Origin of the sequence: Jeotgalibacillus terrae (genome assembly GCF_016908195.1) — a bacterium.
GTDB lineage: Bacteria > Bacillota > Bacilli > Bacillales > Jeotgalibacillaceae > Jeotgalibacillus > Jeotgalibacillus terrae.
Map to the genome: position 1 here is coordinate 1 of NZ_JAFBDK010000018.1, position 57,671 is coordinate 57,671.

Sequence of the window (57,671 nt, forward strand, 5' to 3'; positions counted from 1 at the left end):
CGCTGCAATCACCAGCTGTGCTAAAACAATATTGGTCTTTAACAAAGCCATAAATAAAGAACGGAGGCGCCGGTTATTCCGGCCCTCCGTTTTTTGATTAACATTTTTTAATCCTTCACCACCTGGATGTCTTCCTCCACCGGCCATCTTGAAAAGTCTGTGATGATGCCATCCACATCGTAGGAGACAGCTTTCTGAATGAGCCGCTTATCTTTTTTAGACCAGACCAGTACTTTTCCGCCGCGTTTGTGTACTTCATCAATCGTTCTTTTAGATACGGCTGATATATTAAAATTAATGTAGGTTGCAAATGAGGTGAGATCATCTAACTGCCAGAGTGATACTGGTACAAATGAGGCTTTCATGAGGACTGCGATTTGGAGGTCCGGGTCCAGTTCATGGATGCGCTTCAGTGAATCAATATCAAAAGATTGAACAATCACACTATCTGTTGCGGGATATTCCGATAGTACTTCTGACACTTTCTCTTCAATTCCCGGATAAAGCGCCGGGTGTTTGATTTCGATTAAAAGACCAACCTGACCGTAAAATGATTCCATCAGTTCGTTCAGCGTGATGATTGGTTCCCCGTAATAATCCGGATGAAAATGTGAACCGGCTTCGAGTGTCTTCAACTCTTCAAGCGTCATATTCCTGATCTGACCGCTGCCATTTGTTGTCCTGTCTACTGTTTCATCATGCATGATAATCAGTTCACCATCCTTAGAAAGATGAACATCTGCCTCAATAAAATCAGCGCCAAGCTCTATTCCTTTTTGAAATGCTGCATGTGTATTTTCAGGTGCATAACTGGCTGCCCCGCGGTGTGCGACTGAGATCATTCCTTCAACATCAACGTCTTTTACAGGCTGACTGATATAACCCACCAGTAAAATCAAACAGGCGCCAAGGAAAGCAATAAAGGCTATACGCCTTCGTTTCCATCCCCTTATCATATTTATTTCCCCCTCATTCAAAAAGTCTGAATTTTCTATTTATATAATCAGTATATCATATTTTCATGAGGGTGTGGGGGGTATTTGTCTATTAAGTAACATTTAAATACCCCTGCAGCCTTGGGTCTGCAGGGGTATATCCTTATCATTAGGAAATACTGAATCCAATCTTCCCGAGCTGCTCGGCTTTCTCAATCCGTTCAAACGCAGCCTTGTAATCTGCTAATTCATACACCTGATCCATCACAGGATGAATCTGATGCTTTTCAATAAAAGCAATCATCTCATCAAGTTCTTCAGCGCTCCCCATCGTAGAGCCCAGCAGATTCTGCTGTCCGTAAAAGAAGTCGCGAAGATTGATCGTCACTTCGTCTCCCGCAGAAGCACCAAAGGTTACAATCGTACCACCTTTTCTTAACTGCTTCAGTGACTTATTAAAGGTTGCCGCCCCGACACATTCGATCACCAGATCCATTTTTGTACCGTTTACTGCTTCTTCCCAGTCTCCTTCACTGTCAATTGCGTAGTCAGCACCGATCTCAAGTGCTTTCCTGCGCTTTTCTTCTGACCGCGATGTTACATAGACTGTTGCACCGGCGGCTTTTGCAAACTGTAATAGAAAAGTAGCCACACCGCTTCCGATACCCGGGATCAGCACGTTCATCCCCTCTTTTATCTGTCCGCGTGTAAATAATGCACGGTATGCTGTAAGGCCTGCAAGTGCCAGCACACCTGACTCTTCCCAGCTGAGATGGTCAGGCTTTTTAACTGCATTGTCCGCAGGCAACACAATACTTTCAGCAAAAGTGCCGTGACCGGGCAGACCGACAATATCAAATTCAGGTGGCGGTGCGTCTGTATTATGTTTCCAGTTAATCCCCGGATTGATGATCACTTCATCACCTTTTTGAACGTTTGTTACACCTTCTCCTGTTTCTTCCACGATTCCTGCACCGTCTGATCCCACGACAAGCGCAGGATCCTCTTCACCGTGGCGCGTCAGCACAAAGAGATCCCGGTGGTTCAGACCTGCAGTCTTCAGTTTAACCCGGACCTCCCCTGCTTTAACCTGCGCTTGATCCAGGTCTCCGTATGTAAGTCCCTCCATTCCTTTTGGTCCTTTATGATAGACAGCTTTCATAAATAAAAACTCCTTTCAGTATTATATTTCTTTTTCAATCGTCAGGCATTCCTTTCCTTTACGGATAACTGATTTTCCGTCCGCAAATGCGTAAGGGCCACCGCGGCCGTCAACAGTCATAATTAATACCTGTCCTGTTCCATAATCAAGTTCCACCATATCAAATTCAGCTGACAACTGCGGCCTTGTTTCTTCAAATACCCGTTGATGAAAAGATGCAACATCCAGATTTTCCGGCACGCCAAGAATTGTTTTACTATGTCCTTTTACACCGTCTGCAATACCAAAAACGACACTGCCTCCGCCGCCATTTGCCATGCAAATGGCATATTCAATCATCTTACGTATATTATCTTCTGTTTTCAGACTCCACTGCTTAAAGTCCAGGTCCTGTCCTTCAAAGTCATCAGCCACGTGAGCGTCTAAACGTCCGATCAATTGCATAATCTGATGAATGGATTTCATGATGATCACCCTCAGCCGTTTAAAATAAGAGCATTTATAAGTTCTCCCTTCTATCTTAACAAAATACATTCAGATTTTTCAGTAAAATGAGTTATGATAGAAGAAATTCAAATAAAGGAGTGGAGACAAAGTGAATAATCATGAAATTGATTACAAGCTTTATGGTGATGACATGCAGTTTGTGGAAGTGGAGCTGGATCCTCAGGAGACAGTGATTGCAGAGGCAGGCAGTCTGATGATGATGGATGATGCGATCCGGATGGAAACCATATTCGGCGACGGCGCGGAGTCTTCCGGCGGTCTGATGGGTAAGCTGTTAGGCGCCGGCAAACGTGTCCTGACAGGTGAAAGTCTATTTATGACCGCTTTTACGAATGAAGGCACCGGAAAGAAGCATGTCAGCTTTGCTTCTCCTTATCCAGGCAAGATTATTCCGCTTGACCTCAGTATCATTGATGGAAAACTGATCTGTCAGAAGGATGCCTTTTTAGCTGCAGCAAAAGGCGTATCAATCGGCATTGAATTTCAGCGTAAAGTGGGCACCGGCTTCTTTGGCGGTGAAGGGTTCATTATGCAGAAGCTTGAAGGGGATGGAATGGCATTTGTTCATGCTGGCGGCACGATCCACAAAAAAGAGCTGGCTGCGGGTGAAGTACTGCGTCTTGATACAGGGTGTCTGGTCGCGATGACAGGCGGGATTGATTATAACATTGAGATGGTCGGTGGAATTAAAACGGCAATGTTCGGAGGCGAGGGATTATTTCTTGCGACGCTGCGCGGGCCCGGTACCGTGTGGGTGCAGTCACTCCCATTCAGCCGCTTAGCCAGCCGTGTATTCTCAGCCATGCCGCGAAAAGGCGGATCTAAAGGTGAAGGAAGTGCAGCAGGCGGGCTATTTGATATTCTGGGCGGTGACAGATAATAAAAAAAAGCCGGGACAAATGTCTCAGCTTTTATTATAGTAACGTAACCGGTTCACTGCGCTCCAGGCGGTGCTTTCCGGACGGTGGTCGCTGAGCCTCCTCACCTTCGGTTGCGGGGTCTCAGCTGTCCCGCTAATCGTCCCGGAGTCACCACCTTCTGCTTCGTTCACCTTCATGCTCAATATTTAACCATTTTTTTATAATAGTGGCGTTTCTCTCAACAAACTTATATCATTCACCATAAATCTCTTTGTACGCAAGGACCTTCAGTGCTTTCAATTCTTCTTCTGACAGGGATGACTCAAGTTTTTGAATGACTTCCTGTTCAGAAAGATTGCCCGCTTCTGCATCTGCCTGAATCTGGCGGAGTTCTCCGATTCCTACCTTCTGAATCATCACACGCGTAGCTTCAGCGCGCGTCGTGAAGGCAAGATTTTCATCATCCTTCGCTGCCTCTGCTTCTTCGAGATAGCTACTTAAAACAGGATCCTGTTCAATATAGGTTTTCACCTGATCCATCTGACCATTTGTTTTCATGTCGTCTGTAACGGACTCCACTACCTGGTCCGCCGCTACTTCTGTTCCAAAATAATAAACAGCATATAACCCTCCGCCTATCAGCAGGATGAGGGTGAATAATCCAATTAACAGTTTCTTCATATTTTCACCTCAGCACCTATTATACATAGCAAGGAAGATTTCTGCATGTTTTTAAATAACGATTAAAGTGAATAATAGAATGACAGAACAAAATGAAAGGATGTCTTGCATGCAATCACTTAAAGGTAAAAAAGCAATCATTACAGGGGGCAGCCGCGGTATCGGTGCTGCTACAGCTTTAGAGCTGGCTAAAGAGGGTGTTGACCTTGGGATCGTCGGACGATCTGAGGAACATTTGAATAACGTCAAAGAAAAGTTAAGTCAGTATGATGTGGACGTTTTTACAGCTAAAGGTGATGTGAGCTATGAATCAGATATTACTCAGGCTATTAAAGAACTGACAGATCAGCTGGGTCACGTTGATATTTTGATTAATAATGCAGGTGTAGGCGCATACGGAGAGTTCCTGGAGCTCACAACTGAAGACTGGAACAAGGTACTTCAGACAAATGTGATGGGAATTGTCCATACGACGAAAGCTGTACTACCGGGTATGATCGATCGAAAAACTGGTGATATCATTAACATTTCTTCCATGTCCGGTTTAAAAGGGACAAAAGGATCCAGTGCCTACAGTGCATCCAAATTCGCTGTAAATGGCCTTACAGAGTCACTTATGCAGGAGGTTCGCCCACATAATATCCGTGTATCTACCATCACGCCAAGCCTTGTGGAAACAGATCTGACACGCGGTGAGGATGGAGAGCGCAACCCGGATAAGTTCACTCAGGCAGAAGATCTCGCGGAGTATATGGTGAGTCTGTTGAAACTTGAGCAGCGGTCATTCATCAAAACATCTGCCATCTGGGCAACAAATCCATTTTAAAAAGCAGGCGCATGCCTGCTTTTTTCATGTCTTATATTCAAAAACGACAAACCGTTCATTATGGTTATTTTCAACAAGCCCCGGAATTGGGATCTGCCGGACAAGCCTGAAAGCTGTATTTTCCTCAAGGTGGTGGATATATTCCACAGTCGGGTAATATAAGATCACCACTGCATCCCGCTCCTTCTGCTCAAGAGAAACAGCAATCCGGTTCATGACTGCAGCAAAAATCTGTACAGAAAATGGATTGAAGAAATAAAAAACGTTCTGATCTTCCTTTACTTCATACTTCTCTGCAAAAGCATGTTCAAATTGCAGGCTCCCTCTCCCCAGTTTACGCTTAGCAAGATAGGAGGCCTGATTCTGCAATACTTCCTGGTATAACCTCGGATTCATCTCTACACCGGTTACATTAAGGCCGAACCTGTGATGAAAATAAAACGAGACACGGCCTTTGCCGCAACCGTAATCCACCAGACCACTTCTACGGTGCAACGGGTACAGTGCGCTTAACACTTCAAGACCTTCATAAGGAGTTGCTTCATAGCGGTTATGATGGATCGATGAACTGACTGTCTCAAGCAGACTGTCCGTTTTAATGGATAACTGATGATCGTTCATCATATACCTCTTCTCATGTTATTCTGCCTGTTTCATGTCCTTAAACTGCATTTTCCTGTACACTTCATCTTTTATTTCATTCAATGTGTCAGGGTGGCTTGCCAGGTATGAGCTGATCATCAGATATTCCTTATCTGACAAATGTGATTCAGATGATAATCGGTCAAGAACCGGCAGCCTGAAGTCTTTGATCGGCAGATAAGCCAGGTTAAAAGGGTATTTCCCTTTTGTTATGATGACTTTAACACCTTTTAGCCGGGGAAAAAACATTGAATGATAATCCAGCTTCAGACAGATATCCTCTTTCTTTGCCTGCTTCAGCTGTGGCAGATGACTTGGCAGTGCAGTAAAAAAGACCATTTGTTCATAAGAATAGACCATCTTATGAAGAGAGAGTCCAAGCCGATCAGCTATTTTAACCGCCTTCACCTTAAGCGACCGGATATAAAGCGGTCGGGTAGTGAGTAGAAATACTGTAGTAAACACAATCACGTTGAGTAATAACCACGCGTACTCCATCTTTACACCCCCACTTTCACTGCCACGCGGTTTTTGCCGCTTTCTTTTGCTTCATATAATGCCTGATCTGCAAATTCAACTGTCTCAAAAGGATCTGCAGAACCATCTGATTCGGCTACTCCAAGACTTACTGTCAGCTTTCCTTCCGGCTGCAGTTCCCCTTTAGGGAAGGCAGTTTCCTCTACTCTTTTACGAATACGTTCAGCTACTTTAATCGCCTGGTCTCTTGGTGTACGCGGCAGCAGAATCACAAACTCTTCTCCCCCAAAACGGTAAGCCAGATCATCTCCGCGAAGACTTGTTGTAATAACACCTGCCAGCTGCACGAGTACTTCGTTTCCAAGCATGTGGCCATTCGTGTCATTATAATTTTTGAAAAAATCAATATCCAGAAGAATAATAGAAAAAGGCTGCGTACAAAAATCATCAGATAAAGACTGTTGAAACGCACGCTGATTATACAGATTTGTCAGCCCGTCTTTTAACGCCATCCGTTCTACTGATTCATATTGACTCGCCTGCTGCAGTGCAATCGCCGCCTGGGTAGCAAGCGGCGTGATAATATCCACATCATGCATATTCAGCGGCTTTTGATTGACCAGATTATCAATGATGACGACACCTGACTTAACGCCCTGATGAAGCAGCGGAATCACAACAAATTCTTTCAGACCCAATGTATGATAAAAGCGCATCATTAATTCATCATGTGTATCTGCTTCTTTTATCAGCAGCGGATACCCTGATTCCATGACATCTCTTAAGAAACTTTTTTCCTGAAGCGGAATTGTCATATCCTGTACAATTTCATTCAGCTGCTGATCAGATTTTTCCGCTTCTTTTTTGTCAATTAAATCTGTTAGCCCGTATCGGTTGGCAGTGATATCCTCCCAGATCTCAAACCCCTCTTCCGCTCTTACCGGGCCCGTTGCCATAATTCCTTTCAGAGAGCTACCATCCTCACTGAGTAAAAAGATCATTGCCCGGTTATAGCCGAGCCCATGTCCGGCTGTCATTGAGGTCAAAATCGTCTCAAGGAGCCTTTTAGTGTTGAATGTCTCCTGCATCGCCTGACTGACATCTTTTGTGACGTTCAACTGCTTTGAGTTGAATGTCAGGATTTCAAGCCAGCGGTCCCGCTGCTGGCGGATTTTTCTCACATAATATCTGATCGCATACACACTGCCTGCAAATAAGAAGTAGGCAGCATATATGCTCGGTTCCATTGCACCTGTCGTTATCCATAAATATAATGAGGAAAGTGCGGCAGCGACCATTCCGCCGCTGAAATGAAAGCTCACAACTGTAGCTGCAATCGCAAATAGTAATAGCCAGGATGTATGTGACGGTGTGGCAAGCCATTGTTCTAAAAGAACCAGCAGCACTGTCGACATGACAAATATCAATCTGTTTATGTATCCGTTTGCGTAAAAACGAAAAGTGTTTGCCACAAATGCCACAAACATAAATGCCGCCGTTAAAAATAGTGCCTCCATCACCGTTCCTCCTAATAGGTAAATTGTCACAATTTAATTATAATACATGGAAGCGTTATATTTCAATAGAAATGCATGCTGATTTTAAACTATAAAAAAAGCCTGGGTTTTGATCCCAGGCTTAAGGTTATACTGCTGATTTTTTGATCTGCTTACTACGCAGCTGACCGCATGCTGCATCAATGTCTGTACCATGTTCCTGACGCACAACACAGTTGATGCCGCCTTTTTTCAGCGTATCATAAAACTTCATAATGTCTTCCTGTTTGCTTCGCTCATACTGAATATGCTCATCAACCGGGTTATAAGGAATCAGGTTTACATATGCCAGATGACGCTTATTGTAAAGCATTTTTGCAAGCTGTTCTGCTTCTTCCACGTGATCATTCACGTCATGAAGCAGAATATACTCAAATGTAATCCGGCGATTTGTTTTTTCAAGATAATAATCGATGGCTTTCATTAACGGTTCGATCGGATATGCACGGTTAATCTTCATGATGCGCGTACGCAGTTCATCATTCGGCGCATGTAAAGATAATGCCAGGTTTACCTGCAGGTCTTCATCAGCAAAGTCATAAATGCGATTCGCAAGACCACTTGTTGAAACAGTGATATGACGGGCACCAATGCCAAGACCTTTTGCTGAATTCACAACGCGCAGGAAGCTCATCAGGTTATCATAGTTATCAAACGGCTCTCCGATACCCATGACAACGATATGGCTGACGCGGTCTCCTTCGCCCTTTTCATCCATGTACTTCTGTACACGCATGATCTGTTCAACTACTTCTCCACTTGAAAGGTCGCGGCTCTTCTTCAACAGACCGCTGGCACAAAATGTACAGCCGATATTACAGCCTACCTGAGTTGTCACACATACTGACTGACCATATTTCTGTCTCATCAGTACAGTTTCAATCAGGTTGCCATCCTGCAGTTTGAACAGGAATTTCACAGTGCCGTCCTGTGAGTCCTGACGAATCTGAAGATCGAGTGTCTCAATCACAAAATTCTCTTCAAGTAATTCACGGCATTCTTTATTGACGTTCTTCATATCTTCAAAGCTTGTGACTCTCTTACGATAAAGCCAGTCCCAAATCTGTTCTGCACGAAATTTCTTTTGACCATGTTCCATAAGCCAGGCAACAAGTTGCTCCAACGTTAATCCATAAATGGAAGTTTTCATTTTTACCCTCATTTCGAAAATGACATTCATTCTTCATTGTACGACGGGTCACCCATTAATTGCAAGGGGATATCGGAAAACAAATCATAAAAATTCTACTTTTTCAAGTGAAATTTGGTCAAAATCAGAAATTTCTTTTTAATGCAGGGGATCCTGCTACAATGGAGGGAACTTAGCTGTGGTGGGTGGATTACCGCAACGGCAAGGCCTCTCACTACAGCAAAACCGGGTGTATCCTGCAGCTGCGGGGCAAAACACGGCAACCATCAGCCAAAACACAACAGCTGCAGCACCATATAATGCAACAGCCGTCTTTAACAGTGCTAATCTAAAAAGGAGATGATTACATGAAAATTGTACTTGCACCGGATTCATTCAAAGGAAGCCTGAGTGCTGCTGAAGCTGCGCTTGCAATGAAAGAAGGAATTCAATCCGTCATACCTGAAGCTGAATGCATCATGATTCCAATGGCTGATGGCGGTGAAGGCATGCTTGAGCCATTCACATTTAAAAAAGGGCTGACTCCTGCTGAACTGACTGTCACAAATACATACGGAAAGTCCAAGCAAGCCTTTATTTGTCTGGACAAAGACACGGCTTATATTGAATCTGCTCAGGCTGTCGGGCTCACAGATTTTGTTCCTGACGAATTGATGCCAATCCACTCCACTTCCTACGGTGTTGGTGAAATGATCCGTTATGCATTAGATCAGGGTTGCAAAAAAGTATTGATCGGGCTGGGTGGCAGCGCTGTAAATGATGGCGGAGCCGGACTGCTTGAAGCCCTGGGTGCAGCCTACACTTATACAGAAAACATCAGCGGACCTGTTACACTCGGCAAACTTCAGGCAATCCAAAGGGTTGATCTCACCACCCTTGATCCCAGGCTGAGAGACATTGAACTGATGATTGCTTCTGATGTAAACAATCCTTTAACCGGTTCAGAAGGTGCCACAGCGATTTTCGGTCCTCAAAAAGGTGTACGCCCTGAAGATGTCCCATTGTATGACAGGTGGATTGAACAATTCGCTGCCCTGACTGCTGCTGAAATGATCTCAGCACCAGGCGCAGGTGCTGCAGGCGGTATGGGATTTGCCCTATTAGCTGCAGGCGGCACGTTCGCACAGGGAGCCAGAATCATCGGTGAAGAAATGGGACTGCAACAGGCGATCAGTGAAGCTGACCTCGTTATGACAGGTGAAGGGAGAAGCGATGAGCAGACAATGTACGGGAAGGTTGCACATTATGTCGCTCAGCAGGCGGACCTTTATCATAAACCTGTTATTCTCCTGTCAGGCAGTCTTGACCATGAGACCGATGAGCTCCTGAATCTGTTTACTGCGAGCTTTTCAGTGATGCACAGTCCGTGTACGCTGGACTATGCACTCAAAAACGCAAAAATACTGACAGCTAAAAGGGCTGCAGAAATCACAAAGCTTATACAGCTTCAGCTGTGAATAAGCATACCTGATGCATCCTCCCCCGCTTGCTGGCATAATTGAATCATTAATGTCAAGGAGGATTCGGTTATGAAGCTTGGGATATTAGATCAGGTGCCAATGCCCGCAGGTGCTGATCCGACTGAGGTGCTGAATCACACCGTTGCACTGGCTCAGTTCGCTGAAAATGCCGGATATCAGAGGTACTGGCTCGCTGAACATCACAATACAAATGGCCTGTTAAGCGCAGCCCCTGAAATCCTGATGACACGAATTGCATCAGCTACTGATTCAATAAAAGTAGGATCAGGCGGTGTGCTGCTCCCTCAATACAGCCCCTTAAAAGTAGCTGAAACATTCAAAACAATGGAGGCGTTATTCCCTGGACGGGTCGACTTAGGCGTCGGCAGATCTCCCGGTGGTACGGAGCGGACGCGTGCTGCACTGACAGACAGCCGCGAAAGTATGATGAATGCATTCCCCCGTCATCTGGATGAACTGTATGGTTTTATGCATAATGAGCTGCCTAAGCAGCATGAATACAGAATGGTTAAGGTGACGCCCAGAACCGGCAGCGTGCCGCCTGTCTGGATACTCGGGCTCTCACCGAGGAGCGCAAAGCTTGCAGCAGAGCGCGGAATGGGTCTGACATTCGGCCATTTTATCAATCCTGATAAATGGGAGGAGACGCTTCGTGTCTACCGTGAACATTTCAGACCCGGTCAGTTTGATCAGCCCACTGTAAATGTTTGTATTTTCGTTGTCTGCGCAAAAACACAGGAAGAAGCAGAACGGCTGGCACTGTCGCAGGATATGTGGCTGCTTGGTATTGAAAAGGGGGATTCTCAGGTTCATTCACCTGAAGTACTGAAAAAGCGCGGCGTGTCTTCAGCTGAACTTGAGAAGATTCGAAATAACCGCAGAAGAATGATCATCGGAACGCCAGAAAAGATAAAAACTGAACTTGAAAAACTCAGTAAACGATATCAGACAGACGATTTTCTGCTGATTACGAACATTTATGATCCTGAGGATAAAAAATATTCCTATGAGTTAATTGCCCGGGAAATGTTTAATTGATTTCCTCCATAAAATGTAATGAATGTGCTGTAGGAAAACATCTGATAAGCATCGCGATATCACTGCTTCACATTAAGCTCATCAAAAAACGCTGACCCGCTCCCAAGCCGGTCAGCGTTTTTTAAATTTGCATTTTCAGATTTGACATATTTTTGTTTACCCCCTAAACTAAAATACATAATAGTTTAGGGGGTAAACAAATTTGGATAAAAGGCTGATTGAAGCTGTTGAATTATTTGAAGACGTCATGGTATTCGGAACTGAGCGGGTGTTAAAGAATGTGACAGCAGAGGTCTGGCAGGAATATTCAAGAGAACAGCTGCAGGTACTTAAAATTCTGTATAAAAATGGACCGCTGGCTGCCGGTACGCTGGCTGAACTTCAACATGTTCATAAAAGTGCAATTTCAGGACGGTTAAAAAAGCTTGAAGAAAAGAAGCTGGTTGAAATTGTAAAGTCACCGGACGATCAGCGCTCAAAATTAATCAAACTGACAGATCACGGTACAAAGGTTGTAAAAAAGTCTGACCAGGCGGTATATGACTATATCGAAACGCTGTTTGCAGATCAGGTAAATGATCAGGAATTAGAACAGTTTGTCACGATGTTCAAAAAGATCAGAGCAATTCTAAAACTGGAGGGTCCAAAACATGAAGCAGATACTGAAATTTAAATGGCCAATCACAATTGGCATGATTATACTGACAGCGGCACTTTTTCTCATCGCACCTAACCTGACCCAACAGGCTGAGGAAGCCGGGACGTTCCAACTCCCCGAAAATGCACCTTCCCAACGCGCTGCAGATATATTGAATGATGCCGGTGCAGGAGAAGAAACGATCTCTCTCGTTTATCAGCTTGACAGCGAAGCCGGACAGGCTGTGCGCGATGACATTTCTGAAGCTGCACAAAAAATAGAAGAGATTGGCGATCCTGTCTCTTCTGTATTAGACCCTTTTGACAGCCCGGAGCTTGAAGAACAGCTTGTGTCTGAAGATGGTAAGACGATTCTGGTACCTGTCACCGTAGATGGCAGTCAGGAAGAGATTATAACACTTTCTGAAAACATCAAATCCACTGTGATTGATGATAACCAGGACGTTTTCATTACCGGAGAATCCATTATTAATAACGATGTAAATAAAAGTGCACAGGATGGCTTAAAACGGACGGAGATTATAACAGTTGTCTTGATATTCGGGTTACTGCTTGCGGTCTTCCGTTCGATTGTGACACCTTTTATTCCTCTTGTTGCAGTTGGGATTTCTTACTTATTGAGCCAGTCAGTTGTTGCCTTTTTCATCGACTGGTTTAACTTTCCTGTTTCCAATTATACACAGATCTTTCTCGTGGCAATTCTTTTTGGAATTGGTACAGATTACTGCATTTTATTATTAAGCAGATATAAAGAAGAGCTTGGAGCCGGACACCCTGTCACTGACTCCATCATAAACACTTATAAAACTGCCGGCCGTACTTTATATATCAGCGGACTTGCAGTATTTGTCGGCTTTTTTGCAATTGGATTTGCAGACTTTCCGATCTTCAAGTCTGCCGTAGCCGTTGCTGTCGGAATTGCTGTGCTGCTGCTTGTCTTGAGTACAATTGTGCCATTCTTCATGGCGCTTTTAAAAGAGAAGTTATTCTGGCCATCGAAAAAGTCAGCTTCCCATAGTGACAGCAGACTCTGGTTACTGATGAGCAAATTATCTGTCTCACGCCCATTAACATCAATGCTTGTCGTTGCTGTGATTACAGTTCCGCTGTTATTCACTTATGATGATGCATTGTCTTTTAACACAGTCGATGAGATTGGAGACGATTATGAGTCTGTTCAGGGTCTGAGAGCGATTGAAGAGGGATTTGGTCAGGGGGATTCACTTCCTGTCACTGTTATCCTTTCAGATGAAGAATCTCTTGTATCAGAAAACATTGTTCCTTATATTGAGAAAATCAGTCAGGAACTTGAAAATACCGAAGGCGTGGATTCAGTCCGGGCCATCACACGTCCAACAGGCAGTCCTCTTGAAGACTTATATGCTGATACACAGCTTGGACTGATATCCGATGGTCTGAATGAAGCGGTGACCGGATTGAATGAAGTTCAGGGTGGGCTGTCAGAAGTGACAAGCGGACTCGACAATATTGTCAGTCAAATACCTGACTCATCATCTGCGTCAGGTATTGGTGAAGCTGCAGCAGGAATTTCTGAGATCAACACGCAGTTAGGACAGGTAACACAAGGACTTCAGCAAAGCGGTAATATCCAGCAGGCTGCAGGACAGCTGAATGCACTCAGTCAGGGCCTAACTGAAATTGAGCAGGGGCTGAGCGGGGCTGCAGGACAAATAGAATCTGCTTCAGGTCAGACGGCTGGACTCAGAGACGGGCTGACTCAGCTCTCAGAAGGTGTAAGCTCTTCTAATGAGGGGTTAACGCAAATTTCTGAGGGATTGACTTCAGCAGCGGATCAGCTTGCACAAATGAGTGATAGTGAAACGATTAGAGACACTGGCGTCTTTATTCCTGAAGGAACGCTGGAGAATGAAGATTTTAATCAGGTGATTGAACGCTACGCATTCGATGAAAATAGAGGCATGAAAATTGAAGTGATTCTGTCAGATGATCCATATTCTCCTGCTGCCATTGAAACGGTAGAGCGGATTGAAGAAACTGTACAGAGAACGATCACTGATACACCTCTTGAACAATCTGAACTTGCCATCAGCGGCGTATCAAGCATCAATCGTGACCTGAATAATATTTCAACAAGTGATTTCTCTCAAACTGTCACAATTATGCTAATCAGTCTGTTTGTAATCCTAGCAATTATCTTCCGTTCAGTCATTATGCCACTTTATATGATCGGCTCACTGCTGCTCACATACTTTACAAGTGTAGCAATTGCTGAGCTCATTTTCGTCAATGGCTTTGGTTATGACGGAATCTCATGGGCAGTCCCGTTCTTTGGATTTGTGATGCTCGTCGCACTTGGGGTGGATTACTCAATCTTCCTGCTCGATCGCTTCAGAGAAGAAACGGCTCAATACTCAGTCAGCGAGGCTTTGAAGGTCTCCATGGCTAAAATGGGTACTGTGATTATTACGGCTGCAATTATTCTCGCAGGTACATTCGGTGCGATGATCCCATCAGGTGTGCTCAGCCTGGTTCAGATCGCAACAATTGTGATTACAGGGCTGCTGCTATATGGTCTGATTATTTTGCCACTGCTTATTCCAGCCGTTACCGTTTCATTTGGTAAGGGAATCTGGTGGCCATTTAAGACGAAGCATTAAAAATGGGGTTTGTTACAAGCAGTTTTTGGTTTGAGTAAGCGGGTGTGTTTTGCCTTGACTGACGGTTGTGTCCGGTAAGGTAATGCGTGAAATCTGCCCGAAAAATTCACCCGTCTCTTCAGAATTCAATATAAAAAAGTCCTGATGAAGATTCGCTTCATCAGGACTTTTCTATTTAATATGATTAATACTTATGAAGCTTTCTTACCATGTCCTTTACCCTTACCTTTACCAGGCTTTTCATCTTCAAGCTCAATTTCATTGCCTTCAGAATCATAAAGCTCTACTCCAGCATGCTTTGCTGAGCCGCGAAGCTCAAGCTTTTGAATGTTTTCTGCTCCATAGATCGCTTCGACATTCTTATGCTGTACAATGACTTTCTTTACTTCATTTCCTTCAAAGTCGTAAGCTGCGCCTGCTTCTTTTGCGTGAAGCGTAACTTCAAGGTCTTCAAGTCCTTCTCCTTCAAAGCTCACGTTTGAACCGCGAACCATGATCTTATCAGCCTTGATTCCTTTCTCAGCTACAATGTGTACATCATCTTCAAAAATGTTTACTTTTTTCTGCTTATAATCAGCAAGTTTAATCACTTTCTTTTCAGGCTGTGGCTCTTCCACGTCTGCTTCAAAGCTGATTTGTGCTAAAAGCGGATCGTGGTCAGATGCACGTCCGTGTACTTCCATGAAATCAGAATTGATATGCACAATATCAAATACCGTACGCTCTGCAAGGTTGTTACTCACAAGAATGTGGTCAAGTACCTGCGCGTTTCCTTCATAGTTGTACGTATAGCGATCTTCTTTTTCCACTCCGTCAATCAGATTCGTCAGCTCTTCACCTTTTAACGCTTCAAGTGGTGCTGAGAATTCGAAATCGTTCATATCACCAGCTACAACAATGTTTGCATCAGGTGTCTGTGCCTGCACATCCTGAACAAAGTCATTGATAATGTCGGCAAGCTCGATACGTTCAGCTTCACTGCCAAGGAATGGCGGCTGGTTCTGACCGAATAGCGGCTGGTCTCCACCTTTAGAGTTCAGATGCGTACCGACTACGATGACTTCCTCACCGTTGAATTCAAATTCAGCAACAACCGGTTTACGTGTATTCGGGAATTCAGATGGTGCAATACGTCCAGGGTTCAGCGTCAATTCGCCGTCCACTACGTCGATTGCATCATTGGCTCCACCCTGTTCTCCTTCAGTCAGCTGAACGCGCTCAGGGTTATAAAGGAAACCATTACGGATGTTTCCGCCAGGCTGCCCGCCGTCCTGTTTGTCTTCAGGAACCACTTCAGTATAAGCATATTCAGGACCGCCAAGTGCGATGATCTCATCAATCAGACGCTGCGCACTTCCCTCACCTGAAACAGTTCCATCATCAGTTGGACCATTTGTATCCTGTACTTCTGTCAGTGCAATAATATCAGGTGATCCAAGGTCATTTATAAATGAATCTGCAATACGCTGTGCTTTTTCATCACTCGTATTTGACGTGTTAGCTGAGAAGTTCTCAATGTTATAAGAAGCAATCGTCAGCTCGTCTTCTTTGTATTCAATGGCTGATGTTTCAGGCTGAAGCCCGCCATCTGTGAATACAGGCAGCTGACCTTCACCTGCAAGTACTTTATATTTACCAAAGCCATAGCTCATTACACCAATTGCTGATGTTGAAAGCTCATCCCCTGTTTTTACAACAAAGTCTTCATCATCTACATCAATAAATACGCGCTCAGGATTAAAGTCATCAGGCTTTACAATCGCTCCGCCAGCCTGCGTGTATACTTCGTCACCCTTATTTGGAATTACTGCAACTTCGCCATACTTCTGAGGGCCGCTTGCCGTTCCGCCGGCTACCTCAACGCGCATACCTTCAATGCTTTCGTAAAAATCAATGCCGTCTTCTTCAGGGTCGAACTGTGCAAAGTTATCGTTATCAATCACTTCTGTCGGTACTTCAATACCATTTTCGCCGCCAATCACGACTGGGGCAGGAAGTTCAAGTCCTTCAGCAAGTTCATTAATATTTGTTGATTCGATCTGTGTGACAGGAAGGTCATTGTCAAAACGGTCTCCGTACCCTTCAACATAATACTCAAGCACTGTACCACTTACTTCTACGTGGTCACCTTCAGTAAGACCGTGGCTTCTCTGGTATACCAGAATACCTTCTGACGTGCGTGAATCTTCATCCGGCGTCAGTGACTGCATGTAAAAGCTGCTGCTATTTACTACGTATGTGACAACGCCTTCCACGTTAGGAACAGAAAGTCCTTCATAAGGAGAGAAGTGCTCTGCTGCCTGGATATCGTGAATCTCAATATCATCTGTCTGAATCACATAACTGAATTCAGCTACATCACTTGCTGTCATGCCATCTTTTACAGCTACAGCTTTAAGGTTGGTGTTTTCAGTAATTGTTACGCCGCCTTCATAAAGCGTGCTGTCTTCAGTCGGTACAGAGCCATCTGTTGTGTAATAAATTGATGCACCTTCAGTTTCTGTTGAAAGCGTAATTGTACCGCCTTCTTCTACAAATCCGCCTGCAGGATCAGCTTTCACAGGGCGAACCTGATTTGTATCAAAAATAATATCGTCTGCTGAACGAGGAACGATCTGGTATGTGCCGTTGAATTCTCCAACAACACCATTTACTACTTCATACGTACGGCCAGTCTGAATATCCATTTCTGTTGCCGGACGAATCACAATCTCGTTGCCGAATTCATCAGTACCATAGTAATTACCGCTGCCTGATGAAGCGATATTCACATTTGCAACAGATACAAGTGTTCCTTCAAGTGCTTCACCTAATCCTGTCTCAGGAATCGGCTGTGGTGCAGGTGCTTCTTCCTGTCCTGTTATAACCACGCCTTCAGCTTCAGCTGCGATCTGTGCAAGCCCATTGTAATCCTGAAGTTCGCCATAGACAGAAATGATATCGCCAGGCGCTGCATCTGCTGCGGTTCTGACAACAATACCAGTACCTGCATTCTGGATGTAAATGTTGTTTGCGCCACCCTGATTAAAAACAGCGCTTACTGTACCAGTTGTCGAAACAATTGAACCAACTTCCTGATTTCTTACATTTGCAATACTGTCTTCTGTTACGATTGAGTATTCATACGTTCTGACGTCACTGTCATCAAGGCCGTCAGCCGTTGCATACACGTCAAACGTTGTATCTTCTGTTAAGGTAAATGGAGCCGTATATGCCTCGTAAGCTCCCCCATTTTGAGCAACAAAGATCTCAGCGTCAGCCGTTGAAGTTGAGAATGTAACCTCTGTTCCTTCAGCTACCTGCCCTGCAGGAACGCTTGACTGGACTGCTGATACTTTTGTCGGGTCTTCGTAGGAAGTCCATGTGATGTTGTCGACAGTCAGCTGTCTTTCAGATCCCACCTTTTTTAATACAAGTGTGAATGGGCCCTCAACATCAATATCATCATAGTTGAACGTTACTGCATCTCCACCAATGGCTACATCATCCGTTGTACCAATCAGCTCATCATTGATATATACTTCAAATTGACGGACACCTTCTGAGGTGAAATCAGCCTTTGTCTGAAATGATAGAGATGAAATCCCCCCATCAATTTCTGTAGAAGTCAGTGTACTCCCCGAGTCACGGAACATCATTCCCTTCCCCTCAATCGAAGTCGATGCTCTTCCGCCAGTGTAATCCCATGTCACACCATTATTCCCTTCGAACGAACCATCAAGATACGATGTTCCTCCCTGAGTCCAGTTATCAAACGTCTCTGTAAAGCTTTCTGCCGCTTTTGACACAGATGCAAATGGTGTCAGCAGGCTTAAAACCATGACTAAAGCTACAAAAACCGAAAAATGCTTCTTGTAAGGCTGCATATACGTATTACCTCCTGGTTATGTATTCGTGCACAATTAATAGTAAAAGAAAACACCGTATTTCTCCACAATATTTAGAATCTTTACAAATAATTAATACGAAAGACATTGTAAGCGGATACATTATACGTTCTTTTTACTTATGTAACATCTCCTTTTCATAAGATTTCTATTAATGTGTATTCATGTATAAGATTACGATAGATACATCCAGGTTTTGGGGGTATAAAAGAAGGTTATGGAATATAAGATCATTTTTAATAGAAAAGCTATGTTAAAGAACAATATTGTTTTAGCACAGCTGTTGATTGCAGCGGAAGGGGGACGACTCCAGCAGGAGAAGCGTGACAGGTGAGACCCCACAGACGCGCAGCGTCGAGGAGGCTCACCGCACGCCCTGCGGAAAGCGTTCCCCCTGGAGCGGAAATCAACAGCCACCTTTAACAGAGCTTAATAGAAAAGGAGAATCAAACATATGGCTGACTTAACAGCAATAATGAACTGGACTTTTATCGAAGAAGTAGCGGTACCGGCAGATGTTGAAAAACTGTTCGTTGAAGGTGAAGAGGCAAAAGTGGCTTATAAGACAATCCGTGACACAGCCGTGATCACAAATAAACGCCTTTTGATCGCTGACAAGCAGGGCCTGACCGGAAAGAAAGTTGAAATCTACACGATTCCTTTTAAATCGATTGATATGTACTCTTCAGAAAACGGCGGCACATTCGATACGAACGCCGAGCTTGAACTGTGGACACGTTCAGGCAGATTTAAGCTGAATGTGAATAAAAAAGTAGACATCAGAAAGCTGGACCGGATCCTCGCTGAAGCTATTTTATAAGACTAGCCCCGGCACTTATATGCCGGGGCTATTTTCTACACTATTTCTTTCCCATTACACCATAAAAGAAAATATTCGTAATATCCTCAGTTAAAGGAAGCATTTTTTCATACACATCTTCCCGCTGTACATAATCCTTCAGCATTTGTATATAGAAAATAATCGCCTCATTCGACAGGTTCTGGTCCACATATCCTTTCTTCTTCCCCTCATCAAACAATTGGATAAAGTAAGGCAGCGCCTTTTCAATATAAATCTTCTCGATGTAGTTGCCTTCTTCTGTGTACTCCTTCATTAAGTACTGATAGAACTCAGGATGAATATTTGAAGAGACCTGTTTTTTATTAAAAATAATCATCTTCACCTTTTCAGGAAAAGGCTGATCGCTGTGAACGATCCCCTCGAACTGGTTTGATGCCTGATCTACATAATAAATAAACACGTCATGGATTAAATTATGCTTACTTTCAAAATAATTATAGATTGTTACCTGCGATACCTGTGCTTTCCTTGCTATATCAGCGATCGATACCTTTTGAATGCCAAGTTCACTGAAAAGCTCCATAGCCGCCTGTAAGATATGCTGTTTTTTCAATTCGCGTCTGCGCTCGAATCCATTCATGCTGTCACCTCTTTAATCATCACTCTCTTATCAGTTTAATAAAAATTATGAAATTTAACAAACTTTTCGGTTCATAAAGTATTGTTTTTAATGATAAATGAGTATATTATGAAATATATAAACCAATATAGTTTAAAACTTTTAAAAGGAGGGTCTCAAATGACCGTTCTTCACATTAACCAATTATCAAAACGATTTGGAAAGTTCCAGGCGTTAAAGGATGTCAGCTTCTCAATTGAAAAAGGTGAAATTTTCGGTTTTATCGGACCAAACGGTGCTGGCAAATCAACGACGATCCGGACGCTGCTCGGGATCCTGAAGCCTTCTTCAGGCAGTGCCTCAATATTCGGTATGGATGTCTGGAAGGAATCTGTCTCTATACATGAAAGAATTGCTTATGTGCCGGGGGATGCAAATCTGTGGCCGAATCTGACAGGCGGAGAAGTCATTGATTTATTTTTGAAATTGCGGGGCAGCCACAAGCCTGAAAAGAAACAGGAGCTGATTGAGCGCTTCCAGCTTGATCCTTCAAAAAAATGCCGTACTTATTCAAAAGGAAACCGCCAGAAGGTGGCACTTGTTGCTGCATTTGCTTCTGACGCTGAACTGTTCATACTTGATGAACCGACTTCAGGACTCGATCCGCTGATGGAGCGCGTGTTTCAGGAATGTGTGCTGGAAGCCAAATCACAAGGCAAAAGCGTATTGCTTTCAAGTCATATCCTCTCGGAAGTTGAACGCCTGTGTGACCGTGTAGCAATCATCAGGCAGGGTGAAATAATAGAGTCAGGGTCACTCGAGGAAATGCGCCACCTTACAAGAACAAACTTAGTCATAGAAACGAAGGAACCGTTGAACGGCATCAGCAGTATGACTGGGGTGCATACAGTCAAAGAAACTGAAAAAGGAACTGCCCTGCAGGTGGATGCTGAAGCACTGGATGAAGTCATAAAAAAGGTAAGTACACTTGGCATTGTCAGGCTTGAAAGCACTCCACCGACACTTGAAGATCTGTTTATGCGTCATTATGAAGGGACAGGAAGTGATCAGGCATGAGCCTTAAACCATTTTATCAAACAGGGTCACTCATTAAATTCTATTTACGGACAGATTTTCTCAAAATACTGATCTGGACGATCTCAATTACCGCTTTGACTATGTTAACTGCCTGGGCATTTGAAGATCTGTACCCATCTGAAGCGGAACGGCTTGCGATTGCTGAAACCATGAAGAACCCTGCAATGACTGCAATGGTTGGACCCGGATATGGTATTGAGAATTACACCACCGGCGCAATGATGGCTCATCAAATGCTATTATTTACAGCGATCCTTGCTGCTGTCATGACTATACTGATGACAGCGAAGCACACACGGGGAGATGAAGAGGATGGAAGGGCTGAAATGATCAGTTCACTTCCTGCAGGACGTCTGGCGCCACTTACTTCTGTTCTTGCAGTGGTTGGTCTGTCACAGCTTTTACTGGCTGTTTCAATCGGCACAGCTTTGAGTGGACTGAATATAGAATCAATGCCACCGGGTGCTTCATTTTTATATGGAGCAGCGATTGGTGGAACAGGGTTGTTTTTCGCAGGTGTGACAGCAGTATTTGCCCAACTGAGTGAGAGCAGCCGCGGAACGTCCGGTTTTGCGTTTCTCATACTGGGCGTGTCTTACCTTGTAAGAGCGATCGGGGACGTCAGTATGGAAACTCTGTCCTGGCTCTCACCGCTCGGGTGGGCATTAAAAACAGAAGTTTACGTCAGTAACCTGGTTTCTCCACTGGTTCTTCTGAGTGCAGGAAGCTCAGCACTGGCCCTGGCTGCATTCGGACTGATGTTAAAGAGGGACCTCGGCAGCGGGATGCTTCCGTCTAAACCAGGACGCAGTAATGCTTCTCCCCTGTTACTCAGCCCGTTCGGACTTGCCCTTCGACTGCTGAGAACCAGTGTGATCGTATGGGCAGTCGCCCTGATGGCAATTGGCGCATCATACGGATCGGTACTTGGCGATCTGGAATCATTTTTTTCAAGCAACGAGATGCTCAGTAATATGGTGAATGCGACTGGCGGACTGAGCTTAACAGAGCAGTTCATCTCCATGCTGATGGCGATTATGTCGATGATGGCTGCAGTACCGGCGCTGATGTTTTTCTACAAATTAAAATCTGAAGAAAACAAAAGCCGGATGGAGAACATCTATGCACGTGCCGTTTCAAGACAAAAGGTGTTTTTAAGCTATCTTGCAGTCGCTGTCGTGTTCGGGTCACTCATGATGATCATTGCTACCGTGAGCCTGTGGGGTGCTTCAGTATCTGTAATGGAAGAACCATTAGGCTTTGCTGTGGTGCTAAAATCCGGACTTGTCTATCTGCCTGCGATCTGGGTCATGATCGGCATCGGTGCAGTGTTTACAGGAATCAAACCAGGCTTAACCGGCCTTGCCTGGGGATATTTAATTTATTCTTTTCTTGTCGTATACCTTGGCGGACTGCTCCAGCTACCCGATTGGCCGGGCCAGCTTTCACCGTTTGGTCATGTACCGCAGATCCCGGGAGAGGAAATCAGCTGGCTGTCGCTGATGATATTGACAGTGATTTCATTAGCCTTAACGATCGTTGGCTTAAGAGGTTATCAGCAAAGAGATCTAAAGGGTTAAACCAAACGCCAGGCGTTTGGTTTTTCCTTGTTTTATACAGCCTTTCGTCCTATTATTAAGCTATACAATTATAATAGGAGTGCAGTCAGTGAAAAAAATGATTCTGCTTATTATTTTGCCTTTGATTCTTTTTGTACCGCTGACGATTTGGTTTTTCTCTTCCTTTCAAGTTAATGATGCTCCTGCCCAGGCAGAGCATAATGGCATAAAGTACCCGGCGAGAATCACCGGTGATTCTTATGAAGTGTACCGTGATAATCAATGGGAACCTATGACAATCAAGGGTGTCAATATGGGTATGGCCAAGCCGGGAACATTCCCTGGAGAAGCAGGTATTACAAGAGAAGAGTATGATCACTGGTTTGAAATGATTGGTGAAATGAATGCAAATACGATTCGCGTGTATACGCTTCATCCACCTGCCTTTTATGATGCGTTGGCTGACTACAATGCTAGTGCCACGAAGCCTCTTTACGTGATCCACGGTGTATGGGCTGATGAAGAGCCGCTCATTGAAACACTTGACGCTTTTAACACTGAAAGTACTGAATCTTTCCAAAAAGAGATCAGTCAGATTGCCGATGTTATCCATGGTAACGCAGAGATTGAACCTGAACCCGGACATGCTTCAGGAACGTATGAAAGTGATGTTTCTCCTTATATCATTGGTTGGATGATCGGAATAGAGTGGTATCCGCTGATGGTTGATAATATGAAACAAATGTACCCGGATCTGCCTCAATTCAGCGGAAAGCATATTGTTACTGAAAATGCAGAGCCAATGGAAATATGGCTTGCAGAGCAATTCGAATTTTTAGCAGACTATGAAATCAATGAATATCAGAGTATGAGACCGCTCAGTTTTACCAACTGGGTAACAACTGATAACCTCGATCAGCCTGCTGAGCCTTCTGAAGAAGAAGATATGGCTGCGGTTGACCCAAATTTAATCAATGTAACCGGTGATATAGCAGAGGCCGGGATGTTCGCCTCTTATCATGTTTACCCGTATTATCCAGATTTTTTGAACCTGGAGGAGCGCTATACGGAGTATATAGATCACAGGGGTGAACGAAATAATTATGCCGGTTATCTGAATGATCTAAAAGATAGTCATACCCTGCCAATTCTTATTTCTGAATTCGGCATACCTGCTTCAAGAGGTATGACGCACAAAAATCCTTTTGGGTGGAATCAGGGCTTTATCGAGGAAAAAGAACAGGGTGAGATTCTGACGCGATTATACGAGGATATGATGGAGCTTGATATGCTCGGCGGGCTGGTCTTTACCTGGCAGGATGAATGGTTCAAGCGCACCTGGAATACAATGGATTACGATAACCCTGACAGACGTCCTTTCTGGTCAAACGCGCAGACAAATGAGCAGCAGTTCGGGCTATTGAGTTTTGACCGCCACCTTGGAAAAGTCAATGGAAAACGTGATGAAGAAGCGGTAACCCTCGGAGAGTATAGCGGTGCAGTAGAAGATCTCAGCGTTTTACATGATGAGCGTTATCTGTATATGCAGCTGTCATTACCCGACCTGTCAGAAGATTTCTGGCAGGATCAGTCACTTGACCTTTATTTCAGTATTCGTCCTGATCAGGGAATAGGAACTGAAAAAGGGAAAACAGACTTCAGGGCACGTATTAACGGCACGAAAGGCAAGCTCGAAATTGCAGGTGATTACGATTCGTTTTATGTTGAGTATGCTGAGAAACTGAATATGATTCCAGCAAATGAAGAACTAGACGAGTTTCACCCAATCAGACTTGCATTAAACAGGGAATTCATAAGACCTGATACGAACGAAGTCATGCCGTTTGAGAGTTATGAAACAGGCGTACTGAAATTTGGAATCGGCGATCCTGATCATGAAGAATATGATTCGTTGGCTGACTATTACTATACAGAAGAAGGGCTTTTTGAAATCAGAATCCCGTGGATGCTGCTGAACGCCCGGGATCCGAGCCAAATGGAGTTTATTGGAGACATGCGTGAAGACGGTATTTCTGCTTCGATGACAGTGGAGGATATCCGATTGTCAGCAGCAGTTATCCAAAATGACAGTCAATCTGTCATTGAACAGACACCTTTTGAATCATATTCCTGGGAAAAATGGAATCTCCCTGAATATGAAGAGCGTCTGAAAGATTCTTATTACATGATGCAGGAACATTTCAGTACAATAGAATAATCAAACGAATGCGCAACGAACCCCACAATTTTATACAAAATTCTGTGCAGTGAAAAGATTAAAGAGCCTGAGATTTGTCCCAGGCTCTTTCGTTCGTCATTATGCTGCCTCTTCTTCAGAAATGCCTTTTCGCTGCATGTTACCCCATGATCCTTTCCCGCGGATTGCTGCAATCAGCCCCTCACATCTCCACAGAACTGTTAATGGACGATACCAGAAAGCTTCTGACAATGACCAGATAAATAGCTTCAGCAAGCTTTTGACATCCGGATATTTATGATACGTCCACTCCTCCAGCAATACAGCTAAACTCGAAATCAATGAACCGTAAAGTACGGTGGCTGTGAACATAACAAACGTGATTTCCCAGGAAATAAAGGCAAATAACAGCCCGGCAACGATGATGATATAGCCAGTCAATTCGAAAATTGCACTTAACAGCTCTACAAACAAATAGTATGGAAGTGCAAATAAGCCAATTCCTTTATATTTTGGATTGAACAGCATGGACCTGTGTGTCCATAACGTTTCAGTCAGTCCTCGCTGCCACCTTCTTCTCTGCGATCTCAGAGAAGAAACAGTCGAAGGCGCCTCAGTCCAGCACACAGGATCCTGAATATACTCAATTCGCTGATCAGACCTTTCGTCTTTGATTGACTTGTGCATCCTTACAATCAATTCCATATCCTCACCGACTGTATCGACTTTATATCCACCAGCCTTAATGACACGGTTTTTTTCAAATACACCAAATGCACCTGAGACAATAAGCAGCATATTCATTCTGCTTAGTCCAAGACGACCGATTAAAAAAGCTCTGAAATATTCTATGATTTGCATCAGCACAATCGGTGTTTTAGGCAAAGCAACCTTCTCCACTTCACTCCGGACAATTCTTGATCCATTTGCAATTCTGACCGTCCCGCCTGTAGCCGTCACCTTTCCATTCGAGTCGATAATAGGCTTCATTGTTTTTAAAAGCGCATCCCGATCTAATAAGGAATCCCCATCTATCGCTGCGAAGTAGGGGTATTTAGAAAAGTTGATACCTGCATTCAGTGCATCAGCTTTACCCCCATTTTGCTTTTGGATTAAAAAAAGATGTGGAAACAGTGTAGACTGATAAGCCCGCTCAACCGGTTGAGTATCAAAATAGCGGCGGATAGCTAAATCTATTTCCTTCATTCTGAATTCAGCGATCACTTTTTCACTCGTCTGGTCAGAAGAGCCATCATCAATGATAATCACTTCAAACTGAGGATAATTGAGCGCGAGCATTGATCGTGCGGTGCTCACCACGCCAACTTCTTCATTGTAGGCAGGGACCAAAACAGAAATTGGAAACGTGTCTTTATTCATTGATATTTCTTCGATATGTGCTTCACGATTCAGCTGCCGCTCTTTTTTGATACGGGGACCAGCCACCAGAAACATACCAATATACAAAAGAGAGACTGAAGCCATATAAATAATAATCATTATGGCTGCTATGTTCACAATCCAACTCAGCCATTCCATCACCCGCTCACTCCTGTCTTTAAAGTCTGAAGCTGTCTGGCCATTTCTCTTGCATATAAGTCTTCATGGCCCTCAGCAGCAAAAGTCAATAAGATCTCCCCATCCGGCATCTGTTTAAGGGCTTCACAAGCCGCAAAGCGCACCCACCAGTTCGAATCTCCAGCAAGTTTCATCAAGGTGGTTGAATAACGTGTAAGCTGCAGGATGCCTGCCAGACGGGCTCCAAACATTCTTTCTTCCCACACTGCTGAATCAAGGAATAATGAGAGACTATCTGCAGATGAGATATAACGGTACTGACATAATGCAGCGAGTGACTTCAGCCTGATTTCTTTATCCTTATGAGTAATGTGTTGTTCAACATAAGGAAGGTGTTCATAATAACCCGTTTCACCAAAGTAAGAAATCATGCCTGTTTTAACTGACTCCGGAAGTGATTCTTCTTTTTTCAGATCCTCCAGAGATTCTGCAGGCATCCTTCTTAAAAGCTCCTTAATAAACCCCATTGAGAAAAGTTCTTCACTTAAGAGCTGTATAAGCTCTTTCTCTCCAAAGCGGGCAAGAACACGCAGTGACTGTCTATATTCTTCGTCCCTGTTCTGTAAAGTGAAAAAATGTTTTTTCACATCTGTCTGAAGCGTATTCATCGTAAAGTCTTCAATGTAATAAAGCGTATTGACCCGTTCTGCCCAGCTCCCTTTTTTCAATACAGTACGATAATATTCCGACAGGTACTTGTCAGCAGTGACCTGCATTCGTTGCTGATCACCTGCACCTTTAATATTGGAGGCATACCCTGAAAGGAGCTTCTCCATTACGCGGATACGTGTTTTCTCATCTGAAGGCAGTTCAGGCTCCTGATCAGACTCTCCGGATAAAAAAGCCAGATATGGATTCAGGACCTGATGATAAGCATGTATCATACTATTGTCGTTTCGGATCCCTTTTTGCTTTGATAATGACAAATAAATCAGCAGGATGATCTGCAGCAGCAGGAATGTCCCTGAAATCCATAACACAACAGTTACCATTAACTAAACATCCTTTCCATCATCCGGTCGATTCTTGATGCCACTTCTCTGACGTTAAAAGGTTTTAGCATATAATCATCTGCACCAAGACCGAGTGCTCTTTCTACCTCGTGATCACCCTGTCTTGCAGTAAGCATAGAAACCAGAATATTCTTCGTGCCATACGTTTCTCTTAATTTCGTCAGCACTTCAATGCCATCCATTTTCGGCATCATGCCATCCAGCAGGATCATGTATTTCCTTCCGGCCTCATACCAGCCGGCCTGCAGGAAATCTACACCATTGGCATAGGCATGAACTTTTACGGAGCGGCCGCCAACCTTCCCGCGCCGTTCGAAATGGTCTTTTAACATCTCTCTCACCAATTTATCGTCATCAACAATAATCAGCACCATTTGTTCTTCAGCCAGCTGAAGACGGATTACTTCTGAATAGCGCACTGTACAATTGCGGCCTTTTTCTTTCGCATAATATAAAGCCTTGTCAGCAGATTCAAGAATTTCTTTCATATGAAGGACGTTACGCCACTCCGTAAGCCCCGCTGAGAATTGAACATTAAATTCCTGTTCCCCGGAAGTAAATATATGAGCACTGAACGCGTTCCGCCATGTCTCAATCTTTTTTTCTGCCTCTTCATACGTTACGTCAGGCATAACAACAGAAAACTCTTCACCTCCGAAACGGATCAGCCGGTCTGCGGGATCTTTCATTTCTAAAATAATTTTTGCGAAGGTTTTCAGCACTTCATCTCCCGCAGGATGTCCATAGGAATCATTTACATTTTTGAAATGGTCAAGGTCAATCATCGCAAATACAGCCGATTCCATCTCCCCTTCTACAAGATTCCTGGTTACATTCATTATCTCTTTATCAAGACAGTCCCTTTTTAAAGCACCTGTTAAAAAGTCATTCCTGATTTGTCCAAGCAGCATATTACGTTGAAATAATCTGTTTTTTAAAAAAGGAATAATAATATTTTCATTAATCGGCTTGCCAATTACGTCAAGAACACCAATCTCGTAGGCTGCGATTCTTTTTTCATCTGTCAGCTCACTGCTTACTAAAATAATCGGCGTAAGATCTTTTCTTGCTTTTTTCATCATTTCATTGATCAGTTCATCTTCACCTTCAGATAATAAATCAAGGTCTACAATAAGCAAGTCCGGAGAGAGATCATAATAGTGCTCAAGCCCTTTTGAAAGCGCCAGAGCTGTAATCACCTGAAATTCCTGTTCTTCAAGAAAGCTTTTCATTCTTTTGATAAACTCTACATCTTTTTCTATCATTAAAATAAATGGAACTTCTGACGATTTTACTTCAACTTCATCCTGGATATCTTCAAATTGATCGAGTGCAGCTGCTTCCTGCATGAACATTTCCGTTTGTTCAGATGTGAAGAGGCTGCTCCACTCCTGTTTTGTATAAATGCGTGACCCTTTCTCATTCAGCTCAGAAAGCGCTTTTTCGGCCTGAGCAGATAAGTCTGTCAGCCCGATCGTTCCAGCAGTTCCCTTTAAGCCATGAAAGAAACGATACAATTCATCCTCTGTAACTGCGTCTTTCGCGCTCCATTCCATTACTGTCTGCTCAATTCTTTTCTTTAGCATGTCTTGATACTTAGTGCTCATCCGCCCCACATCCTATGTGTATGTTCGTATTTTATTAACACTGCTTCGTTCTTTTTCCCTATTATACATCTCTTTTAACGACCAAAAAGAACTTTCCCATAAATAGAGGAAAGTTCTGACTGAAATTATGGCTGAAGAGATTTCCAGCTTTCTGTATGGTGAATGGCAAAACCTTTGAAACTGCTGTAGCCCTGCACCTGTTCATACACTTTATCAAGCTCTCTATCCATCACTGCCTCGCCTTCCTGATAAAAGGACAGGTAATCACCTTCGTCTGTATCACCAGTCTCGACACCGATCGTGACAGGTTTAGAAAGCTTTTCTCCAACTGCTAATTCATGAAGAGAAAATGCAGCAATCAAGGCTGATGTATCACGATATGCCATGATTGTAATGCCGTCTGTCTGCTTTTGAACCCAATCAGACAATAATCCGGCTCCATATGAATTGTTGTACTTTATTTCATCAAACCAGAAAGGCAGGTCTGCTTCTAAACGGATATCTAATTGTTTCGTTTTCACTGAGGCTTCAGTGACCAGTGATTGATAGGCTTTAATGACAGTTCCACGCTTCTTGTTCCATGCACTATAGAGATACGGCTCAACATCAAGGTGCACTCCTTTAAAAGCTGCTTCACCGGAAGAAGATTCCTGATATTGTTCCACCCAGCCCAACAGCTGACGAAGCTGCAGATATCCTTTAGGTGCAGCCCAATCCGGTGCTCCATCCAGCGCATATACGTCAATGCCGCGTGCCGTTGCATCTGTTATAAAAGCGCGATAGACGTCTGCAGATACATCACGGTCAATTTGTACATATACTTTCGTCACCTGTTTGTCACTTAAAAAATCCAGCGTCTCCTGACTGCCATCAATCAGCGACCAGGGATTCCACAGCCACGTCGCTTTTTCGAAAGTTTCTGCTTTTGCCGGCACTGCCATACTGCAGATCACACCCATCATCAATAGTAATAGTGCAGAACCAATCGTCTTTTTCACGTTGTCCTCCATTCTATAAGGTCTGGTCCTCATAGAATGAGAAACCGGCAGCCAGACAACCATATGATGTACACACAGGCTCACGGCTTTGCGTCCTTTCCTTTCGGAGAAGTTTGCCCTTATCAGATTCATTTTAAAATAGTATACGATCATTCAAAAAAAGCGTCTATGCAAAAGTTTTTTGCAGCAATAAAACTACTGTTTGTCAGGCTTTAAAAGCTGCATCCGTTCATTGAATAACGTTGGGTAAGACAGGAACCCAAGCATCGCACTTGTCACAACTGCGGTGGTAAGCAGGAGAAATATGATGAGCAGCTGGAACATGACCGCCTGCAGCGGATCGGCTCCTGCAATAATCTGACCGCTCATCATCCCGGGCAGCTGAACAAGTCCAATTGTCTTCTGGCTCTCAATAGTAGGAATCGTACTTGCCTGAATAGAAGAAATCAACGGGCGGTGAATCGCCTGCTTTGGCGTCCCGCCGAGTGACAGGATTAATTCCGTTTCAGCTTCACGGGATTCAATTTCAGAGGTAAAGCGATTTAAAAACAGAATTGATAACACCATTGAGTTCCCGATGACCATTCCACTGATCGGAATAATGTATTGTGCTGTAGCCGGGGTAATGTTAAGACCAAGAAGAATGCCCTGCGTCAGCACTTCAATAAACACAAATGTCACGATCAGCTTCCAGGTGATCCCCTTAATTGATACACCTTTTTTACGTGCATTCTGTACAGCAGCTCCAATAATTAAAACAACCATTAAAAAGATATAGAAAAAGTTCTCTGCATCAAATACAAATTGTAAAATATAGCCGACTGCAAGGAGCTGAATAATTGCTCTGATCGTTGCAACGACTGCATCTTTTTCAAGTCCGAGGTTCAACGTCTTTGATAATACCAGGGGAATTAAAACAAAAATCAGTGATAAACCGAGTAATAAAAAGCTCATTCTGATTCCCCCTTTACAAACGTCCGTACTCTCGGGTTTTGAGGATCTTTCAACAGGCTGCTTTCACCTGTTTCCACCAGTTCCCCGTCCATCATAACCCATGTATATTCCCCGATTGACAGGGCTTGTTTCAGGTTATGTGTGATCCACATTATCGTGGTCTGATAGGTCTCGTTAATTCTGACAATAAGTTCTTCTATTTCCTGCTGGGATACACGGTCAAGTGAAGACGTGATTTCATCAAGGAGGAGAATTTCAGGCTTCATCACAAGTGTCCTTGCGATCGATACCTTCTGCCGCTGCCCACCTGATAAATCTTTTGCATTGCGGTCAAGAAAGCTTTCATCAAGACCAACCAGCCTGATCATTTCTTTTGCTGTCTCCTCCGGCAACTCTTCTCCCTGGAGTTCAAAAGGCAGTGCAAGATTTTTTCTGACTGTACCCGGGACCATCACTGCCTGCTGAAGCGCGATGCCAACCTTTCTTCTGAGGGCAACAGGTTCATAGGATGAAATCTTTTGATCGTCAATATAGATTTCTCCTGAGTCAGGGGAGATCAGACCGTTACACAGTCTGAAAAGGGTTGTTTTACCTGCTCCTGAAGGGCCGACAAGCGTAGTAATATGATTTTTTGGAAACCAGCCGGTAATGTCGTTCAGTATTTTTGTCTCACCTGATTGATAATGAACGTGGCTGAATTGAATCGCAGCTTGTGCATCTTTAGTCATATTCTTTACTTCCTTCTTTTTTATTTATAATTATTATAATGTAATAATGATAATAAATTTAATGTAAAAAGGCAAGCTTATCTGCCTGCCCGTTCAGTGTTCGAGTAATACTTTCATTTTATCCAATGATTCTCTGAATTCTTCAACCCTGATAAAGCGTGCATCCCTTAAAAGTTCTTTTCCCTCAGAAAAGATCAGTATAACCGGAACTGTAAAAATACTCAGTTTTCCCGCTACTTCCTCATAACTATCTGTCAGGATATGACCGAATGCGACAGCTGGATAATCTTCCATCACAAGCTGAATTTTTGGCAGCAGCGCATGACACACACTGCAGCTGTTTCTCGAAATATACACCACACTTAACTTTTCATGCATCATCTGATCCAGTTCTTTATCTGAAGTGATCTTAGTGTAATCTCTCATATACCGTTCTCCTCACATTTTGACGAATATTTATACTATTATTTGATGTTTTTTCCTGTATGATTAAATTACCCATCTGCCACAATTATACACGGTTCTTAATACAGGCTGTCAGCTTAACAACATGCAACAGTACTTTTAACCAGGAGGCAAAGAATGTCTGACGAATACAATTTAAGTAACGCTCAGTACACATCTCTTTATGAAGGTTCACAAGCACTTTTCCGGATCATTAGTGAACGTCTCAACGTGAATACTGCCTATGTCACGCGGAGAGGTAAAAATGAAATGACGGTATTAAGTTCTTTTAATGATAAGGAAGAAATTATTCCTGAAGGATATTCTGTAGAGTACGGCGGCACCTATTGCAGATTGATCATATCCAACGAAAACAGCACGATGACTACAGCTGACCTGACGAAAGATCTGATCACGAGCCAATTGGAAGTAACAGACCAGCTCGGTGTAAAAGGTTTTTTAGGGGTGACATTGAGAGACAGAGAGGGAGACGTTTTTGGCACTTTGTGTGTCATGGACCGCGATGAAAAATCGTTCTCTGATGAAGATATTGAATATCTCCATTCTCTTTCAGGCATTCTAGCCCACATGATCGAGCTTGATCAGTTGAATTACAATATGACATATTTGAATGTCCCGATTATCCCTATCACTATAGGCGTTTCAGTCTTGTCGATACAGGGCATTGTAGACAGCAGGCGATCTGATATTATACTGAACCATGTACTCCAGTATTGTACAGATCATCAAGTACATACGTTTATTATTGACCTGTCAGGGCTTATTATTTTAAATGACCAGCTGCCACGGGTCCTTTCTGACCTGGCGCAAGCACTTAGGGTGATGGGAGTCAGGCCGCTTATTACGGGTATCACACCTGAGATTGCAAAGCAGGATCTGAGAAACGCACAGCTGACTTCTCTTAATATCGAAACAGTCAGAAGTCTGGAACAGGCAATGGCATTGATTGGATTCTCTTTAACAGAAACAAAGATCTGATACAGTCCTGGAATATAGACCTTAACCTGACTTGATCAATTCATAAAAGCATCCGCACTCATCATGCGGATGCTTTCTTTATCTTTTTGGCTATGTTATAGCCCAATATTGTTTTAGCACAGCTGGTGATTGCAGCGGAAGTCAACAGCCCCCTTTAGCAGCGTTATCTTTTTAGTGTAGTTTGTCTTGCAGTTATCCAGAGTACAATCTGTATCCCACCCATTGTCACGATAATTACTGCCATGCCATATAGTGCCACGGTGTAGCTCCCTGTAAAATCAAATACAGCCCCTACTCCCAGTGGACCGAGTGCTGAAATTACATAACCACCGCCTTGTGACATAGCTGCCCAAGCGCTCGCTTCCTGATACGTATTGGTCTCAATAATCGGCAGCATTAATGCAAGCGGGAACAAACCACCTGCCCCAAGGCCGATTAAAAGCATAGCGATCAGCGGGTGACCGCCGGATATTAGCAGAAAGATCCCGCCAAGTTCAATCACTGTGCAGCCGATCAACGTTGGGAACACGTATCCGTATTTCGCAACCAGACTTGGAATAATAAAAGATGACGGAATCTGAATTAGAACGAATGCTGTTAACATCGAACCGGCAATGACTGAATTATAGCCCATGCTCTGAATAATCGGTGCGCCCCATGCAGTCACTGAATAAAAAATGCTCGACATCAGCCCAAAGAACACCAGAATCAGCCAGGCTCTGCCACTTGTCCATGGAAGTGCTGATTTTTCAGGAAGGTCCGCCTTCTTTTTACCCGGAAAACGAATCCACACCGCCATTGCAGCAACCCCGAGGAGCGCCCAGATCGCAAGTGCAGGTTCCCAGTTTCCGGCTGCCTGATAGATCGGCGCTGACAGACCGGTTGCACTGCCCGCACCGATTGCCATAGACACCGTATATACACCTACCACGCCAGGCTTAGTAGGGAAATAGTGCTTAATAAAACCGGATACCAGTGGACCTGCCACACCAATGCCGACACCTGCTAAAAAAGCGGTCACGATTAACAGCGGCACTGTTCCGAAGAAGCCTCTTAATGCAGTTGCAATGGTAATTAACAGAAGAGAATAAAAAAGGCCGCGCTCCAGACCTACACGTCCGCTGATTTTTGTCGCAAGCGGCGCAAAAATCCCCATACATAATACCGGCAGCGTCGTCAGCAGTCCCGCCGTCGTCCCGCTCATACCGAGATCCTGCTGAATTGTATCTAAAAGCGGTGCGACTGATGTAATCGCAGGTCGCAGATTAATAGATATTAAAAATAGTGCAATGATTAAATACCAGACTTTCATTTTGACACCTTCTCATTTAAAAATTGACTCTTCACCACTCAAAGTAGTGTCTAATCCTCTCAGGTTATCATAACAGGCGCACAAAAGGACATTTGTCCTCTTACATATATGAAGTTTTTTCCTGACACTGATAAGATAAGAACAATACTTGTATAAGGGGAGAGTCACTTGATCGTTATAGGAATTGACTTGTCAGGCCCAGCTAATCACAAAGATACTGTTGCAGCTGCGTTTTCAGTGAAAGAAAACCAGTTGTCATTTATAGAATCAATCAATGGCGCTTCAGATCAGGATATTTTGTCACTTGCAGGGCGTTATCTCGGGAAAGAAAAGGTGGCCATTGGTATAGATGCCCCTTTGTCTTATCAGGATGGCGGTGGGGACAGAGCACAGGATAAAGCGCTCAGAAGTGTGCTGAAAGAAGGTGGACTAAATGGAAGTTCCATTATGACACCAACGATGACACGTATGGTGTATATCACGCTGAGAGGCATTCAGCTGAGCCGGATGCTGAAAAATCTGCATGGAGATCCTGAGATTGTAGAAGTGCATCCGGGTGCGGCTATAGGGTTAAGGATGTCCTCACCTGACTTAGCCCTAAAGTATAAGAAAGATGCAGCAGCAAGAAAAGCGGTTTTCAACTGGCTGACTGAACAGTACTTCTTAGATCTGCCGCACACAATCGCTGATACAACACATGCAATCGACGCCTGTGGCGCTGCCCTTGCAGCCTGGCATTACGCCGCGCCTGACGGGGATCCTGTCTGGGTGTATGAAAAAACATCAGCAGCCCATCCGTTTGTGATGTGCTGCTGACTAAGAAATCGTATTTATTTTATCATCATTCATTTTGCCGATGACTTTATAAACGATCAGCAGCAGAATAAATAAAACAGCTGTTCCATACCAGGGCAGCTCATGAATCGCCCCTCCAAATGCAGTATAGATGACGGCAGGTGCAATGACACCGATCATGGAATAAAACATATACTCTTTACGCGTATCAGTCATTTCCATCAGATAAAAAGACAGCAGGTGAAAATGAACAAATGGCATGATCCGTAATACCATAATCTGTCCGACTGATAAATGACGGTCAGGCAGCACCTTATCTTTTAATTTCGACAGCTTATTTTTAAATGAAGGAAAACGGTATATCAGGACATAAGAGACAAAGCTCATTAAAGTCAGACCGATAAATGACAGGATGGCCCCTTCAACAAATCCAAACAGCAGCCCTCCTGCAACACATACTAAAATGACCGGTAAAAATAGCAGCGGTCTTAAAAGATGCAACAACACAAAAAGAGCAGGACCGAGCCAGCCGGATTCTTCAATAAAATGCTGTACTTGTGACAATTCGTCCATTCGGTCGCCCTCCTGTTTCCAACGTAATTAGACTTATCATATAACCTTTTGTTATGATTTGCACCATGAAAAAACCGGATCTGCATGCCAGACCCGGCTACTGTTTGATTATGAGGTTTCCACCCCTGCTTTTTCAAGTGACATCTCCCGCAGCACATATTTTTGAATCTTACCGGAGGCAGTCATTGGATAGGCATCAGTAAATTCAATGTACTTCGGGATTTTATGATGTGAAATTTTACCGCGGCAATATGATCTCACTTCTTCTTCAGTTAGTGCAGAACCTTCTTTTAAAATAATCCATGCCATCAGTTCCTCACCATACTTCGCGTCAGGCACACCAACGACCTGAACATCCTGAACCGCAGGATGCTGATAGAGAAACTCTTCAATTTCACGCGGGTAAATATTTTCACCTCCGCGGATAATCATATCTTTGATCCTGCCGGTAATCGCAATATAACCATCTTCATCCATGACGGCAATATCACCGGTATGAAGCCAGCCTTCCTGATCTATTGCACCTTCAGTTGCCTCTTCATTTTTATAGTACCCTTTCATAATCAGATAGCCTCTTGTGCACAGCTCGCCCGGCTCACCGGGTGCAACCTCCTGTCCTGTCACCGGATCAATGATTTTCACTTCTACCCCTGGATGCGGTTTACCTACTGTCGCAACACGCTTTTCGATCGCATCATCAGGCCTGGTCTGCGTAATGACAGGTGACGATTCTGTCTGGCCATAGCAGATTGTAATTTCATCTGCACCCATATCATGAATGACTTTTTTCATGACTTCAATTGGACATGGTGACCCTGCCATGATCCCTGTGCGCAGCGAGGATGTATCAAACGTATGATACTCAGGGTGATTCAACTCTGCGATAAACATGGTCGGCACCCCGTGAAGCGCAGTACACTTTTCATCCTGCACGGCGCGCAGTACTTTTAATGGATCAAATTGCTCCAGCAGCACCATTGTAGCGCCATGCGTTACGGCTGCAAGCGTGCCGAGCACACACCCAAAGCAGTGGAAAAATGGTACAGGTATACAGACACGGTCTTTTTCCGTCAGCTTCATATAGTCTCCGATCAGCTGCGCGTTGTTAACAATATTGGAATGAGTGAGCATGACGCCCTTTGGGAACCCCGTCGTCCCTGATGTGTACTGAATATTAATCACATCATCTACATGCAGTGAAGCAAAATGCTCTTCAAGCTGCTGATCTGAGACCTGTTTGGCATAAGATGTGAATTCACTCCACGTAAAAATACCCGGATAATCATTGTCACTCATCACAATCACGCGCTTTAGATGCGGCAGTTTACTGTTTTGCAGGTTTCCTTTTTCAGATTCAGAAAGCTCCGGACAGATTGCATTGATGATATCTATGTAGGAAGTTCCTTTAAACTCTTCTCCTAAAATCAGTGTCGTGGTATCTGACTGCTCAAGCAGATAAGTCAGTTCAGACTGCTGGTAATTGGTATTGACGGTGACGAGTACCGCACCCATTTTACCTGTGGCGTACTGACTTAGCAGCCATTCACGTTTATTATCTGACCAGATTGCCACATGTTCCCCTTTATTAATACCAAGACCTATAAACGCTTTTGCCAGGTCGTCTGTTTCCTGATCAAACTCCCTGTAGGTCTTGCGAATCTGATGTTCCGGATAGACGTACGCCTCCACATCCCCATATGAATGCGCCATATCCCGGACAATTTGACCAACTGTTTTCTCAAGCATGAGTAAAAACCCCTTTCTCCCATATGTTCCCTTCTATATTATCATAATGTTCAGAAAATATGGATGACAGGGTGAAATTGGGTCTTTGGGTGGCACACGGAGCGGGGCGATTTGGATACGCGTGGGGTGATAGGCCAGTAAGCGATGGGGACGGGGAAATTCCTTCACCGTCAAAGGAACGGACGACCAGCATCAAACGTCCTCTTTTATCATAAAAAACAAGAAAAAAGAGCTGGCACGTTCGCTCCAGCTCCATCAGGATCATACCTTCTCCACTATATAAGCACGTTTTGTCTGGTAGGAAGCACCATGACTGTGATAACCCTCATACCACGATACCACTCTGTACTCTCGTGATGAATCAGTGAATAATTGGTCTTCATTTGAGGAAAGTAACAGAATATCCTCTTTTGAGACGATGTCTTTCAATTCTTCACCGCTGTAATTTCTGCCTGGTTCAAGCGTCCGTGTCATCGTACCACTCCTTTTTTTGCGAATTGGTACGTCTTTTCCCATTATCTGCTTACTTAAACCACTCAGAGCCCACGCTCTGTCTGTAGCTTGTGAATGTATTCCTGTGCTTTATACTGATTCAGTCCCGTCTCATCCCTGACAAAGCCCACAATAATGTCCTGATCCTGATTACTGCGGATCAGATTCACTACCTGCTGCTCAAGCTTTTTGTCATGAATCAGTCTTTCTGAAACATTCTGATGGTTTTTTCTATTATGATTGATGAGCACGCCGATAATTAATACGAGCATCATTCCTGTCATTATTAATGCGACATAGACCATTTAAAAAACACCCTCCCTGCATGTTATTTTACAACAGGGAAGGTGTTTTCGGCATGCTATTTTACTTCAACAGTCCAGTTGAATTCATCCGGTCGTCTGCCGGTCTGAATGCCTGTAATCGTATCGTAAAGCTTCTGGGACAGCCCGCCGATTTCATGATTGTTGATGACCATTTTCTTATCTCCCCAGTTCAGCTCTCCTACAGGTGAGATCACAGCTGCAGTCCCGGTTCCGAATGCTTCCTCGATCAGTCCCTGCTCATAAAGGTCATACAGTTCATCGATTGCAATCCGGCGCTCGGTGACCGGCACATCCCAGCTATTCAGCACTTCAAGGATCGACATACGCGTAACACCTTTTAAAATACTGCCGCTCAAGGCAGGTGTAACAACTTCACCGCCAATTTTAAAGAAAATATTCATACTGCCCACTTCTTCAATGTAACGCTTTTCAATTCCGTCCAGCCAAAGGACATCAGCATTACCGGACTTTTTCGCACCAGCCTGTGCCTGGTAACCTGAAGAATAATTCCCCGCTGTCTTCGCCATACCTGTGCCGCCTTTTACAGCGCGCGTGAATTCCTGTTCAACGTGAATCGTGACAGGCTTGAGACCACCAGGGAAATACGGTCCCACTGGAGAAAGCAGCACCATCATCCGGTACGTTTTTGAAGGACTCACAGCAAGGTTTGGTTCTGTTGCTATAATGAACGGGCGTATATAAAGTGAATGTCCAGGCTCTGCCGGCACCCAGTCTTTTTCAAGTTCAATCAGTGCTTTTAAATGCTCGAGTACCTGCTCTTCATCAACCGGTGGAATGCTCAGGCGTGCGCCGGAGAGGTTCAGCCGCTCAAAGTTCTTCTCAGGACGGAATAAAAGGATACGGTCATCCTCAGTCCGGTAAGCTTTCAATCCTTCAAAAATGGTTTGTCCATAGTGAAAAATCATCGCAGCAGGATCAAGCGTAATTGGCGAATAAGGTGTGATTCTGGCATCATGCCAGCCCTTTTCCTCTTCATACTCCATCATGAACATATGATCAGTAAATGTCGTGCCAAAAGGAACCCCCGCAGATGGCTTTTCTTTCAGCTGTTGGCTTTTTACAATTTCAAGTGTTTGTGTCTTCATCTGTCATAACTCCTTTTTGGTTGTTTATTTGAATTATTGTAACAGAAGTTTTACTGATTGAAAGTGTTAAAGTGAAAAAATTCAGAAATGATTGTTTTTTTGTGGTGGGTGTGATGGGGGGTTCGCGTTTTAAGGTGGCGTGTTCGGTGTATGTGTTCTGTGGTTCGACACTTAACATGTGAACTTCGACACGCACAGCCGCATGTTCAACACTCACAGCACAACGTTCGCCACTTCAGGACTATTGACTCACATCCTCTTAAATAAAAAAAGACAACAGCACTCCGCTGTCATCTTCTTCCCGCAACTCACTCATTCTCTATCAAAATCGTATCAATAAATTCTTTCAGCACGCGCGCTGTCAGTCCCCAGATCACGCGGCCGTTATAGTGATAAAAGTATTCTGTGTATTGCCTTGTCTGCCATTTATACTCGCGGCCGTTTGCGATCAAGTCATACGGAAAGCCGTCGTCAGGCTTAACTTCAACGCGAATGATATGCTCATCCGGCTGCTCATTCAGGAAAAATGACAGTGGCACTGTAAAGACCTCTTCCACTTCAGCAGGGTTCGGCTCAATTTCAGATTCATTGTCTAAAAACCCGACGTATGTGCTGATAGTCATGCCGAATGGTGATACCAACTTTCCGAAAGAATAAACCCGGCTGATAGAAGCATCACAAAGTCCCAGTTCTTCCCTGGCTTCGCGGACTGCTGCTCCTTTTGCGCCGTCATCATCACTGTCTACCCTGCCGCCCGGAAAACAGATTTCCCCTGGCTGTCTGCGCATGGTAAGGGAGCGCACCTCAAAAAGCAGATGCAGCCCGTCATCTTTTTTGATGAAAGGAATCATGATGGAATAATTTTTGACAGTTTCTTCTCCAAGAATGATCGGCTCATGCGCCTGCAGCCGTTCAATAATTTTTTGTTCTTCCATGTCACCAGCCCCGTTGCTCTTTTTCTTAACTATAACAGAGTTTTTAAACGATCTGGCTGTTGACTGCTTATTAAGTGTGCTTGATAAAGCACCCGTTTTGAAGAAAGTGGTGGATCAGCTTTGCAATTTCCGGGCGATGATGAATTTGTTTGTGATGGTATGGAAGGATTAAATAGTCTTTCAGCTCCGGCATCCAGACGGAAGAGGTCTCAACGCGGCCATCATTGCGCTGCCTCAGCACCTTACCAAGTAAGAGTCCGGCACGGTCCCCCGCGATCGCTCCGATTTCAACATTTGATCTGCCAAATTGGTACTTTCCAATAAAAGCGGGTGTAATGGAAAGCAGGGTCTTGTATACAAAAGTAAAAGGACGTATGAAGTGTGCGATTCCAGCCAGACCGCTTCCCTGATTGGGTGTTGCGATTAATACAACTCGTGCAACTTTTTTGGCACACGCGGGATCTGTTAACACCTTACGAATCACGATCCCACCAGTACTGTGACCAATTAAAAAAACTTTTTCACCGTTTCTTATTTTTTCTTTCAGATGGGCAGATAGTATAATAGCCGCTTCTTCAAATGAATGAAATTTCAGTTGAAACGAGAGATTGATACAGTTATAGCCCATTTGACCAAGGTATCGTTCAAGCGGATACATATCGGATGCAGTTTTATTAAAGCCGTGAATGAGAAATACTTTGTTATCCACCTGTTCTCCCCTCTCCATCGCACCTTATCAGTACTTTTTTATCTAATTTACTGTCTTTTTTCAAAAGAATACAGTAAAAATGTGATGAATTTTCCCCCAATGCTCAAATAAAAAAACTGCCGGATGTCCCCGGCAGTTTTCAGCGTTGCGGCGCAGTGCCGCTGGAGTGTCTGATGATGAGTTCGGGTTCTACAGCTACTGTGCTCGATTCGATATGATTTTTGATCAGATCAAGCAGAATATGCGCTGCCATCTTACCCATTTTTACTTTATCCTGTCTGACTGTTGTGAGCGGCGGCTCGACATATCTTGCCGGCAGAATATCATCACAGCCGATGATAGAGATGTCATCAGGCACGTGAAGTCCACGTTCTTTTGCAGCCTTCATGGCACCGATCGCCATCAGATCTGCACTTGCGAATACGGCCGACGGTGCTTCTTCCTGATCGAGTAGATGATTCATTGCCTGATAGCCGCTATCTTCAAAAAAGTCTCCTTCAAAAAACCAGTTTTCATTCATCGGAAGGCCATAGTACTGAAGCGTTTTCTTGAAAGCCTTCAGCCTTGAATCAGCAACGAGGGAACCATTTGTTCCACCTATATAACCAATTTTCCGGTGACCGTTCAGGTAAAAGTGTTCAACGACTTTTCCAGCGATACTGTTACTGTCGCTCATGACAAAGCTTGAGAAGGGACCGTTTAATTCGATATCGACGCCCACACATGGAATCGGACTCTGATCAAGCTCGTAGACAGATGATTCAACCTGATCACCTGCAATAATCAGACAGCCGTCCACTTCAAAATGCTGACAGCGTGCCAGGTAGTTTTCACGCACCTCAAAGAATTGTTCATTTGAAAACAGGATCAGATCATAGCCAAGCTGACCGATCGTTTTCTTGAACTCATTCAGTACTTCAACAAAAACCGGATGGGTCAAGTCTGCGTTGACCCGTCCGGCAAATACGACACCTACGACGTTGGTTTTTTTATCATTCATCATTCTTGACTGGGATGGACGATATCCTTCGCGTTCCATAATTTCAATGACACGCTTTCTCGTCTCCTGCCCGACGTCGTGATAATTATTAATAATTTTAGAAACAGTAGCCTGAGAAACGCCGGCTAATTTGGCGATATCTTTAATGGTTACTTTCATTTTCCTAGACTCCCCGGTCTTCAGCACACTCAACTCTTTACAGCCCCTTGTGTAAGACTGCTGATAAAGGCTTTGTTGAATAGCAGGAAGACAATGATTAATGGTACAGTTGCCCAGAAAGTACCTGATAATATCATACCATAATCACGGCTATAGGAATCATTTAGTGCCCGTAATGCGACTTGAAGCGTATGGCTCGATTGGTCCTGAAGCACGACCAGCGGCCATAAGAAGTCGTTCCATACATTCATGAATACAATGATGCCAAGGGTTGCGAATGCCGGCAGAATTGCAGGCGTTACAATGTTCCAGTACACTCTGAAAATTGAGCATCCATCAATACGTGCTGCTTCAATCAGCTCATCAGGTACCGCTTCTTTAATATACTGACGCATCCAGAAGATCCCGAATGCATTGATCAGACCCGGTACGATGATCGCCTTCAGATCACTTAACCAGCCAAGCTGACTGATAATGTAGTAAGTTGGAATTAATCCAAGCTGAGGCGGGATCATCATTGTAATCAGAATCAGTACGAACAGTACGTCGCGCCCTTTAAATTTAAGCTTCGCAAATGCAAAGCCGGCTAATGAACATAAGAAAAGGCTGCCGGCAGTAACGGCTACTGATACAAGCAATGAGTTCATCATTGCGCCAAAGAAATCAATCTGACCAAGTACGTTTGTAAAGTTCGTTACCAGTTCAGGACCCGGCAGAAGTGCTGGTGGTGTCTGATTAATGACATGGTTTGGCTGAGTCGCCATGACAAACATCCAGTAGAACGGGAATAGTGATACGAGTCCGGCAAAAATCAGTAAGCCGTATAAGATAAATCTTCCCGGTTGCTTTTTAGGCTGATTAACTGTTGCTGCTTTCATTTAAGCCTTCCTCGCTTTCCCGCGGCCAAGCCGGTTAGTAATTAACAGATTCAGTACTGAGAACACCATGATAATCGCAAACAGAACGATCGCCGTTGCTGAAGCTGTTCCAAAGAAGTTATTTTCAAAAGCATCACGATACAGATAAGCTACCACTGTGATTCCTTCATCACGGAGATTTCCGTTAAAGAAGATCAATGGCTCTGTAAAGATCTGCAGTGAACCGATTGTTCCCATAAATACTGTAAATAGCACGAAAGGTTTTAACATTGGCAGCGTAATATAACGCAGCTGCTGAGACAGTGTTGCACCATCAATTTTTGCAGCTTCATATAAATCATTTGAAATACTCTGCATCCCTGCAAGGAAAATGATCGTATTATAACCAACCCAGCGCCAGAAAATCATCGCTGCAATCGCAATTTTTGCCCCCCACTCAGACTGGGTAAAGACAATCGGCTCTACACCAAAGACTCCGAGGAAGCTGTTAACTAATCCGAATGATTGATTGTTAAAGATAATACTGAACAGAATCGCTACCGCTACGATTGATGTTACATAAGGCATAAAGATTGCTACTCTGAAGGTATTTTTAAAACGAAGCACCTGTGAATTCAGTGCATATGCAAGTAAAAAGGCTACAATCAGCTGCGGCACAGTTCCCAGGAGCCCAATCACAACGGTGTTATAAATCGACTTCCAGAAGATCGGGTCATTGAATATAATTGTAAAGTTGTTAATGCCGTTATACGTCATTTCACCAAGGCCGTTCCACTTAAAGAAAGCAAGATAGAAGCTGAACAGCATCGGGAATAAACCGAAAATCGCAAAGAGAATGAAAAACGGAGAAATAAACAGATAACCTGCTATACTATGTCGCTTTTCTTCAGTCAAAGATCGCCTTGCTTTTTTCTCAGTATATTTCTCAGATTTTGATACCATTTTACAAGGTCATCTCCTTTTAATGAAAAGGGCAAGGAACCGGCTAAAGCGGACCTCACCCTTCATGAATCTTATCTACTCACGCTCAAGACGCTGCTTAATTCTTTCCATTGCATCTTCCCACTCCTGGTCAGGGTCCCCGCCGCTGCTTAAGACGTTATTAAGCGCAGTCATGATCTCACCCTGTACAAGCAGGTAGTTACGGCCTTTATATACATCATTTACTTGTTCTGCAGCTTCAGCGAATACTGCTGCTGTGTTGATACCGCCAAAGTAGTCATCAGTATAGTTAGCAAACTCTTCTTCTTCATATACAGATGGTGTTGACGGGAATAGTCCCATGTCTTTGAATGACTCAAGCTGATTCTCAGGAGATACAAGCCATTCGATGAATGCATATGCTTCTTCCTGCATTTCTGATTCTTCAGAGATTGTCAGGTAAGATCCACCCCAGTTTCCTGCTCCTTCAGGAAGCGTTGTAATTGTCCACTGATCTGTATCAGGAGCATTACCTTTTACAACGCCCTGCATCCATGCAGGCCCAAGAAGCGTTGCATACGAACCTTCAGCCATTCCCTGACCCCATTCAGGTGTCCAAAGTGGCATGTTTCCTACTGCACCTGCTTCGATCAGATCTACCGTGTAGTCATATGCTTCGCGGATTTCAGGGTTATCTTCTACGATTAATTCGTTATCACGGTTGAAATAGTGTTCACTTGCCTGGTCACGTTTTGCATTGAAAATCAACTCAGCGTTGTCAACTACCGGCTTACCAGTCTTGTCGACAATATCTTTTGCAAATGTTGCATATTTATCCCAAGTATCAACTTCAGCTGCCAGTGCTTCAGGCTCAGTCGGGTAACCCGCTTCACCAACTACATCTTTACGGTAATACATCGCCGTCGGACCGATATCTGTCGGCAGTCCAAATTGGAATTCACCGTCAGCACTTCCACCTACGTTCCATACCCAGTCAAGATAATTATCCTGCACATCAGCTGCTCCAAGGTCATACAGGTTCACAAAACGATCCTGTGCTTCACGGTAACGTTCAATCTCTCCTACTTCGATCATCGCAATGTCAGGTGCACCCTGCCCTGCAGAAAGTGCAGTGAATAAGTTATTGTGGTGATCTCCCATTTCAGTTGTCTGAACGTTAATCTTCACATCAGGATTTTCTTCCATATAAGCATCTGCCAGTTTTTCGTATCCTGTTGTACCGAATACCCACATATCGATCGTGTCAGAACCGCCCCCGCTGCCTGAAGTACCGCTATCTGCTTCATCACTTGCACAACCTGCAAGTATTGCTAAAACTCCCCCAGCTACAAGCCCTGCTTTTAAAACCTTTTTCATTTCTTCATCCCCTTAAATAGTATGTTGTTGTGCTTTTAACCCATTGTTCAAAATAACCTGACGGAACCATTTTGCACTGTCTTTCGGAATTCTCTGCTGCGTCTCAAAGTCAACATATACAAGGCCAAAACGTTTGTCATAGCCGAATGCCCATTCAAAGTTATCAAGGAAGCTCCAGGCGAAGTACCCCTTCAGATCAACACCTGCCTCAATCGCATCCAGACACGCCTCAAGGTGTTCCTGTAAGTACTGAACGCGTTCCGGATCATGAACCTCTCCGTTCGTTACTTCATCATCATAAGCTGCCCCATTTTCAGTTACATAGATGACCGGGTTATCATAATCCTCTTTCAGACGGATCAGCAGATCAGATAATCCTTTTGCATGAACTTCCCAGCCCATCGATGTCCGTCTGTGTCCTCCGCCTTCATGGCCTGCTTCAAGCCATGCGCCAGGCTGATGTGTTAAGTAAGAAATTGAATAGTAATTGATACCAAGGAAATCAATTGCTGCTGACATCGTCTCAAGGTCGTCTTCTTTAATGAAAGAGAAATCTGTATATTGACGGTAGTAATCAAACAGGTCTGCCGGATATTGTCCCTTAAATACCGGATCAAGGAACCAGCGATTCAGGAATCCGTCCCATCTGACAGCCGCTTCTTTTGATGAAGCGCTTTCATCATATGCATAAGATGAATTCAGATTTAATGTAATACCAATCTCACCTTCAAGCTGTCTTTCTCTGAAACGTTTCGTAACCATTCCGTGTGACAGGAGAACGTGGTGAGCTGCTTTCAGAAACGCCGGAATATCACGATAGCCTGGTGCATGTTCACCTGAACCGTATCCAAGCCAACTGACAACCCATGGCTCATTATGAGTAATCCAGTTAGATACTCTGTCTCCAAAACGGTCAAAAATCACGTCACAGTAATGTACGAATTCGTCAACGATGCTTCGGTTCATCCATCCACCCTGATCCTGAAGGCCCTGGGGAAGATCCCAGTGATAAAGCGTAACAGCCGGCTTAATTCCACGCTGTTCAAGTTCTGTCAGAAGATTATCGTAGAATTGAAGCCCTTCTTCACTTACCACTCTGTCCCCATTAGGGAAAATTCTTGACCATGAAATTGAAAACCTGTACCACGGAACATCCAGATCTTTCATTAACTGAACGTCCTCTTTGTAGCGGTTGATGTGATCACATGCTACTTCACCATGATCACCGTTTAATACTTTACCGGGATTCTTACAAAACTGATCCCAGATGGACTCTCCTCTTGACTCTCTCCCACCCTCAATTTGAAAGGAAGATGTAGCAGTGCCCCATACAAAATGCTCCGGAAATTTTCTCATAGCCACCATCCTCTAAAACTTACGAATATGTTTCGTTAATAATTTTTATTTAGTAAAATGTTTCGTTAATTTGGATTCTAAACCTAAAATAAAGCGCTGTCAATACGTTTTTTAAAGTTTTATTCGTAAATGTCAGAAAATATTAGCGAAACATATTCGTAATTGTCGAATCTATGACGATTTCTTTGTCTCTGTCAAATCCGGCTGATGATTTCCGCTGCAGGGGGAACGCTTTCCGCAGGGCGGGCGGTGCTAAAACAACATTGGTCTTTTAAAAATCGGTCTTTTACCTTAGATCATGACTGTTTCAACGCATGGGACATAAATGGCAGCTTAAGACGTCTGTAACGACAAAAAAGGCTGAGACATATGCTGTCCCAGCCTGATTGTTTCATGGTGCTTCTTAAGATAAGTTGTATTTCTTATTAAATCTTTCAGCGCGTCCATCCTTATCAGCAAACTTCTGTCTGCCAGTATAAAACGGATGCGTATCAGAACTTACTTCCACCTTTAGCAACGGATATGTGTTGCCATCTTCCCACTCGATTGTTTCATTAGATGACTTTGTAGAACCAGTCAGAAATTTGAAGCCGCTGTTTGTATCCATAAATACTACTTTGCGATATTCTGGGTGTGTGTTTTGTCTCATTATATATAACCTCCAATTAATTAAATCGTAAGCATTACGTTTTATATTAAATCATGTTTTCATCATTCATGCAAACATTAAGGTTCAACCAAATCATCATCAGACTGATATTGTTCAATTTGTGCTAAACTAATAGGAAATGATTTGTTTTGAAAGGTTGATTATAATGACAAATACAATAAAATTAACTTCACTTTCTTCTAAAGGCGGGTGCGGTTGTAAAATCGGTCCTGCTGATCTTTCACAGGTGTTAAAGAACCTTCCGCAGGCTGTGGCTGATCCTAACCTGCTCGTTGGACTCGACACAAGTGATGATGCAGGCGTATATAAAATCAATGAAGAAACAGCACTCGTTCAGACGCTTGATTTCTTTACACCGATCGTTGACGATCCTTATGACTTCGGGCAGATTGCAGCTGCTAATGCGATCAGTGACGTGTACGCGATGGGCGGTACACCGCTGACTGCACTGAATATTGTTGCTTTTCCTATTTCGACGCTTGATAAAAGTATCCTGACAGATATTCTTCGCGGTGCAGGCGATAAGTTAAAAGAAGCAGGCGTGACACTTGTAGGCGGGCATTCTATTGATGATCAGGAGCCAAAGTTCGGGCTTGCTGTGACAGGAACAGTCCATCCGGATAAAGTCAGAGCAAATAACGGCGCGAAGCCGGGTGATAAACTGATTCTGACAAAGCCGATTGGTGTCGGTATTTCAACCACTGCACTTAAAAACGGTCTGCTCAGTGAAGAAGAAAAGCAAAACGTTACAAAAGTGATGGCTACGCTAAACAAGAAAGCAGCTGAAATAATGGCTGGTTATGATGTTCATGCTGCCACAGATGTAACAGGTTTCGGTCTGCTCGGACATGCTTCAGAAATGGCAGCAGGCAGTAATGCAGGTATCCGCTTATACAGCAGCCAGGTTCCTGTACTTCCGCGCGTTCGTGAATTAGCTGAGAGCGGCACGATTCCGGGTGGAACGAAAAACAACTATGCTCATTTAGATGGAAAGGTATTCTTTCCTGAGGAAATGGATCAGATCGACCGCTATATTTTATGTGATGCTGTAACGTCAGGCGGGCTACTGATTTCTGTTGGCGAAAATGAAGCGGATGAACTGCTTGCCAAACTGCGTGATCAGCAGGTGGATGCTCATCTGATTGGAGAAGTTGTCAGTGACCATAGCGGGAAAATCAGAGTTCAATCATAAGTCGGAAGGTGAACAGTTGTGACAAGAGAAATCAGCTTACATGATTTGATGAAGGCGCATGAAAATAACGACAGAGTTCTGGTAGATGTCCGCTCACCCGGTGAATTTGAAGAAGGATCAATTCCCGGCAGTGTAAATATACCGGTTTTCGATAACGAAGAGCGGGCAGAAATCGGTACGATCTATAAGCAGATTGGACAGGAAGCAGCAAAAGAACGCGGCCTTGAGATTTTCTCCGCAAAGCTGCCTTCATTTGTTAAGCAGTTCAAAGAGCTGGGCGGTCCTGTCTCAGTCTTCTGCTGGCGAGGCGGAATGAGAAGTAAAACTGCTGCTACCACGACCGAATTGATGGGTGTGGATGTGAACAGACTGACAGGGGGGATACGCACTTATAGACAGTGGGTCGTGCAATCCCTGAAGGAATATGAATTCACGCCGGAATTACTTGTATTAAACGGTTATACAGGGTCAGGTAAAACGGTGATTTTAAACCGGTTAAAAGAAGAAGGTTATCCTGTGATTGATCTTGAAAATATGGCCGGGCACAGAGGGTCTATCTTCGGTCAAATCGGGTTAAACCCAAGCAATCAGAAAAAGTTCGATTCTCTTCTGGTGACTGAGCTTAGAAAATTAATAGATTCTCCATATATTTTAATTGAAGGTGAAAGCAGAAGAATTGGCCGCGTGCATATGCCGGACTTTCTTTATGAGAAAAAAGAGCAGGCACCTCAGCTGTTTCTTGATCTCCCTGCTGATATACGTGTGCAAAACATTCTTGAGGACTATCAGCCGGAAGAAATGCCTGAGCAATTCATGGAGGCTTTCGAAAGAATTGAGCGTCGGCTGCATACACCGATTTCCCGGGAAATACGCGAGCTATTAACAGCTGGTGATTATGAAGAGGCTGTACGCCTTTTACTGATTCATTATTATGATCCAAGGTACGAGCACTCAATCAGTTCTCAGGATGGCTCTCACATGTTTATAAAAGCTTCATCAATGAATGAGGCTTATGAGAAAGTAAAAAAAGCAGCGGATTCTTTCCGTTATTCAGCAAGCCGCCAGCATTAATGGCGGCTTCTGTGTCTTTTCAGACTTCTATTCAAAGGGTGATATTCATGAATATGTTTTGGGTTGGCCTGGGCGGGGCTGCTGGTGTACTGCTTCGATCTGCAGCTGGCGTATTTATTCAAAGTACTTTTCCTTTTTCCACACTATTAGTAAACCTTCTTGGCTCCTTTTTACTCGGACTACTTTCAACTGCTCCGCTTAAAATCAACGGCAGTGTAAGGCTTGCAGTTACAACAGGACTCCTCGGTTCGTTTACGACTCTGTCAGCTGTCAGTGCAGAACTTTTCAGTTTTCTACGGGAAGAACAATATGTATTCGCTATTTTATATTTTCTGATCAGCTTATCAGGCGGGTTCGCACTTGCTTATTACGGGATGAAAACCGGCAGGAAAGCAGGTGGCATGCGATGAACCTTTTATTGCTCAGTGTTGGCGGTTTTCTCGGTGCGATCTCACGTTACCTGATATCCTCATATGGGAATAAAGCCTTTCCGGTCATTCCTTTTGGTACGCTACTGGTTAATCTGCTTGGCTCTTTTCTGCTTGGCGTGGTGATTGCGCTTGAACTGTCTTCTGCTTTCAATGCTCTTTTTGCAACAGGATTTCTTGGCGCATTTACAACCTTTTCAACGATGCAGACAGAGGCTGTTAAGCTTTTTGAAGAAGACAAACGGAAAAAAGCGATCCTGTATTTATTGATAACATTTTTAGCAGGAACGGCCTTTGCCTCTCTCGGCTTTTTAGTTGCGATCTGATAAAGATGCTTATAAACGCGAAAAAATCTCCGGCTGTCACCAGAGATGTCCGCAATTTATATAGGTGGGGAAGAATATATGCTGTCTTAATCGCCAATTCGGGTGGTTGGATCCTTTTCTTTAAGAAAGCCGCTGTCTTCCCGGCAGTCACTACAATGCAGCAAAATAGCGGTTCATTTATCCGCCACTCCACCGTTGATTTACGTGGTCACAAGGAATATTTACCCCGTGTTTTTAATCTTGAAACCACCCTGAACACATTGAGTCTATTCTCCCGGATTCACAGTCTGACAGCAATAGATAACAATAAATATAAAGGAGCTGTATACATGAATCAGAAAGAAATAGAGGCTTATATTATTCAGAAGTACCAGGAAGATGAGCAGCTGATGGTCCGGATATTTGTCGAGTGGTGTCATGAAAATGATCTGAATCCTGAAAAACTATATCATGAAGCATATCCCGCACAGCCCCCTAATGCACTGCTTAAGCAATTGAACGCTGAACGCGAACCCTTTGATATGACGATTGATGCGGGAACCCTGATCAACGTGCTTCAGATCTTCGGTAATGACGACCTCGCACACATTGTCTCAGTCTATGCAAAAAAGTGAAAACCAGGCTGCTTTAAGGTAGCAGCCTGAATACATTCCCCCACTCATCAGGCAGCTGATCAATTCCGATCTCACGGAATACATCATGGTCTGTTGTCATGACTACATGCCAATGAAGGTCTGCCTGTTCGACTTCAAGAGCTGTTCTGTTCTTTAACGTATTCATATTTAAGTGAAGAAGCTTTTCTCTTAACCTCTCTCTTTCCTCTTCGTTCATGATCACCGGCTTAAAGTCTATTTTTTCGTCATTGATTACACTTGTCCTTAATACGTGACTTTTCTCAAAGTTAACGATGGTTCTATACGATCTCCCTATCAAATCTGAGATCTCGATTTCGAGCTGTCTGAGTTCTTCTTTTTTCATACATATCCCCATTCCAAAGGATTTTTATCTTCATTTTACCATTCTGACTTCCTTTTGTGGATGGAAGAAATAAAGTGCTTTAGACTTGCATAAACATGTATCTTTTTACACCTTTATGACAATATAATCGTGACATACGTCACTGATCGTTTTATGATAGAAATAATTAATGATTTCTTATATTAGCTGTTCTGAATAATAAGGAGGAGAATGCATGAGTCAACTGAAAGCGGATCCCCACTATTTATTTGATTTTTTTACCGGACTATATAAAATGGTCTTCCTGATGGAAGTAGATTCCCAAGGCTATAAATATAGGAATGTTACACCTGAAGCTGTCCGTCTTTCCTCACTTCCTGAGGACTGGAAAGACCGCTACCTTCATGAAATCTATGATGAAAAAGTTGCGGCTCCTTTAGTTACTCAATACGATGCTGCAACTTCCACTGGTCGGCCGGTTTTTTACTCTGATCAGATGAATAAACTTTCCAATATATCAGAATATGCAGCTTCCGCCCTTATGCCAATTACTGATGAGCGCGGCTGTGTGAGATATATTATCGGCTTAACCAATGACCTGTCAGACTCCACATCAGCAAAATTGCTCGCTTCTATAGAGAACATCGATTACCTCACCGGGCTGCCAAGTCTATTGCAGGTAAAGTCTGAGCTTGCAACAATGGAAGATCATCATATATCAGTTTTATATTTAAATATAGACCGCTTTAAGCTGATCAATGAATGGCTGGGTATCGAAGCAACAAATGTGCTACTGAAGAAAATTGCCAAACAAACAGCCGAACTCTTACCGCCCGGATCGATACTTGGACGAATAGACGGAGATGAATTCATTATTGCAGTCATGGATCATACAGAAGGTGCTGCACGGGCACTTGCAGAAAGCACCCTTGAGGCCTTATCTGTTTTCACTTATGAAGTAAACGGTGTATCGATTCCTGTGACTGGATGCGTAGGAATCTGCAGCAGTCCCGGGCATCCGAACTCCATGATTACCAATGCCTGTGCTGCCATGGTTGAAGCGAAAAGAGAAGGAAGAAATTCAATCCGTCTTTTTATAAAAGAAGGTCACCTGCAGGAGCATATTGATGAAGTGATCATGGAAGCTGAATTATATAAAGCGCTCATGGAAGATGAATTGACCGTCTATTATCAGCCAAAACTAAACACAATGACAAAACAGGTCCACTATGAAGCACTTGTACGCTGGTTCAGCCCTGTTCTTGGTACGGTTCCGCCTCTCAAGTTTATTCCGGTTGCTGAGAAAACTACGCTGATTCATGAAGTCACCAGAACAGTTGTACGTAAAGTCTGTCATGATCTGAACACCCGTCCGGAACTCTTTTCAGACTCCAGGACTTCAATCAATCTGTCGGCCTGCCTATTTGAGCCGGAGCTGATTGATACACATTTTGTACAGGTGATTAACGAATATAAGGCTGATCCTTCTAAAATCGAAATTGAAATTACAGAAAATATGCTGATGAAAGACCCCATAAAAGGGATCGAGCTCGTCAATTATCTGAAAGAGCTCGGTTTCAGGGTAGTCATTGATGATTTTGGTGTCAGTTATTCATCATTGAATTACTTACGAAAATTTTCGCTTGATGGTATCAAGATTGACCGGTCATTCATTTCTCAGATTGATCAGCTTAATAGTGAGAAAGATATCAGTATTGTCCACTTCATTATTCAGCTTGCACGCAAATTAAATCTTTATGTGACAGCTGAAGGAGTCGAAACAAAGGAACAGTTCGACATTTTAACAAGCTTGGGCTGTCATGAGATTCAGGGGTATTACTTCAGCAGACCGCTTCCTATTGAAAAGCTTGAACACGCGCTTGAGCACTTCTTCAGTTATACACTTGAGGAGGTTGTGCGGGGTCAGCAGGAGGCCGCTGCAACTGGCCTGACTGCTGAAAAAAGACGACTGAAAGAAGTTGAACAGCTGCAAATTCTCGATACCCCGGAAGAAGAGCGCTTTGACCGGATCACACGGATGATCAAAGATGCTTTTCATGCACCTGTCTGCTTCATTTCAATCATTGATAACCACAGGCAATGGTTCAAGTCCTGCATCGGCCTGCCCGAGCCGGTTCAGACGATCAGGGAAGTACCGCGGGAAATTTCACTTTGCGATCATGTGATCAGACAGAAGGAACCGTTGATTATTGAGAATATCTCCGAGTACCCGGATGAGTCTATACAAGCTCTTTTTGAAGGGAGCGGCATGCAGTTTTATGCCGGCATTCCGATCGCATCACAGGGTGAAATGGTTGGGACACTGTGCTTCACGGACTATCTTCCGCGTACGTTTACTGCTCAACAGATGCAAATGATGCTTGATTATTCAAAGTGGGTTGAGTCCGAGCTGGAATTATACCGCCTTGAAGTGAATGGGTGTAAAAACTGAAACAGAGGCTGAGACAAGGGTGTCTCAGCCTCTATTTGTAATTAGTCTATCGTTTTTATCTCGTATACGCGTGCTTCATAAGGCTTTAATTCAATCTTTTCAGGCAGGGTGTTTCTTGCCTCCGCATCAATTTGAATATTGCCGATAACAAGCCGGGTTTTGGCACCGGCGAATTCACCCGGAGTGTCAGCTGTAATAGGTGCGTCTGAGTGATTCAATGCAACAAGCCACGTCACGTTCTGATCACTTCTTCTATACATATACAGCGGCTCCTGCCCTTTCGACAGATCCTCATAGTCACCGTAAACCATGACCGGATGCTCTTTTCTGAGCTCGATTAAATTCTGGTACGTATAAAACACTGAGCTTTGATCCTCAAGTGCCTGTTCCACATTAATGTCCGGATAATTCGGATTCACCTTAATCCACGGTGTGCCACTTGTAAAACCTGCATGCTCTTCACTGTTCCAGTGCATCGGTGTACGGGAATTATCACGGCTGAGCAATAGCAGGTCTTCAAACACTTCCTGTGGATCTCTTCCTTTTTCCACTTCTTCTTTATATTTATTTTTCATCGCAATATCGTTGTAATCATCAATTGAATTAAATCTCACACCAGTCATACCAATCTCTTCACCCTGGTAAATGTAAGGCATACCGGGAAGCGTATGAAGCATAATCGCAAGCATCTTTGCTGATTCAACGCGGTACTGTCCGTCATTTCCGTAGCGGGTTACCTGACGGGTATGGTCATGATTATTCAGAAACTGGGAGTTCCACCCCTTTTCAAATACGCCCTTATACCAGCTTTCCTGAATTTCCTTGTAACGCGACAGATCCATCACAGGCATTTCATCTGCCACCTGAAAATGAAATAGCGTATTCAGTTCATGACGGTCTTCATGCACGTATAAAAGCCCCGTCTCAGGGTTAACGAAAGGAATCTCCCCCACTGTCATCACGTCATAATGAGACAGCACTTCACGATGCATCTCCTGCAGATAATCATGGATACCCGGGTTATCAGCGAGGTAATTAATGTGTTCAGGACGCTCGGCATCCGGGAAGCCCTCCTGTTTTGCCAGCAGATTAATGACATCCATTCTAAAACCATCAATTCCAAGGTCCAGCCATGATCTCATCATCCGGTAAATTTCGTTTCTGACCTCATCGTTCTCCCAGTTCAGATCAGGCTGCTCTTTTGCAAACGAATGGAAATAATATTCTCCCGTCTTGTCATCCTTTGTCCAGGTTGAAGGTTCAAAATAGGAGCGCCAATTATTCGGCGGCCCGCCATCCTTACCTTCACGCCAGATATACCAGTCACGCTTCGGATGATCTTTAGATGATCTTGAATCAAGAAACCATGGGTGCTGGTCAGATGTATGATTCACAACGAGATCCATAATCACTTTCATTCCTTTCGCGTGAATGGCCTCAAGCAGCTCCTTAAACGTCTCCATGTCCCCCGCTTTTTCCATAACGGCTTCATAATCGGAAATATCATAGCCATTATCACGGTCAGGTGATTCATAAAACGGGTTCAGCCAGATGACATCCACACCAAGCTTCTTTATGTAGTCCAGCTTTTCAATTACACCTCTAAGGTCCCCATATCCATCACCATTACTGTCATAAAAGCTGCGCCAGTACACCTGATAGACGACCGCTTCTTTCCACCAAGTTTTCTTCATGAGAATCCCTCCAGTATTCAATGTAGATTCATTATAACCGCTTACATATGAGAATACTGCTGAAAACCATTATACTTTTCATAAGGAGTGATCGAATGAATCCGTGGGATAGAAGATTTCAAAATGAAACGTATATTTATGGAAAAGCACCGAATGAATTTGTAGTCAGCGCACAGAAAAAACTGAACCTGACAAAAGGAAAGCTGCTGGCAGTTGCGGAGGGTGAAGGCAGAAATGCTGTGTACTTTGCTGAAAAAGGGTTGAATGTAACTGTGCGGGATTACGCTGAAGAAGGTCTGAAAAAGACCCGCAGGCTTGCCGGGGAACGTCACGTGCAGGTTGAAACTGCCCTTGCTGATCTGACAAATGCTTCCTGGACACCTGAGATATATGACGCAGTTGTCAACGTCTTCGGTCATATCGACCCTTCCGGCAGACAGCATATGCTGAACGGAATCAAAAGCACAATCAAACCGGGCGGCTACTATATCAGCGAAGTCTACTCAAAGCACCAGCTGCCGTACAAATCAGGCGGCCCGCCAAAAGAAGAGTTTTTATATGATGCAGGAGAAATGCTCGAAGCCTTCAAAGGCTGGAAAATCATCCACTTCTTCACAGGTGAAGTCACAAGACAGGAAGGCAAACTCCATAACGGCCTTTCGCATGTCATTCAGATCATTGCGCAAAAAATCTGAAAATGTTTCACGTGGAACAATGAAAAGCGGAAGCAGGCGTTTAGGGGCGTATGCGGTGGACTGAGGTGGATTGAGATAAAGGAAACACGGTGAACGAAGTGAGCCGATGTTGACTTATCTTAAGGAACCGAGGGAACCGCACTAGCCCCTGCCTGCTGGAGCTGGATCTCATGAAAAGCGGAAGGCGTCCAACCCTCCGCTTTTGTACAAAATCATTTATCTTTCAACGCACCGAAAGTCAAAATCCCTGCCACAAATGGCAGAACCGCTACGACACCAATCGCTGCAGTCAGTCCGAATAAATCAGCCATCAAACCGGCAAGCAATGCACCAAATGCATAGCCGCTGTCTCTCCAGAAACGGTAGACACCCATTGATGATGCGCGCCAGGACGGATCAGCATAATCCGAAACTGCCGCCTGCAGAACAGGATAAACCATTGCTGTCCCTGCACCCAGCAATATTGCACTCACTGTCCATACCGCAAATTGATTTGACATGATCAGCAGCCAGAGGGCACCACCCTGTAAAATCATACCGCCTGTAATCAATGGACGCCTGCCGATCTTATCACTTAAAGGACCTGTAAATAATTGAAAAATTCCCCATGCTGCAGGGTAAATCGCCACTAAAAATCCGACCCCTCCTGCAGACACACCCAGACCTGCAAAATAAATAGGAAACAGCCCCCACGCCATGCCATCTTTAAGATTGGTTGCAAGTCCAGCAAAGCTGATTGACGCAAGAGACTTGTGCTGCCAGCTGGTCAGCCTGAAAGCTTCCGCAGATGAGAGTTTTTTCACACTTTTACGCTGTTGAAGTGCTAAATGAGCTGAAGTATCTTTTACAGCAAATGATAACAGCAGACCAGCAATCGCTACTACGATCCCGATAATAAACGGTGCCTGCAGAGAGGTCATCAAGCCTGTCAGAAAAGCCAGCAGTGCGACACCTATATAGCCGGCAAACTCATTAACCCCAGCAGCCAGACCACGCTGACTGTCCCCAGCCAAATCAATCTTCATATTTAACGTCATAGACCACGCAAGCCCCTGATTCGCACCAAGCAGGATATTTGCTGCAACGATGACCCACCAGGTCTCTGCAGATAAAATCAGCACCGGGACAAGCAAACCGAAACTCCAGCCAGCCATCAGTACCTGCCGTCTCCCGAAGCGGTCAGCTGCTGCGCCGGCAAAGTAATTAACAATCGCCTTCGAAAAACCAAAGCTTACAATAAACGATAATGCAGCACTGGCCGATGCAATGCCAAACTGCTCTTCTGCCAATACCGGAAGCACTGTTCTTTCAAGTCCGACCATTGATCCGACAAACAGGTTAATGACTGCAAGCAGCAAAAACTGATGCTTATTTTCCTTAATTCCGTTAACGACTGTCATGCTTTAA

54 protein-coding genes and 1 riboswitch (1 of these 55 running past the window's edge) are annotated in these 57,671 nt (G+C 43.9%); of the genes, 19 read left to right on the top strand and 35 right to left on the bottom strand.

Going from position 1 to position 57,671, the window contains the following annotated elements:
- Positions 1-107: 107 nt before the first annotated feature.
- The 3 genes from JOD21_RS15270 to JOD21_RS15280 form a co-directional block, all read right to left on the bottom strand.
- The gene (locus tag JOD21_RS15270) at positions 108-956 is read right to left on the bottom strand and encodes a glycerophosphodiester phosphodiesterase (RefSeq protein ID WP_204730457.1); all 849 of its coding nucleotides are present in this window, start codon (positions 954-956) and stop codon (positions 108-110) included.
- A 148-nt stretch (positions 957-1,104) separates the two neighbouring features.
- Positions 1,105-2,097 carry a zinc-binding dehydrogenase gene (locus JOD21_RS15275; protein ID WP_204730458.1) on the bottom strand — a complete coding sequence of 331 codons (993 nt, stop codon included), beginning with the start codon at positions 2,095-2,097 and terminating at the stop codon, positions 1,105-1,107.
- Between the two features lie 21 nt (positions 2,098-2,118).
- Positions 2,119-2,562: an ATP-binding protein gene (locus tag JOD21_RS15280; RefSeq protein ID WP_204730459.1), complete on the bottom strand. Its 444-nt coding sequence runs from the start codon at positions 2,560-2,562 to the stop codon at positions 2,119-2,121.
- Between the two features lie 130 nt (positions 2,563-2,692).
- Between JOD21_RS15280 and JOD21_RS15285 the strand changes: the two genes are divergently transcribed.
- A complete protein-coding gene (locus JOD21_RS15285) occupies positions 2,693-3,484 on the top strand; it encodes a TIGR00266 family protein (RefSeq protein ID WP_204730460.1) in 792 nt (263 codons plus the stop codon).
- A gap of 232 nt (positions 3,485-3,716) precedes the next feature.
- Here JOD21_RS15285 and JOD21_RS15290 read toward each other — a convergent pair whose 3' ends face one another.
- Positions 3,717-4,145, bottom strand: a complete 429-nt coding sequence (locus tag JOD21_RS15290) for a hypothetical protein (protein ID WP_204730461.1) — start codon at positions 4,143-4,145, stop codon at positions 3,717-3,719.
- Positions 4,146-4,254: 109 nt separating this feature from the next.
- Between JOD21_RS15290 and JOD21_RS15295 the strand changes: the two genes are divergently transcribed.
- Positions 4,255-4,971 carry a 3-ketoacyl-ACP reductase gene (locus tag JOD21_RS15295; protein ID WP_204730462.1) on the top strand — a complete coding sequence of 239 codons (717 nt, stop codon included), beginning with the start codon at positions 4,255-4,257 and terminating at the stop codon, positions 4,969-4,971.
- Between the two features lie 24 nt (positions 4,972-4,995).
- On the opposite strand, the gene JOD21_RS15300 is transcribed toward JOD21_RS15295, so the two are convergent.
- The 4 genes from JOD21_RS15300 to rlmN form a co-directional block, all read right to left on the bottom strand.
- Positions 4,996-5,592, bottom strand: a complete 597-nt coding sequence (locus JOD21_RS15300; protein WP_239581634.1) for a class I SAM-dependent methyltransferase — start codon at positions 5,590-5,592, stop codon at positions 4,996-4,998.
- Positions 5,593-5,610: 18 nt separating this feature from the next.
- Positions 5,611-6,111, bottom strand: coding sequence for a hypothetical protein (locus JOD21_RS15305; RefSeq protein WP_204730464.1), 501 nt, complete (start codon positions 6,109-6,111; stop codon positions 5,611-5,613).
- A 2-nt stretch (positions 6,112-6,113) separates the two neighbouring features.
- Positions 6,114-7,607 carry a sensor domain-containing diguanylate cyclase gene (locus JOD21_RS15310; protein WP_204730465.1) on the bottom strand — a complete coding sequence of 498 codons (1,494 nt, stop codon included), beginning with the start codon at positions 7,605-7,607 and terminating at the stop codon, positions 6,114-6,116.
- Positions 7,608-7,734: 127 nt separating this feature from the next.
- Positions 7,735-8,796: a dual-specificity RNA methyltransferase RlmN gene (gene rlmN / locus JOD21_RS15315; RefSeq protein WP_204730466.1), complete on the bottom strand. Its 1,062-nt coding sequence runs from the start codon at positions 8,794-8,796 to the stop codon at positions 7,735-7,737.
- Between the two features lie 347 nt (positions 8,797-9,143).
- Here rlmN and JOD21_RS15320 point away from each other — a divergent pair, with 347 nt between their 5' ends.
- The 4 genes from JOD21_RS15320 (at position 9,144) to JOD21_RS15335 (ending at position 14,611) form a co-directional block, all read left to right on the top strand.
- The gene (locus tag JOD21_RS15320; protein ID WP_204730467.1) at positions 9,144-10,253 is read left to right on the top strand and encodes a glycerate kinase; all 1,110 of its coding nucleotides are present in this window, start codon (positions 9,144-9,146) and stop codon (positions 10,251-10,253) included.
- 72 nt (positions 10,254-10,325) lie between these two features.
- Positions 10,326-11,315: an LLM class flavin-dependent oxidoreductase gene (locus JOD21_RS15325; protein ID WP_204730468.1), complete on the top strand. Its 990-nt coding sequence runs from the start codon at positions 10,326-10,328 to the stop codon at positions 11,313-11,315.
- Between the two features lie 202 nt (positions 11,316-11,517).
- Positions 11,518-11,988: a MarR family winged helix-turn-helix transcriptional regulator gene (locus tag JOD21_RS15330; RefSeq protein ID WP_204730469.1), complete on the top strand. Its 471-nt coding sequence runs from the start codon at positions 11,518-11,520 to the stop codon at positions 11,986-11,988.
- Positions 11,966-14,611 (top strand): MMPL family transporter, encoded by a 2,646-nt coding sequence (locus JOD21_RS15335; protein ID WP_204730470.1) that lies wholly within the window; start codon positions 11,966-11,968, stop codon positions 14,609-14,611. The genes JOD21_RS15330 and JOD21_RS15335 overlap by 23 nt, the downstream gene beginning before the upstream one ends.
- A 191-nt stretch (positions 14,612-14,802) precedes the next feature.
- Here the strand turns inward: JOD21_RS15335 and JOD21_RS15340 are convergent, their stop codons facing one another.
- Positions 14,803-18,477, bottom strand: a complete 3,675-nt coding sequence (locus tag JOD21_RS15340) for a chitobiase/beta-hexosaminidase C-terminal domain-containing protein (RefSeq protein ID WP_204730471.1) — start codon at positions 18,475-18,477, stop codon at positions 14,803-14,805.
- Positions 18,478-18,952: 475 nt separating this feature from the next.
- Between JOD21_RS15340 and JOD21_RS15345 the strand changes: the two genes are divergently transcribed.
- Positions 18,953-19,318 carry a PH domain-containing protein gene (locus JOD21_RS15345; protein WP_204730472.1) on the top strand — a complete coding sequence of 122 codons (366 nt, stop codon included), beginning with the start codon at positions 18,953-18,955 and terminating at the stop codon, positions 19,316-19,318.
- Positions 19,319-19,358: 40 nt separating this feature from the next.
- Here the strand turns inward: JOD21_RS15345 and JOD21_RS15350 are convergent, their stop codons facing one another.
- Positions 19,359-19,940: a TetR/AcrR family transcriptional regulator gene (locus JOD21_RS15350; RefSeq protein WP_204730473.1), complete on the bottom strand. Its 582-nt coding sequence runs from the start codon at positions 19,938-19,940 to the stop codon at positions 19,359-19,361.
- A 159-nt stretch (positions 19,941-20,099) separates the two neighbouring features.
- Between JOD21_RS15350 and JOD21_RS15355 the strand changes: the two genes are divergently transcribed.
- From JOD21_RS15355 to JOD21_RS15365, 3 genes are all read left to right on the top strand, one after another.
- Complete coding sequence (locus tag JOD21_RS15355) at positions 20,100-20,996, top strand: ABC transporter ATP-binding protein (RefSeq protein WP_204730474.1); 897 nt, start codon at positions 20,100-20,102, stop codon at positions 20,994-20,996.
- Complete coding sequence (locus JOD21_RS15360) at positions 20,993-22,597, top strand: ABC transporter permease (RefSeq protein WP_204730475.1); 1,605 nt, start codon at positions 20,993-20,995, stop codon at positions 22,595-22,597. The genes JOD21_RS15355 and JOD21_RS15360 overlap by 4 nt, the downstream gene beginning before the upstream one ends.
- A 97-nt stretch (positions 22,598-22,694) precedes the next feature.
- Complete coding sequence (locus JOD21_RS15365) at positions 22,695-24,794, top strand: hypothetical protein (protein WP_239581636.1); 2,100 nt, start codon at positions 22,695-22,697, stop codon at positions 24,792-24,794.
- Positions 24,795-24,893: 99 nt separating this feature from the next.
- On the opposite strand, the gene JOD21_RS15370 is transcribed toward JOD21_RS15365, so the two are convergent.
- From JOD21_RS15370 to JOD21_RS15400, 7 genes are all read right to left on the bottom strand, one after another.
- Positions 24,894-26,312, bottom strand: a complete 1,419-nt coding sequence (locus JOD21_RS15370; protein WP_204730477.1) for a glycosyltransferase family 2 protein — start codon at positions 26,310-26,312, stop codon at positions 24,894-24,896.
- Positions 26,312-27,343 carry a HEAT repeat domain-containing protein gene (locus JOD21_RS15375; protein ID WP_204730478.1) on the bottom strand — a complete coding sequence of 344 codons (1,032 nt, stop codon included), beginning with the start codon at positions 27,341-27,343 and terminating at the stop codon, positions 26,312-26,314. Before JOD21_RS15375 ends, JOD21_RS15370 begins: the two co-directional genes overlap by 1 nt.
- Entirely contained in the window at positions 27,343-28,971 is a 1,629-nt protein-coding gene (locus JOD21_RS15380) for a GGDEF domain-containing response regulator (RefSeq protein WP_204730479.1), read from the bottom strand. The genes JOD21_RS15375 and JOD21_RS15380 overlap by 1 nt, the downstream gene beginning before the upstream one ends.
- A 125-nt stretch (positions 28,972-29,096) precedes the next feature.
- Positions 29,097-29,969, bottom strand: a complete 873-nt coding sequence (locus JOD21_RS15385) for an amidase (RefSeq protein WP_204730480.1) — start codon at positions 29,967-29,969, stop codon at positions 29,097-29,099.
- A 43-nt stretch (positions 29,970-30,012) separates the two neighbouring features.
- Positions 30,013-30,097, bottom strand: a riboswitch (cyclic di-GMP riboswitch).
- Between the two features lie 67 nt (positions 30,098-30,164).
- Entirely contained in the window at positions 30,165-30,923 is a 759-nt protein-coding gene (locus JOD21_RS15390) for an ABC transporter permease (protein WP_204730481.1), read from the bottom strand.
- Positions 30,920-31,651, bottom strand: coding sequence for an ABC transporter ATP-binding protein (locus JOD21_RS15395; protein ID WP_204730482.1), 732 nt, complete (start codon positions 31,649-31,651; stop codon positions 30,920-30,922). Before JOD21_RS15395 ends, JOD21_RS15390 begins: the two co-directional genes overlap by 4 nt.
- A gap of 93 nt (positions 31,652-31,744) precedes the next feature.
- Entirely contained in the window at positions 31,745-32,077 is a 333-nt protein-coding gene (locus JOD21_RS15400; RefSeq protein ID WP_204730483.1) for a thioredoxin family protein, read from the bottom strand.
- Between the two features lie 156 nt (positions 32,078-32,233).
- Between JOD21_RS15400 and JOD21_RS15405 the strand changes: the two genes are divergently transcribed.
- Entirely contained in the window at positions 32,234-33,094 is an 861-nt protein-coding gene (locus JOD21_RS15405) for a GAF domain-containing protein (protein ID WP_204730484.1), read from the top strand.
- Positions 33,095-33,257: 163 nt separating this feature from the next.
- Here the strand turns inward: JOD21_RS15405 and JOD21_RS15410 are convergent, their stop codons facing one another.
- The gene (locus JOD21_RS15410) at positions 33,258-34,406 is read right to left on the bottom strand and encodes an MFS transporter (RefSeq protein WP_204730485.1); all 1,149 of its coding nucleotides are present in this window, start codon (positions 34,404-34,406) and stop codon (positions 33,258-33,260) included.
- 168 nt (positions 34,407-34,574) lie between these two features.
- Here JOD21_RS15410 and JOD21_RS15415 point away from each other — a divergent pair, with 168 nt between their 5' ends.
- Complete coding sequence (locus tag JOD21_RS15415) at positions 34,575-35,222, top strand: DUF429 domain-containing protein (protein ID WP_204730486.1); 648 nt, start codon at positions 34,575-34,577, stop codon at positions 35,220-35,222.
- Here JOD21_RS15415 and JOD21_RS15420 read toward each other — a convergent pair whose 3' ends face one another.
- From JOD21_RS15420 to JOD21_RS15480, 13 genes are all read right to left on the bottom strand, one after another.
- Positions 35,223-35,774 carry a TVP38/TMEM64 family protein gene (locus JOD21_RS15420; protein WP_204730487.1) on the bottom strand — a complete coding sequence of 184 codons (552 nt, stop codon included), beginning with the start codon at positions 35,772-35,774 and terminating at the stop codon, positions 35,223-35,225. It lies immediately after the preceding gene.
- Positions 35,775-35,882: 108 nt separating this feature from the next.
- Entirely contained in the window at positions 35,883-37,520 is a 1,638-nt protein-coding gene (locus tag JOD21_RS15425) for an AMP-binding protein (RefSeq protein WP_204730488.1), read from the bottom strand.
- 261 nt (positions 37,521-37,781) lie between these two features.
- Positions 37,782-37,994 (bottom strand): hypothetical protein, encoded by a 213-nt coding sequence (locus JOD21_RS15430; protein WP_204730489.1) that lies wholly within the window; start codon positions 37,992-37,994, stop codon positions 37,782-37,784.
- A 62-nt stretch (positions 37,995-38,056) separates the two neighbouring features.
- A complete protein-coding gene (locus tag JOD21_RS15435) occupies positions 38,057-38,317 on the bottom strand; it encodes a hypothetical protein (protein WP_204730490.1) in 261 nt (86 codons plus the stop codon).
- Positions 38,318-38,373: 56 nt separating this feature from the next.
- On the bottom strand, positions 38,374-39,444 hold the full coding sequence (locus JOD21_RS15440; RefSeq protein WP_204730491.1) for a branched-chain amino acid aminotransferase: 1,071 nt from the start codon (positions 39,442-39,444) through the stop codon (positions 38,374-38,376).
- 308 nt (positions 39,445-39,752) lie between these two features.
- Positions 39,753-40,379 carry an NUDIX hydrolase gene (locus JOD21_RS15445; RefSeq protein WP_204730492.1) on the bottom strand — a complete coding sequence of 209 codons (627 nt, stop codon included), beginning with the start codon at positions 40,377-40,379 and terminating at the stop codon, positions 39,753-39,755.
- Between the two features lie 70 nt (positions 40,380-40,449).
- Positions 40,450-41,088 carry an alpha/beta fold hydrolase gene (locus JOD21_RS15450; RefSeq protein ID WP_204730493.1) on the bottom strand — a complete coding sequence of 213 codons (639 nt, stop codon included), beginning with the start codon at positions 41,086-41,088 and terminating at the stop codon, positions 40,450-40,452.
- Between the two features lie 139 nt (positions 41,089-41,227).
- The gene (locus JOD21_RS15455; RefSeq protein WP_204730494.1) at positions 41,228-42,247 is read right to left on the bottom strand and encodes a LacI family DNA-binding transcriptional regulator; all 1,020 of its coding nucleotides are present in this window, start codon (positions 42,245-42,247) and stop codon (positions 41,228-41,230) included.
- Positions 42,248-42,276: 29 nt separating this feature from the next.
- Positions 42,277-43,125 (bottom strand): carbohydrate ABC transporter permease, encoded by an 849-nt coding sequence (locus JOD21_RS15460; protein ID WP_204730495.1) that lies wholly within the window; start codon positions 43,123-43,125, stop codon positions 42,277-42,279.
- Positions 43,126-44,067 (bottom strand): carbohydrate ABC transporter permease, encoded by a 942-nt coding sequence (locus tag JOD21_RS15465; protein WP_204730496.1) that lies wholly within the window; start codon positions 44,065-44,067, stop codon positions 43,126-43,128.
- A 75-nt stretch (positions 44,068-44,142) separates the two neighbouring features.
- Positions 44,143-45,423, bottom strand: coding sequence for an ABC transporter substrate-binding protein (locus tag JOD21_RS15470; protein ID WP_204730497.1), 1,281 nt, complete (start codon positions 45,421-45,423; stop codon positions 44,143-44,145).
- A gap of 12 nt (positions 45,424-45,435) precedes the next feature.
- On the bottom strand, positions 45,436-46,779 hold the full coding sequence (locus tag JOD21_RS15475; protein WP_204730498.1) for a GH1 family beta-glucosidase: 1,344 nt from the start codon (positions 46,777-46,779) through the stop codon (positions 45,436-45,438).
- 403 nt (positions 46,780-47,182) lie between these two features.
- Positions 47,183-47,428, bottom strand: coding sequence for a type B 50S ribosomal protein L31 (locus JOD21_RS15480; RefSeq protein ID WP_041123789.1), 246 nt, complete (start codon positions 47,426-47,428; stop codon positions 47,183-47,185).
- 166 nt (positions 47,429-47,594) lie between these two features.
- Between JOD21_RS15480 and selD the strand changes: the two genes are divergently transcribed.
- The 5 genes from selD to JOD21_RS15505 all read left to right on the top strand — a co-directional run bounded on the left by selD (position 47,595) and on the right by JOD21_RS15505 (position 51,080).
- The gene (gene selD, locus JOD21_RS15485) at positions 47,595-48,641 is read left to right on the top strand and encodes a selenide, water dikinase SelD (RefSeq protein WP_204730499.1); all 1,047 of its coding nucleotides are present in this window, start codon (positions 47,595-47,597) and stop codon (positions 48,639-48,641) included.
- An 18-nt stretch (positions 48,642-48,659) separates the two neighbouring features.
- Positions 48,660-49,712, top strand: a complete 1,053-nt coding sequence (gene mnmH, locus JOD21_RS15490) for a tRNA 2-selenouridine(34) synthase MnmH (protein WP_204730500.1) — start codon at positions 48,660-48,662, stop codon at positions 49,710-49,712.
- A 47-nt stretch (positions 49,713-49,759) separates the two neighbouring features.
- A complete protein-coding gene (locus JOD21_RS15495) occupies positions 49,760-50,122 on the top strand; it encodes a fluoride efflux transporter FluC (protein WP_204730501.1) in 363 nt (120 codons plus the stop codon).
- The gene (gene crcB, locus JOD21_RS15500) at positions 50,119-50,466 is read left to right on the top strand and encodes a fluoride efflux transporter CrcB (RefSeq protein ID WP_204730502.1); all 348 of its coding nucleotides are present in this window, start codon (positions 50,119-50,121) and stop codon (positions 50,464-50,466) included. The genes JOD21_RS15495 and crcB overlap by 4 nt, the downstream gene beginning before the upstream one ends.
- Positions 50,467-50,795: 329 nt before the next feature.
- Complete coding sequence (locus tag JOD21_RS15505) at positions 50,796-51,080, top strand: hypothetical protein (protein WP_204730503.1); 285 nt, start codon at positions 50,796-50,798, stop codon at positions 51,078-51,080.
- Between the two features lie 13 nt (positions 51,081-51,093).
- On the opposite strand, the gene JOD21_RS15510 is transcribed toward JOD21_RS15505, so the two are convergent.
- On the bottom strand, positions 51,094-51,444 hold the full coding sequence (locus JOD21_RS15510) for a hypothetical protein (protein ID WP_204730504.1): 351 nt from the start codon (positions 51,442-51,444) through the stop codon (positions 51,094-51,096).
- Positions 51,445-51,658: 214 nt separating this feature from the next.
- Between JOD21_RS15510 and JOD21_RS15515 the strand changes: the two genes are divergently transcribed.
- On the top strand, positions 51,659-53,875 hold the full coding sequence (locus JOD21_RS15515; RefSeq protein ID WP_204730505.1) for an EAL domain-containing protein: 2,217 nt from the start codon (positions 51,659-51,661) through the stop codon (positions 53,873-53,875).
- Positions 53,876-53,916: 41 nt separating this feature from the next.
- On the opposite strand, the gene JOD21_RS15520 is transcribed toward JOD21_RS15515, so the two are convergent.
- Positions 53,917-55,569 (bottom strand): glycoside hydrolase family 13 protein, encoded by a 1,653-nt coding sequence (locus JOD21_RS15520; protein ID WP_204730506.1) that lies wholly within the window; start codon positions 55,567-55,569, stop codon positions 53,917-53,919.
- Between the two features lie 95 nt (positions 55,570-55,664).
- On the opposite strand from JOD21_RS15520, the gene JOD21_RS15525 reads away from it, so the two are divergent.
- On the top strand, positions 55,665-56,264 hold the full coding sequence (locus tag JOD21_RS15525) for a class I SAM-dependent methyltransferase (RefSeq protein WP_204730507.1): 600 nt from the start codon (positions 55,665-55,667) through the stop codon (positions 56,262-56,264).
- Between the two features lie 212 nt (positions 56,265-56,476).
- On the opposite strand, the gene JOD21_RS15530 is transcribed toward JOD21_RS15525, so the two are convergent.
- Positions 56,477-57,664 (bottom strand): MFS transporter, encoded by a 1,188-nt coding sequence (locus JOD21_RS15530; protein WP_204730508.1) that lies wholly within the window; start codon positions 57,662-57,664, stop codon positions 56,477-56,479.
- On the bottom strand, positions 57,651-57,671 hold the 3' portion of the coding sequence (locus JOD21_RS15535) for a metalloregulator ArsR/SmtB family transcription factor (RefSeq protein WP_204730509.1). The gene runs 633 nt beyond the window's last position; the window shows 21 of its 654 coding nt (coding positions 634-654); the start codon falls outside the window, past its right edge; it ends in the stop codon at positions 57,651-57,653. The genes JOD21_RS15530 and JOD21_RS15535 overlap by 14 nt, the downstream gene beginning before the upstream one ends.

Coding starts and splice junctions, on each gene's coding strand:
- JOD21_RS15270 (WP_204730457.1), bottom strand. CDS start 956: ATGATAAGGGGATGGAAACGAAGGCGTATAGCCTTTATTGCTTTCCTT.
- JOD21_RS15275 (WP_204730458.1), bottom strand. CDS start 2,097: ATGAAAGCTGTCTATCATAAAGGACCAAAAGGAATGGAGGGACTTACA.
- JOD21_RS15280 (WP_204730459.1), bottom strand. CDS start 2,562: ATGAAATCCATTCATCAGATTATGCAATTGATCGGACGTTTAGACGCT.
- JOD21_RS15290 (WP_204730461.1), bottom strand. CDS start 4,145: ATGAAGAAACTGTTAATTGGATTATTCACCCTCATCCTGCTGATAGGC.
- JOD21_RS15295 (WP_204730462.1), top strand. CDS start 4,255: ATGCAATCACTTAAAGGTAAAAAAGCAATCATTACAGGGGGCAGCCGC.
- JOD21_RS15300 (WP_239581634.1), bottom strand. CDS start 5,592: ATGAACGATCATCAGTTATCCATTAAAACGGACAGTCTGCTTGAGACA.
- JOD21_RS15305 (WP_204730464.1), bottom strand. CDS start 6,111: ATGGAGTACGCGTGGTTATTACTCAACGTGATTGTGTTTACTACAGTA.
- JOD21_RS15310 (WP_204730465.1), bottom strand. CDS start 7,607: ATGGAGGCACTATTTTTAACGGCGGCATTTATGTTTGTGGCATTTGTG.
- rlmN (WP_204730466.1), bottom strand. CDS start 8,796: ATGAAAACTTCCATTTATGGATTAACGTTGGAGCAACTTGTTGCCTGG.
- JOD21_RS15320 (WP_204730467.1), top strand. CDS start 9,144: ATGAAAATTGTACTTGCACCGGATTCATTCAAAGGAAGCCTGAGTGCT.
- JOD21_RS15325 (WP_204730468.1), top strand. CDS start 10,326: ATGAAGCTTGGGATATTAGATCAGGTGCCAATGCCCGCAGGTGCTGAT.
- JOD21_RS15335 (WP_204730470.1), top strand. CDS start 11,966: ATGAAGCAGATACTGAAATTTAAATGGCCAATCACAATTGGCATGATT.
- JOD21_RS15340 (WP_204730471.1), bottom strand. CDS start 18,477: ATGCAGCCTTACAAGAAGCATTTTTCGGTTTTTGTAGCTTTAGTCATG.
- JOD21_RS15345 (WP_204730472.1), top strand. CDS start 18,953: ATGGCTGACTTAACAGCAATAATGAACTGGACTTTTATCGAAGAAGTA.
- JOD21_RS15350 (WP_204730473.1), bottom strand. CDS start 19,940: ATGAATGGATTCGAGCGCAGACGCGAATTGAAAAAACAGCATATCTTA.
- JOD21_RS15355 (WP_204730474.1), top strand. CDS start 20,100: ATGACCGTTCTTCACATTAACCAATTATCAAAACGATTTGGAAAGTTC.
- JOD21_RS15360 (WP_204730475.1), top strand. CDS start 20,993: ATGAGCCTTAAACCATTTTATCAAACAGGGTCACTCATTAAATTCTAT.
- JOD21_RS15365 (WP_239581636.1), top strand. CDS start 22,695: ATGATTCTGCTTATTATTTTGCCTTTGATTCTTTTTGTACCGCTGACG.
- JOD21_RS15370 (WP_204730477.1), bottom strand. CDS start 26,312: ATGGAATGGCTGAGTTGGATTGTGAACATAGCAGCCATAATGATTATT.
- JOD21_RS15375 (WP_204730478.1), bottom strand. CDS start 27,343: ATGGTAACTGTTGTGTTATGGATTTCAGGGACATTCCTGCTGCTGCAG.
- JOD21_RS15380 (WP_204730479.1), bottom strand. CDS start 28,971: ATGAGCACTAAGTATCAAGACATGCTAAAGAAAAGAATTGAGCAGACA.
- JOD21_RS15390 (WP_204730481.1), bottom strand. CDS start 30,923: ATGAGCTTTTTATTACTCGGTTTATCACTGATTTTTGTTTTAATTCCC.
- JOD21_RS15395 (WP_204730482.1), bottom strand. CDS start 31,651: ATGACTAAAGATGCACAAGCTGCGATTCAATTCAGCCACGTTCATTAT.
- JOD21_RS15400 (WP_204730483.1), bottom strand. CDS start 32,077: ATGAGAGATTACACTAAGATCACTTCAGATAAAGAACTGGATCAGATG.
- JOD21_RS15405 (WP_204730484.1), top strand. CDS start 32,234: ATGTCTGACGAATACAATTTAAGTAACGCTCAGTACACATCTCTTTAT.
- JOD21_RS15410 (WP_204730485.1), bottom strand. CDS start 34,406: ATGAAAGTCTGGTATTTAATCATTGCACTATTTTTAATATCTATTAAT.
- JOD21_RS15420 (WP_204730487.1), bottom strand. CDS start 35,774: ATGGACGAATTGTCACAAGTACAGCATTTTATTGAAGAATCCGGCTGG.
- JOD21_RS15425 (WP_204730488.1), bottom strand. CDS start 37,520: ATGCTTGAGAAAACAGTTGGTCAAATTGTCCGGGATATGGCGCATTCA.
- JOD21_RS15430 (WP_204730489.1), bottom strand. CDS start 37,994: ATGACACGGACGCTTGAACCAGGCAGAAATTACAGCGGTGAAGAATTG.
- JOD21_RS15435 (WP_204730490.1), bottom strand. CDS start 38,317: ATGGTCTATGTCGCATTAATAATGACAGGAATGATGCTCGTATTAATT.
- JOD21_RS15440 (WP_204730491.1), bottom strand. CDS start 39,444: ATGAAGACACAAACACTTGAAATTGTAAAAAGCCAACAGCTGAAAGAA.
- JOD21_RS15445 (WP_204730492.1), bottom strand. CDS start 40,379: ATGGAAGAACAAAAAATTATTGAACGGCTGCAGGCGCATGAGCCGATC.
- JOD21_RS15455 (WP_204730494.1), bottom strand. CDS start 42,247: ATGAAAGTAACCATTAAAGATATCGCCAAATTAGCCGGCGTTTCTCAG.
- JOD21_RS15460 (WP_204730495.1), bottom strand. CDS start 43,125: ATGAAAGCAGCAACAGTTAATCAGCCTAAAAAGCAACCGGGAAGATTT.
- JOD21_RS15465 (WP_204730496.1), bottom strand. CDS start 44,067: ATGGTATCAAAATCTGAGAAATATACTGAGAAAAAAGCAAGGCGATCT.
- JOD21_RS15470 (WP_204730497.1), bottom strand. CDS start 45,423: ATGAAAAAGGTTTTAAAAGCAGGGCTTGTAGCTGGGGGAGTTTTAGCA.
- JOD21_RS15475 (WP_204730498.1), bottom strand. CDS start 46,779: ATGAGAAAATTTCCGGAGCATTTTGTATGGGGCACTGCTACATCTTCC.
- JOD21_RS15480 (WP_041123789.1), bottom strand. CDS start 47,428: ATGAGACAAAACACACACCCAGAATATCGCAAAGTAGTATTTATGGAT.
- selD (WP_204730499.1), top strand. CDS start 47,595: ATGACAAATACAATAAAATTAACTTCACTTTCTTCTAAAGGCGGGTGC.
- JOD21_RS15495 (WP_204730501.1), top strand. CDS start 49,760: ATGAATATGTTTTGGGTTGGCCTGGGCGGGGCTGCTGGTGTACTGCTT.
- crcB (WP_204730502.1), top strand. CDS start 50,119: ATGAACCTTTTATTGCTCAGTGTTGGCGGTTTTCTCGGTGCGATCTCA.
- JOD21_RS15505 (WP_204730503.1), top strand. CDS start 50,796: ATGAATCAGAAAGAAATAGAGGCTTATATTATTCAGAAGTACCAGGAA.
- JOD21_RS15510 (WP_204730504.1), bottom strand. CDS start 51,444: ATGAAAAAAGAAGAACTCAGACAGCTCGAAATCGAGATCTCAGATTTG.
- JOD21_RS15515 (WP_204730505.1), top strand. CDS start 51,659: ATGAGTCAACTGAAAGCGGATCCCCACTATTTATTTGATTTTTTTACC.
- JOD21_RS15520 (WP_204730506.1), bottom strand. CDS start 55,569: ATGAAGAAAACTTGGTGGAAAGAAGCGGTCGTCTATCAGGTGTACTGG.
- JOD21_RS15525 (WP_204730507.1), top strand. CDS start 55,665: ATGAATCCGTGGGATAGAAGATTTCAAAATGAAACGTATATTTATGGA.
- JOD21_RS15530 (WP_204730508.1), bottom strand. CDS start 57,664: ATGACAGTCGTTAACGGAATTAAGGAAAATAAGCATCAGTTTTTGCTG.